Raw genomic sequence first — 57,671 nt, forward strand, 5'->3', positions numbered from 1 at the left:
ACGCAACAGAAAACTACCCAATTCATAACCAAGAGAAGCTTCAGGTAAGACCATTAATTCGCTGGAAGATATATTCCAAGGTTTGTTTTTTTTCAACCATTTTTGGTATGGTTTTTTTGATATTTCGTACATTTTTTCAATAAGTTTATCTTTCATAATATTTTAGAGTACTTTGTATTTCAAAGTTTTTGCTTAAAAAAAAGCAACACTTTAGGATTGTTTATATATAATAGTAATCAATAAAACTAATATTATCAGTATGAATATAGAAGGCTCAGACATTTGGTTTGTTTCTTCATCTAAATCCAAGGCTTTATTACCTTTTAATACTTTTTCTTGTTTTTTTAATAAAGCTTGTTGCTGTGCTTCATTTTCTACCACGATAAAGGAGGTATAAGGGTTCATAATATGTGAAGTAAAACTTGATCGAATTAAGTTGTGCCATTCTTCCTGAACCTCATTAGGATAAAATATTGAATTTTGATATTGTGATTGCATTTTTAAACCATTTATCCAATTTTTCTCTGTTATGGAATTCCAATTTATTTTGGTATTAGGTAACAAGCTTAATTGATTGTCATCTTTTAGTAAATAAGTTCGATTCTCGATTGAATATTTTAAGCAATGAATGTTATTTTCATAAGGCAGTTTAGAAATAGTATCTATTGAATGAAGTGGCTTATGTAAAAGAGAATGACTTGTTATCTCTGATTTAGAATTTATATTATAAAAAAGAGGTTCTTCAAAATAATTTTCCATGTAATTTGTAAAATCATTTTCCAAAATAGAATTTTTAAGTTCGTCTGTTAATACAACAATTATAGGGTAAGTAAGCGTATCAAGATTTTTATAGTTATCAAATAAAACTTGTTTAATGCCTCTATCTAAATAAAAACCATTATCATTAGAATCGATAGTTTTATACCCATTTTTTTCATAGTCATATGTTTTTACTAAGGCATTTACATAACTAATTTTACTTTTATAATTTAAAGGCTGATCTAAATGAATACGATCAATGATTTTATTGTATGATTTTATATTTTTTGCTCCATTTTTAGAGGCATCGATGATAAAATGATAATAGGGGTTTCTATATATTTTTTCTAAATTTTTCTTTTCAGATGCTAATACAAATAAATTATTTTCTTCAGTAGTTGTACTCTTTATAGAAGTCGCTTCACCAAGATTAAATTTTTGATTCTCAATAGATAATTCTATCGGTTCTTTATGTAATAATTCTATTCCTGTTTTTCTCTTTTCATTTTTTGAAAAGGGAAATACTTTAAAAGAAACTTTATTTTTATTTATATAATACAGTAATCCAGGATCTTTATTCTCATTTCTAATGGAGTTATAAACCCATAGAGCCGCTTTTTTTTCTGTTAATAATCCATATTTTTTCTTATTACCCACATAAAGATAATAATCACTAATATAACAGCCGTTTGGTAAATATATTTGCGTACTATATTCAGAAAAATCTGAATCAAAATTAGTAATTTCTAAATCGATAGTACTTTTCCAAAATTTTCTTTTTTTATCATATACACTATGAGAAAAAGCACTCGTTATTTTTACTGAATTAGGGTTGCTTTGTTCATTTGTAAAATAATTTGTTTTCTTTTCCTGATTAAAAAAAATTAAATCTATCTGTTTTATTTTGTCATTAGAAAGGATAAGGTTGTCTAAAACTAACCAGTTAAAGTAGGAGTTTAGATAGGGTAGATTTTCTCCAAATATAAATTCATCGTTTCTTTTTTTGTTTGTTTTGATGGCAAATAACGTGTTTTCTAGGGATTTTAAATCAATGTTATACTCTTTTTCAAAATTCGGATTATAAACATACTCTAAGGTATCATTTATCACTTTTCGATCATTAATATATTTAATTGTTATAATTGAAGGCAATCCTAAAAACGAAACTATATATATAAATTGAAGTACACTTTTAGAAAAATTTCTTTTTAAAAATATATAATCATTATGCAATTGTTGAGCTTGAATTACAAATATCATTATTGGTGTTAACATCAAAAAGCCTAATCCTAAAGCTACAATTCCAATCAATGAGAAAGGTAAATAGGGAAGAAAAACAAGTAGAAAGTAAATGATATAAGCAAACAAGAAGACTTTTAAAACAAAAACTAAGAGCCTAAGCTTGTAATTATCAAATTTTGGTAAACACAAAAGAACACCATTGAAAAAAGCAAATACATAAAACCAGACAGCGTTAAAGTTTCCAAAAATACCGTGGCTGTTTTTAAATAAATCTGAGGGAGCGTAAATCCCATTATTCACTAATAAGCCAATTAAAGGAAATACAATGCAAACAGGTATCATCCATAATAATTTATATTTTACCCATACATTTTCTTTTTTTAAAGCGAGTAAATAGAAAAAACGTATGAGAAAGAAAATAAAAATATAAGTAACCAATATAAAGGCAATAACAATTACATGAATTGAAAAATTCTCTTCTAATTGGTGTAAAATGGGTAAACCAATTTGAGATAGTAAATAGGTTCCAATTGGAATACCTAGTAAAGCAATAAAGTTTGGAAAAATTTTTGCATTGTAGGGATTACTTGTAAAATGAAGTGTTAATATTATTATGGAATGAATTAATGTAGGCATTATAAAGGTAATCATATGAATAAATAAATTTCCAGAGACCATCCAATTGGGTATTGAAGAAGGAATAATATCAGAGAAGTTTTGATAATAATAGTAAGCAAAACAAAGGTATGATGCACTGGAAAAAAGTGCATAAACTATATTTAAGTTGGTTTTTTTAAAAAAATGATATCCTGCAAAGCCTATATTAATTAACAGTAAGCTACATAAAATAAGACCCAATTTATTCCATAGATAAATGTTTCCATCATTTAATAGCGATTTAATTACACGATATTCGGAATAGAGTAGTAGCGAAAAAATTAAAAGTGGAATAGAATTTAAAAAAAGAACCCACTTAGGATGTATTAAATTTTTCATTTTATGAATTTGTTTTTTAGTGAATAATCAAATAATAGATAAAAAAATAGTAGAAAGAAGAAATACACTCCTGTACCTATAATTTGATGGGTAATTTTTGGATCTAAGGTTATCTCAGAAGGTAAATTAATAGAACAGAGTATTCTAGAAGTATTAGCAATGTAGGTAATGCATAAAGAAAACACACTCGAAAAAAACAAGTTTTTATATAATGGGAGTTGTTTTTTTAGTATTGATAATCTGAAAGAAACACAGATAAAAAACAATATAAAAAAATTAATTCCTGAACATGATTTATTAATTATAAAATTTAAGTTAGAATTAAAAAAACCTTTATTAATCAGATAAATAGATTTAGTGTTAGTTATAAAATCAATTGTTTTTGAAACGGGATAAAGTACAAAGCGTATTTCATCCACATTTGCTATAGAAAAAAGAAATTTTAAAAAAATAAAGACAAAAATGAGTATAATAATATGTGTTTTGTTTTTTTTCATAGTACTTTGTATTTCAAAGTTATTAAATAAAAAAATAGATTAGTTTTTCGATATTAATTTTTCAAGTGCTTCAATGTGTTCTTGAAAAGCTTTTTTACCTTCTTTTGTGGCTATATATTTTGTATTTGGTTTTCTACCTATAAATTGTTTTTCAACCATAATATAATTTTCATTTTCTAAGGCTTTAGCATGACTAGCTAAGTTTCCATCAGTAACACCTAATAATTCTTTTAAAGTAGCAAAATCAGCATTTTCATTAACCATTAACACAGACATGATTCCCAAACGAATGCGGTGATCAAAGGCTTTGTTTATATTTTGAATAATGTTTTTCACTTTTTATTTTTTTGTTATCCAATTGTAATTCTTGGTCCTAAAAATTTTGGTTTTACTTTGAAAAATAAATCTATAAAAACTTTCGTTCTTGCTAGATATTCTCTAATTTGTACCTTTATTCCGTAATATTTTGAAACATCTTTGGCATTGAAGGCAACAGCGTTAATATTATTTCTGGTAGCAATATAAAGTGCTCGTTCGTTATGAAATTGTTGCGAAATTAGAGTAAAATTAGTTAAACCAAAAACTTCTTTTGCCCTAATTACAGAATCCAATGTTCTAAAACCTGCATAATCTAAAACTATTTTATCTTCTGGAACTCCTTGCTCAATTAATTCTTTTTTAAAGTCGTTAGGCTCATCATACTCTTCTGTACTATTATCCCCACTAACTAAAATATATTCAATTTTACCTTGTTTAAATAAATCTACAGTCGCGGCTATGCGGTAGGAAAAATATAAATTTAATGTACCATTTTTTAAATACTTTCCTGTACCTAAAACGACACCCACTTTGTTTTTAGGTAGCATAGTAACTTCTGAAAAAATTTTATTTTTTGTTGCTGTTTTAATCGTCGTATTGGCTGCACATATAAAAAATAACAAGAAAACACATATAGGGAATATGTACTTTTTTATTTTAAATAATAGGTTGCCAATTTTAATTATCATAAACTTAAATTTTAATAATTATCAAAAACAGTAGTTACTAAATTTGAATCATATAGTTGTGAGGGAGCTACGACTTCTTCGTCATAAGGAATGTTATTTCCATAGCGTTCTTTCATAATTTTCTGTACCAAAGGATGAACCAGATTAAAATCTTTTAATTTTTTTGTTGGACACAGACTAACATTTGCTACTTCTTTATATATTTTCCAAACCAATTCAGAACAATATATTTTTTCATCTGACCATTCAAAATATAAATCATAATCTTTTCCCATCAAAGTGGTTGCATATAATTTCATTTTCTTAACCATATCTTTAGTAAGAAGTGAATCATTATTTTGCAAACGTTTCACCACATATTTTTGGTCTCGACCCTGTTTAATCCATTCTTCTAATTGTGTTTTTTTTACAGGTTGAACAGCTTCATAAACATACGTTTTTTCTTTTTCTATAAAAATAATACCACAATGGGAAAACTTTGAATTTGTTGCTATTCTAACCGCTTCGCATTGCGCTGATTCAGAAGTTTGAAAAATAATATCTCCATCTTTAAATGTTTTTTGAATTTTATTATTTGTAATTTTGAAAGAGGGATGTACTTTTTTTGATAAAAAAGCGAATGTAAATCCTCCTAAAAAGAGTAGCAAAATAATAAATACAGATAATCTTTTGAGTTTCATTTTTTTAAATTTTTCTATCGTATTTATAATACATAATACTTCCATATAAAATATGGCATAAACCAAATCCAATAACCCAAAAATACAAACCGTATCCTGAAAATTCAACTGCAATTAGGCCTAAAACTATTTGAGTAATGCCAAGATATCTTACATCTCTTAAAGTGTATTTACTAGCATTTAAGCAGGCTAGTCCATAAAATAGAAGAGTTACGGGTGCAATTAAACCATAATGCTTGTTTTTTAATAATAGTAAAGCGAATATACCGCCTGTTATTAATGGAATTAAAAAATTTATCAACACTCTTCTTGATGTAGGATTCCAAATTTTCTCACCTGCTTTATTTGCTTTTTTTGCAGTTAATAAATAGGCGGTACCCACAGAAAGTAAAAAAACGATACATGCAGTTAAAATAATTAATCTAAAAGTCTTACTTTCTAAAGTGATATATCTCTCATAATGAGTATTAATTAAATAATTTACATATGCTGCACCTATTAAAGCGTATATTCCTGCTAGTATTCCAGATAGTCCACTTAATGAAATGAATTGAGTAGATTTACTCATCATTTCTTTAATTTCTTGGATGTCTTTTAAGTATTTATTGTCTTCCATTTTAAAGTACCATTAGGATAAGAATCAAAATTTAAACTAATATGATTTTGAATTTTTTCATATTTTTTAGTAAATACTTCATTGCCTAAAACAGTGTTAATAGTAATATTTACATCTAAAGTTTTCAATCCGAGATATTCTATATTTATAATATTTGATGTTGGGTTTGGGTAAACATTAAAGATTTGGTTGTTACTAAAATTGTTAGTGTTTAAAGCATCACAATCTGTTCCAGAAAGTCTAGTTACTGATATTGGATTAGATAAATCAAAACATCCACTTAATTGACTAACGTTTGTAGCACTTCCTAAACCTATATCTCCATAATATCTTAAGTACCATATGTCACAGTTTCCTGGAGGAGCAGCTTCTAAATTAAAAGGTCCGGTTGCAGGTGTTGCCAGAATGTTCCCAGTAGCCTGATCAGTTATAATCCAAGTATAATTTTCTCCATTCAATACTCCTACATCTACGAATTCAACATCAATTAAATCATCTATACCTTCTCCAACACAGATAGTTGTTGAGGTATCTGTTGTTCCACTAATTTGTACCATACCCGCTTCAGCTGTTACTGGATTTATTGTAGTTGTATTACTACTCAGAACGCAAGATCCGTTTGTAATGTTAACATTGAATGTTGTTGTTGCTGTTATAGGACCTGTTGTATATGTGGCAGATGGACCATTTTGTACACTACTTCCATTTATAAAAAACTCGTAATTTGAATATCCTGAAATAGGTGTAATATTTAGAGTTGAATTTGAACATATTGTACCATTAGTAGATGAGTTTGCTACATCAAAGCCTCCGAAAGTAAAAGTAGCTTCAATCATTAGATAACCAAGTCCAGAACCTACAGGATTTGGAACTCCACCATTTAAACCGAATGTAGCAGCAGCGTTAGGATCTACATAAGAATTATTTTGGTTTGCAAAAGGGAAATATCCTGTGGTTGTATTTGCAACTTGTCTAAAACCAACATAGATGGTTTGTCCAGCTACATTTATACCTCCATTAATGAAGTCAAAATCTTGTTTAGTACCTAACATTGCTGGAGTTATTGTAATTACCTCTGTAGAATCAATTTTAACACCATTAGTATCTAATAATAAGCCTTTTATTGTGTTCCCAGAGTTAGATGTTGCTACTGGAAAATAATTGGAAACTGTTTTTACATGAGTTTCAATTGTATTAGGAATTACATGTTTTACACCTATCACTCCACCAATTGTATTAAACCCAACTCCATTTGATTGAGTGGTGCCTTGTGCATATCCGATTTTATTGCATTGAATATCTTGATTGAATGTGAGACTGTTGTTTGCAGGATTTTCATCTGAAGGGATTGAAACAGTAATGGTTTGTGCACCAAGATTTATGGTAGGTACATTAGGAAACAATAATGTAATGGTTTCACCAGCGTTAATAGTAGGAATACTTTGAGTGGTAGTGTAAGGATTTGCACCTGTAATTGTTAACGTTACTGGAATATTTGTTAATGTTCCAGAAGAAGTATTTTTAATAAGAGTTGTTACAATTTGATTTTGACTTATTGTATTGTTGAAAACACCTTTTTCTCCTGCAATACCAGTAACAGCTAATTCATTTGTAAAAGGATTATCGTATGAAAAACGAATTGAAGGTCTAAACGAAGAAGATTGAGTTAATGTTGCTGGTGGTGTAGTTGTTGCGCTTACATCACCTTTCCACGCACTAGAAAGAGAATTGTTTGCACTATATATACCTCCTGTTGTTGTAAAACTGGATCCTAAATAATCATAGGCTACATAAATAGATCCTCCAGTATAGATAAAAGGAGTGGTTAATGTAACGTCAACCGAGCCAGCTACAGAAGGAATTGTGTAAGATCCATTGTAAACACTAGTCATAGTAGAAATAACTGTTGACCAAGTTGTTGATTTAAGATTTGTAACATCAGCTGTGTTTTGTAGATACATCTGTATGTTTCCTCCTGATGGGCCTGGTGTTGCAGCAGCAGACAAAATAAAGCCTAATTTTGAAATTGTTGTTCCATTAGGAATATCAGCTAGTTCGGCTGCTGTTACTATGATAACACCACGTACGGTTGTATGAGCCGTTGTTCCATTTGGAGCACGAAGCCCAGTTGTGGAATTTGCAGATGGAGCAGTTGTGGTTAATTCTGCTTGAGAATAACCCATGATTAACCCTAGAATAAGAGTTAATAGCGTAAGTAATTTTTTTGTCATAATTTATTCGGTTATATAACTCAAAGTTAAATAAAATTTAACTCGAAATTACAGACTTGTAAAAATTAGTTTTTTTGTTTTTATTTTGAATTTTTGCTGTAAATCAGTTGATTATAAGTGTGAATGCTTTTTTAAAAGGGTAGCTCTATATTTGAAAACTGTTAATGTTTTTTCGAAAGTTACCGATGCGTTTTTGCATTTGTACGATATGTATTTACTTTTTACGATTCGTTTTTGAAGAATTGCGGTAGTTTTTTTTAAGAATCTTTTCTTTTGGTATACAAAGTAGTTAGGGTTCTTGCCCAATATCTTGGAAGTTGATATTCCTCTCGAAGTTATGTTTTTACTTTATTGGATTTTTTTTAGTGGTTTTGAATTGGTCTAAAATCGTAATCCAACCTGCGATTTTTTTCCTATTTTTCGATTACTTGTTCTTCTCTTACGTCCCAATATTCTTTTTTCCTGGCATTCTTCTTTTATGTTTATAGTATAAGACACTTTTTATTTAGTTTTAAAAATAGATTCTAAAAAAAATATGATTAATTACGAGTAGGACTATTATTAGTAAAGGAAATGCGATTAGAAAATCGACTAGCGCCTTTTTTTTCTGTTTTTTCTTTAGGAGAATTATACATTCTACAAAAAGGAAAATAATAAAAAAGGAAATGAATAGTATGCCTAATGATAATGAGATTATACTAGCACCTAAAGCAGCACTTGGTTCACTGAAAAGTAGTGAAAACAATAAAAAAGGAATTAAAAATATTCCTAGAAGCACTGCTACGCGCTGAACTATAAACTTTGTCATATTAAAAATAAAGTGGAAAGATACTGTTTTTTGGGTATTAAAAACAAAGTAAACGGAATGAAAACCATTCCGTTTTATTTTTCCTTTTCTTCTGGTATTAGAATAACTTCTTCTGGTATGGATAAAAATAAGGTACAACCTGTTTTAGAAGTTACACCGTGTTTTCCTTGAGGTGGCGTAAATAGATAATCACCTGTGTTTAGTGTAGCATTTTGAATGATACAACTGCCTTCTAAAACTAGTATTTCCTCACCAGCTGGATGGATGTGAAAAGGATAAGAAGTACCTGCTTCAAATTTTAATAAAATGGCTTTCGATCGATTGGTTTTTGTGTCAAAATATAATGATTTGACCCAAATACCTTCATAATGAAATTCGTTTTCGATTAGAGGTTGCCATTCTTTTTGGTTGCTTCTACAAATGAATTTTTCGATGTTCATGGAATTACGATTTAAATTGTTTTTCTTTAATGATGCAAAGTTGCGTGATTCGTAATCCTGAGAAAATGGAAAATGTTGTGTTTTTGATGTAAGATTTACATACTTTTTTCTTTTAGATAATCGGTAGGGGAAATTTGTGTATGATTTTTAAAGAATTTTGAAAAATAATAGGGGTCTTTGAAACCTAATTCATAAGCAATCTCTTTTATACTTTTATTTTCATAGTGCAATTTGCGTTTTGCTTCTGAAATTACCAATCCAAAAAGTACATTTTGTGCGGTTTTGCCAGCATGTAATTTTGCCAATTCGTTAAGTTTTAACTCGGTCGTTTGTAATTGTTTCGCTATTTCTTTTAGCGTGTAATTCTTTTTAAAATGATTTCTGACGAATTCTAAAAAGCGTAAGAAAAGCGCTTCTGGTTTCCAAATTTCACCACCGTTTTCAATTTTGGCTCTATTGACTGTAAAAAGTAGCAATTCGATTCTAGCATGAATAGCTTCAAGATATTGATAGGGTTTGCATCGCAGTTCATTTTCAATTTTAAGGAATTGCTCTTCAATTTCTGTCTTATTGGTACACGAAATAATTTCGTTATAATCAAAGTGACAAAACAGACTGTTTTGAAAGATGAGTTCGATATCTTTTTCTGTCTTACAAATATAATCGAGTGTAAACTGTAAGAGATAGCCTTTACTATTTTTAGTATTTTTAAAAGCGTGATACTGTCCTGAAGTTATAGTTACGACTTGGTTTTGTGATAAGGTAAGCATTTTGTGGTCTACTTCGAGAGTAAGATTTCCTTCTTGACACCAAATTAGCGCATACTTTTTGACCCGTTTTGGGTTGAAATCTGTAATAGATTCTGTTTTATGAAGTGAAACGAGGGCTGTATCTAACATGGAATAACAATCTTACAGAACAAATATACTTATTATTGGATTTAATAGTTCTTTAGTAATTTTAATAAAATTATGCTAATTAGAATTATAATTCTCTAAATAATTGTAGAAAATGGGATTAATTCTTGCCATGCTATCGTTTTTTTTACTAAATAATCACCCAGATTTACTTTGTCAAAGAAGAATTTATTTTCTTTATCAATTATAAATAGGGTGTCATTAAGTATTATAGTTCTTTTTAATGTTCTTCTAGGAGTTAAAGAGTCTAATATAATATTGGTAACATATCCATCAAAAGCCATTTCCAATCGTTGCTTTTTTTCTGCTTTCTGATTATCTTCTTTTGTAAATTGGATATATGTATAGATTATCAAGGCAAAAGTTATTACTATTATACTAACTCTATCCTGATCTTTTCAGTGATTGTTTGTTTTATTTAAAGACTCTTAAACAATTTTTGATAGAATTCACCTACTAAAGGAACCAATTTTTTTTCACCATTTAGTGCTCCTAAAAAGCCATAAATCCATAAGATAAAAATAAATAACCAAAAAGCAGAAGTGACCATCCAACTGTTGAAATAACCAATAGGATAACCCAATAAAAAGAACGTTAAAAAAATGCCTAAAGCTTGACGAATATGAAAACTAGCAAATTCGCTTTTATTATCTTCTTGGTTCATAAAAATAGCAATTACACTTCCTATAATGGTGATATAGCTTACTATAGCTGCATTTTTTCCTTTTTCGATATCGATATTCATTTTGTTTAAAGTTTAAAGTTGTTGTCTGTTAACTGTTATCAGTTGTCTGTTGACTGTTGATTGTTAATTGTTGTCTGTTATTTGTTGAAGGTTGTTTTTCTCTTCCTTTTTCCTTTTCCTTCTTTCTTCTTAATTTCTAGATTACCAATTTACCGTTGTTATAAATTCCGTAGGCTTTTCCTTTTGTCTTTTGTCCTAAGAAAGCTGAATTTTTGGATTTAGATAAAATGTTTTCTTTGGTAAACGTGCTTTCGCCTGTTGGTGTAAAGAAGCTTAGTTCGGCTGTTGTGTTTATTTCAATAGAATGATTTGGTAAATCAAAGATATTTTTTCCTGCGATTAATTTTTCGAGAACCACTTTTAAAGGTAAAACTGTAAGTAAGGCTCCAAAAGCACTTTCTAACCCAATGGTTCCGTCTTTTGCCATATCAAATTCCAATTTTTTATGTTCAATATCTAACGGATTATGATCGGAAGTAATGCAATCAATCGTATTGTCTAAAACTGCTGCTATCAAAGCTTTTCGAGTGGCTTCATCGCGTAAAGGTGGTGCTACTTTGTATCGAGAATCGAAACCTGTTAACACTTCTTCGTTTAACACTAAATGATGCACCGCAACACTACACGTTACTTCTAAACCTTTGGCTTTTGCATCTTTAATTAAGGCAATCGATTTTTGCGTTGAGATGGTAGGGATGTGTACTTTTCCACCTGTATATTCTAATAAAAATAAGTTACGCGCAATGTGTAATTCTTCTGCTAATGTGGGAATACCTTTTAAGCCTAATCGATTAGAGGCAATACCTTCATTTACAATTCCTTTTCCTTTTAAGGAGTTGTCTTGGCAATAACTAATTATCAATCCTTCGAAATCTTGTACATATTGAAGTGCAATTTTTTGAATATTGGCATCTTGAATGGCTTTGTTGTAATCTCCAAAGGCAATAGCACCCGCATTTTTCATGTCGAAAAGCTCGGCTAAGTCTTGTCCTTCACTATTTTTGGTTAAGGCGCCAATAGGGAACAAATTAGTAGCTTGATCTTTGGCTCTTTCTAAAACAAATTTTACTTGCGCTTGATTATCGATAACCGGAGTAGAATTGGGTTGCAAAGCAATTGCTGTAAAACCACTTTTTGCAGCTACTTCTAAACCGTGTGCAATGGTTTCGCGATCTTCATAACCGGGTTCGCCTAAAGATACAGAGGAATCAAACCAACCAGAAGAAACATGCAAATTTTCTTTTTCGACTACTGTTGCGTTTTCAGGAATTGCAATGTTTTTTGCAATTTCAGTAATGATACCGTTTTCAATTTTAATATCTACGGTTTGGTTGTGGAACGAACTGTTTTGATCTTGTATAGTTGCTTGTTTAATTAAAACGGTTGTCATTTTACAAATTTTTGTATTAGTAGTTCAATCAATAAAAATAGGAGAGTTCCTAGAATAAACCATTTCCATAATGCAGTATCGGTTCGTTTCGATTCTAAATCATTAAGAACTGTAGCTACATCATTTACGTGAGTGGCTTTATCAAATAATGTGTTGTTTTTGTTGTTCAAATCGCTTTCTGTTCGAGGATAATTAAAGCTAATTTCCTGAATGTTATTATCTGCTTGCTTAACAGTATAATTGCCAGCTTTTTCTGGATAGTCTCCAAAAGTAAGTTTCACTTTGGTATTCACAATTTGCTGTTGGGGAATAAAACTGTGCTCTGAATTAATAATATTAACTACTTCATCTTTGGATAAAGTAGCATCTATAATTAATGATTCGTTTTCGCCAATAGTAAATGTATTTGTTTTCAAATTATTCCTTGCTTGAGCCATATTATAAATGGTAGGTACAATTAAAGGAGAATTTTGAAAATTTGAATTCTGTTTGTTTATTGGAGCTGTAAAAATATATAAATTACCTATTTTATTCGTTACCGAAAAAGCAAAGTTACTATCGTCTTCAAATTGTAAAATGGGTAATCCTTTCCCATTAGAAGCAAAAAAATGTTTCACTTTTGGATATTGGAAATTACTAATTCTCTTTTCAAAAACATTTTTATATAAAGGATGATTGAAACTGATTTTAGTAATTTGTTTTTCATTGCTGTCTTTCTGAGAAAATTGGTAGTTCCCAAAGTTTTTGAAGAAACTGTTTATATTCTGAATATTGGTTTCTTCTGAAGGAATGATAATAATGGAGCCACCTTTATTATAAAATGAGTGTAGAGTAGTAGCTAATGCTTGAGGAATTTCATTAACTTCATTTAGAATAATGGTTTGTTGGTTTTCAATAGCATTGTAATTCAGTTGTGCTAATTCGGTATTGGTTACAACAAATTCTTTTTCGGTTAAAATTTTATTCAGAAATTTATTTTTTTCTGGGGTACCAATACAAATTACATTTTGTTTTTTGGGTTGGGAAATACTAAAATAAAATGAGTTATCATATTCCAAACTATTGTCTTGTAAGGTTACTTTGCCATGAAAAGCAGCTTTTGGAATATTGATTTTTGTTTCTTTTTCCGAAGTATCGAAAGTTATTTGAGATTTAGCTAATAGTGCTTCCTGATGGTACACAGCTAAAGAAACGGGATCGTTGTTTTCTCCATATGATTTTACTGTAATGGTAATTTCATAGAAAGCTTCTAAAACTTGAGATAGCGTAACTTTTTCAATACTGATGTTATTTTTATTTTCAGCTAAAGGGTTATTATAATATACTTCATTTTCTTTGCTTAGTGCCTCTATCTTTTTTGATTGTAAACCAACAGCATCAGTTATAATGATGTAATCTTTTTTAGTATTGGGTTTTTTTGCCTCAATTTGTGTAAGTAAATAATCCAATTCGAAAGGCAAAGCAGCATAATCTAAATTTTGAAGTTCACTTTGAATTGTTTTACGGTCAATATCCCAAAAGGCAACATCATTTGTAAGAAGGGAAAAAGTTTGATTTTCAGGAAAAGCTTCTAAGATTTCTTGTACACTTCTTTTTAATAATTCTCCTCGATCCCCTTTGGCTTGCATAGAAAAGGAATTATCAAGTAAAATAATTAGTTCGTTGTCTTTACTCTTACTTTCTTTAGCTGTAAAAAAAGGTTGGGCAAAAGCCAAAATTAAAAATGCTAAAAGAAGTAAACGTGTTGCTAGCAGTAACCATTTTTTTATGGTGCTACTTTTTCGAGTTTGTTGTTGAAGTTGTCGTAGAAGTTTTACATTGGTAAAATATTCTTTTTTAAAGCGACGTAATTGAAATAAATGGACTAAAATTGGTATAACCAATAGGAACAAAAAGTATAAAATCTCAGGATGTTTAAACTGCATGTATGTTAGGTTTATTTCAAGAACACAAATTTACGGTGTTCAAAAATACAAAAAGGAAATGGTTTTTAAAGAAAAGAGTTTATTGATGTTTATTTTTTTTTAATTACTCTATTTTTAAGCGGATTTCATGCATTAATACAGATAGGATTGTGATATTCTGCAATAAATTCTCTATGATAACACGATGTATTTGTCAAGCTGAACTTGTTTCAGCTTCTAAATAAAATTTGAATATAATAACATTATATCCAATATGTAAAAGATTCCGAAACAAGTTCGGAATGACAAAAGGTGTTACTCTTTCGACTTATTTTTTCCGTTTTTAAAACGTATTTTTTCTACCACTGGTTCTTTTTTAGGAAATGGTTTTTTCTTTGGTTTTGATTTAAAACTCGTTTCTGATTTCTTAAAAGTAGGTTTTTTAGGTTGTTCTTCGGTTTTTGTAGTACTGTCTTTAGCAGGCGTATTTTTATGACTTTTAATAACCTCCATAGGGTTTTTAGGTTCTTCCTTAGTGCCTCTTAAATGAATGACTAAGCCGTTTAAGAAATTGCGTAGCAGTTGGTCACCACATTCGACATAATTAGGATGGTTTTCATTTCTGAAAATGTTTCCTAATTCCCCTTTAGACACTCTAAAGTCTACTAATTGTAATATTTCTACGATTTGATCGTCTCTTAATTGTAGTGCTACGCGTAATTTTTTGAAGATATCGTTATTTGTCATTTTAATTATTTTTATTGTTTAATTTAAGTTCTCGATACATTTTTTATTCCATTTCATTCCATAAAAAACACTCGAACTGACGTATGTTGTTATGTATATAGCATTTTATATTCTATATTATTATAAAATCACTCGAACTGAAGTATTAATATTCTACTTAAACTAATTAAATTATATTTTTTTATTTAGAAAAGCCAAAGATACGCTTTTGCAAATTCTTTTGACCAAAGTTTTTCATTGTGTTTTCCATGGGCCACAATTTTTGTTTTATGTAGGTGCAAACAATCGCATCGTTTTTGTCGGATAAGGTGAATCATTTGATTCATATCATCAACCATACTTTCACTTTCATTGTCTCCACACATGAAATAATATTTGGTGTCTATTTTTTTAGTTTGTTCTGTAAGGGTGTAAATGTCATTGGTAAACCAAAAAGAAGGAGAAAAAACGCCCACTTTTCCAAAGATATCTGGATACTTAAGACTCGCATAAAAAGAAACCAATCCACCAAGCGAACTTCCCATAATTCCTGTATTTCTAGAATTTGTTTTGGTACGATATATGGAATCGATATGCGGTTTTAATGTGGACACAATAAAATCTAAGTAGTTATCTGCATTACCACCACCATATTTCTCATTTTTATAAGGTGTAAGTTCCTCTATTCTTTTTTCATTACCGTGTTCAATTCCTACAACAATGATTTTAGCTTGTAAACTGTCTAGAGTTTCATCAATTTTCCATTCACCTGAAAATGCTGTTTTTTCATCAAAAAGGTTTTGTGCATCGTGCATGTATAAAACAGGATACTTCTTTTCAGATTCATTGTAATCTAAGGGAAGATACACCCAAATACGTTTGATAGTATCGAGTTGAGGAGCTTTAATTTCAAATGGAGAATATCTTTTTTGAGCCCAAAGAGATACAGATGTTAAAAAAAAGATAATGAAAAGAAAGCTAAGTTTTTTCATTTTTAATTATATTTGATTTATAAAACGTAATAAAAGTACTGCTTTGATGGAAACCTACCAAGAAAAAATAAGTTTGTTACAAGAAATGATAGCCTTTGCTTTAGTAGATGGTGAATTGCATGATAGAGAATATGATTTTATTGAGATGATATCTTTAGAATTAGAAATTGACAAAGATACTTTTCATAAACTTTTTGAAAAACGTGGAGAGACGAAAGTAATAAAAGATGAATTTAATCGCATATGTCAATTTTATCGTTTGGCTTTATTAATGCATGCAGATGGAGTATTACATGAAAGAGAGGAAATCAAAATTAATGAAATTGGAATAAATATGGGTTTAAATCCCTATGCAATGAAAAGAGTTTTACATTTAATGAAAAAGTCTCCTAATCGAATGATAGATGGTGAAATTTTGTTATCTGTTTTTGCTGAACAACATAATTAACTTTCTGAAATTTAGTCAGTTGTATTTTAAAAAAATCTTAAAATTAAGTCAAAATGTCTTTTGAAAAAGAAAAATTAGAGACATTTTGACTTTTTTTTATTTTGGAACATAATTTGAATATGTTTAGGAAACATGTTTAATTAAAAAATACAGATATGAACTTAGTAAAAACAAATCCGAAATTATTTTTCCCATCTGTAATGGATGAATTTTTCAAACCCGATTTTATGGGTGGTGTACAAAGTTTTTCAAACACAGTTCCTGCCGTTAATATTAAAGAAACAGAAACTGATTTTACGATTGAATTAGCTTCTCCAGGATTAAAAAGAGAAGATTTTAAGATAGAGTTGGATGAAAATATTTTATCCATTTCTTCAGAAAGAAAGTTAGAAACGGAAGACAAAAATGAGAATGGAAAGTATACTCGAAAAGAATTTAGTTTTTCATCCTTTAAGCGTTCGTTTACTTTGCCAGAAACGATTAAGGAAGAAGATATTACAGCCAATTATGAGAATGGAGTATTACAGATATCACTTCCTAAAAGAGAAGAAGCATTACCTAAACCTAAACGTTTTATAGAAATTGGTTAATTAAATTAGAAAAGATAAGAAAAGCCTAATGATTTTTTCGTTAGGTTTTTTACTTCATAGTTGGCATCATTTGAGTTGCCAGCTCTTGTGCTCTAGAAGCAATTTCATCTTGTACTTCTTTAATTCTTTTTTCATAATTTTTTCTACAATCGCTTCCTGCTTGATGTGATGGGCAGTTTTTTATTGCCACTCTTAACTGCGCGATTTCATCTTGTTTTCCTTTTAGCCAATTGACAATATCCTCAGTTTTAGCTTTACCAGATGGTAAATGAAAATCAAAAGAGAGTATTTTATAACCATCTGTATTAATTCCCCATTCTTCAATTTGTTCTAGGTGTACTAATTTAGAAACGGCATCTTCAGCTTCTGTTACCGCTAAAAATTTTTGTCTTTTTTCTAACGCATCTTTAAAAATACCTACTCCAAATCCCATTAGAGGAACACCCGTTGGAATTTGGGCTTCTTCTTTGGCAAACCAAAAGGTAATTCTTTTTTGCGAACCATCCTCATCAGTAAATGTACCGCTGTAAGGTTCGAGCGGACTACTATTGCTAACAGTGTTCGCATTTGCTTTGACACTATTTAAAACTTCTAAACTTTTACTATAGGTATCCGTAAATACATTTGAAAAAGTAAAACCAGAAGGCATTTTAATACAGATTTTTCCTTTTTCCTGATGTTCTACAAAAGCATACCAATCATTTTGAGCATTACGAATGATAAAATTAATTTTATACTGCTGCGCATACGGATTGTTTTTTAAAGGTTGGAACAAGTCGTTGTTTTCAATATCTGTTCCATGAATGTACATAGAGTTATCATTACTGTTTACCTTATACGTAAAATTTCCAGATTGATTGTTGATGGAAATATATTGTTCTATTTCATAATCAAATTTAAAGATACCTTGAGGTTCTATAGGATTAATGGCTATTTTTGCCTTTAAATCAAAATATTTAGAATCGTCAAAAGGAGTACCTTGTTCAATAGTGGGTACAGATTGCTGTTTGCCATGATAATTCCATACTACTTTCATTTCGTGTTGTAAATGAAGGGGAACATCTGTAGGTATTTCAAAAGGATTTGGAATGACACCTGTAACCATTCCTAATGCGGTTGTTGCACCTAGACCGAGTATAATTTTGACTGCTAATTTCATTTCAAATATTATATTTTTTGAAACTCTACACGTCTGTTTTTAGCTTTTCCTTCTGCTGAATTATTTTCGGCAACAGGTTCGTTTTCACCTCTTCCTTGAAACATAAAGCGAGCTTTGTCTAATCCTTTATTGTCTATAAAATAGTTCATTACTGCGGCTGCTCTTGATTTAGATAAAGTCATATTTTTTACCGAATCTCCATCGCTATCCGTGTGACCAATAATGTTCAAGCGAAGGGTCTTATCGTCTTGCAATACTTTTGCCATTTTATCTAAAAATTCATACGACTCTTTTTTGATTTTATCCGAGCCAGAATCAAATAAAATTTTTGTAGTTGAGAAACCTCTTTTTAGAATTAAGGAGCGTAAATCTTCTCCTTCTTCCGTTATTTTTACATTTGCAATAGCTGCAATATGGTTTTCTTTTGGATCAGTTCCTTTTAAATAAAATTGAATATAGTTGCCAAAATTATTACTTAAGAAAGAAGGTAAATCAATTGCTTTTTCATTATCAATAAAAACACGCAAACGATTCCCATTTACAACTACAGTAAAATGTGTGGTAGTATTAAATTTTTCTTGCATTTTAAAGGGAATATTATTGTCAATTTTGGCATTTGTTTTCCCCCAATTTTGCACATTTATTTGATTACAAACAGTTGATCCTTTCCATAAGGAGAAGCTAAATTTACCACCATTTTTTGGTTTGTTTAAAGTTTGTTCACTTGAAAAGTTTATGCCAAATTGAGAACCAGATAAGCCTTTGTAATCTAAATTTTCTGTAACCAAATCAAATTCTAAAGCATAATTTTCTGGGAGTTTATTTGTTTTAGCGGAATAGGTTCCGTTTGGATTCAATTTGAAAGCTTTGTTTTGTCCCACTTTTATAATTTCTCCACCAGAATTCGTGTCCCAATTCGCTGGGAAATCTCCAAAATTATCTTGGTTGAAATCATCCGAAAAAATAATGTCTCCATTTGGGAAAAAACTACTTCCTGTAACGATATCTTGCCCTTTTTTTGAAGAAGAAGAAGAACTAGAGCTTTCTTTACTTGATTTTTTTTCTTTTTTAGTCTTTTTTTTATCCGATCCGAAAACACTATCCATGGCTTGATCAGTCTTTTTTTCTGTTTCTCTTTCGACTCTTCGTTCAACAGTTCTTTCCGCAGCTCTTTCGGCTTTTTTTGATAATTTGTCTAGAAATTGCGCATTGCTTGCACTAGAAAAGAGTACTATAATGAGGAAAATAATATTTGTAATTTTCATAGGTATAAATTTTAATAATTAATAGTTGATTTCTTGATACGAAATAGTTTTAATTAAAAAGGGTTCTGTAGCAGAATTTAGGCTTATTTCGGACTTAATTATTTTATTAGTTGTATTGAATGTATTGATATAATTATGTTCTATAATGTCTGATGAAACGAAATCTTCATATCTGGTTTTGAGAATAGGTTTGCTACTTAAAAAGTATAAATCTTGAAAAAAATTTTCAGCAAAATAAGTGTCTAGTAAAGCTAAAATAGGTTGTGGTTTCATAAAATAATTGAAAGCTGCTCCATCATCATAGGTTATTTCAAATAAAGTAGTACTAGAAAAGTGATAATATTCTAAGTCATTAGCAGCATTAAATTTCCAAGTGTAAGGGAAATTATATTTATAAGTATTGGTGTTGTTATTATGGTCGATATTATAGTTTGTGGTTGAATCAAAAGTTGTTTCAGTTATTTTTGAAACAATTCCATTAGTATATTCTATAGTGTAATTTCTCTCTTCACCTGATGGAATTTCAGTAATCTTTAAATTAGATAATAATTGTAATTCATTATATGTGCAATCGTAATTAATCTTTGAATCTCCACTTAAGTTTTTAATGATTTTTTGAATAGTAAAATCACTATTATAACTTATATCAATTGTTTTGTAGGATGCTGATGATGAGGGGTAGACCATTTCAATATGTGTAGGTAAGATTATACTTTGTTGCTGGTCTTCTTTATTACAGCTTAATAAAAATAATGTTGCAATAATAGATATTAGTGTTATTCTATTTTTTTTCATTTTATAGCAATTTTAATTAGTAAAAGCAAGTGTTTTAAAAAGCAATTTTTTAGTTCAGATTTCTTTTTTGATGAGTTATATTTAGTTCACTTCCACCACCTATAAAATTGAAAAATACATTAGTTATATTATCATTTGCATCTCTTGTGTTAATCACATCAAAGTTTTGAACACCATATTGAAAATGATTGATTTGTTTTTGACTGAAAAAATAGAAGAGATGACCGCTAAATAGGCCTAGATCGAATTGAAGTGCGATTTGCGGAGTAACATTTTTAAATACACCGGAACTATTACTATCTAGTGTTAGTATTAAATCAGAAGCGACAAAGGTATTTGAATAAACTATTGGGTTGTGACTAGCATCTAAAACAACCGTATTGCTATCGCCACCATCTGTAAGTGTATAAGTGTTTGTAGAAGAATTGTAAGTAATCGGGAAAGTTTCGATTGTTCCGCTCACATCGTCAATAATAGAAGACAATTTTCCAGAAGCATTATAAACAAACGTGCGAACCTCTGGTCCAGATAGAAAACCAGAATTGCTTACGCTCGTTATTTTACCATTGGTATAATTATATTGTTTTATTTTTACTCCTTGATTATCCTGTATTTCAATTTTTGAAATCGTATTATCGGTGTTATACTCTATGTTAACTGTTTTATCATTTACTGAATTTGAGTCATCCGTTAAAATAATTTGCGTTGGGAAGTAGCCTTGTTGACTAGAGTTGTCATCATTATTACAAGATGTGATTAATAGCATGCAATTAACTAGCAAAAAAGTTTGGAATGTTTTCATGTTTATTTTTTTTTAAAATTTGTTTTTTTTAAGACTTTATTTTTGTGAATAATATTTAATTCATATTCGCCTTTTTCTAGGTGATTTATATTTATTAAAATTTTTTGTGAGGGTATTTTTTTTAATTCACCTTCATAATTATATTTTTTTTTATTGGGCATTTTATGATTATTGATATCCCAAAATTATAAAGGAATGAAAGAGAGACTTTGTGAAATTGTAACAAGCTTTTGTAACATTGTAACAAATAAAAAAAGCCTCTATAATGAGGCTTTGCGAGACTTTAAAAGATGTTTTTATTTTTTATAATATTCTGAAGGGGCTTTTTGATACAAATCTTTAAAGCATTTGGAGAAATAATAGACATCGTTAAAACCAACAGAATAGGCAATTTCTGAAACGGTTAATTTTTCATTTTTTAATAATTCAAGAGCAATCTTTAAGCGTTCATTTCTTATAAATTCTGTAGTAGAAACTCCGAAAAGGGATTTTAGTTTTCGATGTAACTGCATTCTACTAATATGCATTTTTTCTGCAAAGGCTTCTGTATTAAATTCTTGATTTGTTATTTCACTATGTATGACTTCTTCTAATTTTGAAATGAATTTTTCATCAACAGAATTGATCAATACTTCTGTAGGTTTAAGAATAAGTTCCTGACTGTATCTTTTTTGTAGTTTTTTTCTTTCAATAATTTGTTGTAGGACGGTTTGTTTTACAATTTCATGTTGAAAAGGTTTGGTAAGAAAGGCATCAGCTTCATTTTTTATTGCTTCTAAATGCACTTCTGAAGTTGTTTTGGCAGTTAGTAAAATGACAGGAATAAAAGAGGTAAGTTCATTAGATTTTATTTGTTTGGTAAATTCTAATCCATCTACTTTTGGCATCATAACATCAGAAACAATGCAATCTGGAATTTCTTTTTCAGCAATTTTTAATGCTTCTTTTCCATTCTCAGCTTCATAAATTTTAAATTCATCTTTGAAAATATCTTTAAGAACACTTCGTATAGAAGCATTATCATCAGCTATTAGAAGTACAGGAAGTTCATCACTTATTTCATTATTTTGTTCTTGAGAAATTAGCAAGTTACTTACAAATTCATTCTCATTGGAATGGCTAATAATCGCATTTTTAAGATGCATATGTAATGGAATTTCGAAAGCAATAGTTAATAGATCATTTTCTAAATTTGTATGAATCGTTCCTTCATATAAACCAATCAATTCTTTTACTAAAGCTAATCCAATACCTGCACCCTTTTGATGGGTGTTTTTTTGATAAAAACGATCGAAAAGCCTTTGTAAATCAGTTTTTGTGAGTGTTGCATTAGAATTACGGATGCTTACTTTAAGAGTTTGATTTTCAACTAAAAACTCTCCTTTGATAGGTGTCGCTTCATCACTGTATTTGATGGCGTTATGAAGTAGGTTAGTTGTGATTTTTTCTAAAACGTCTTTATCAAATGGATAATTTTCTTTTGGAATATCAAAGTGAAGTTCTAGTTCTTTATTTGCTTCTTGCGCTAAATATTGAAAAGGTTCTGAAATACTATGTAGGAAATCATTCAGATTTCCTTCTTTTACTATCAATTGCAATTGGCCACTGTCTATTTTGGAAAGTTCTAGTAACTGATCTACAAGTTCTAACATTCTATTTGAATTATTTTCAATAAGTTTTAATTGTTTTTCTTGTGTATCAGATGCTTGCTTTTTTAAAAGTTGTAGTGGACTATTAATTAAGGTAAGTGGTGTTCTAAACTCATGAGAAATATTGGCAAAAAATTGAGATTTTAAAGTGTTTATTTCTTTCAGTTTTTGAGCAGTTCTGATTTTATTTTTATAACCAAAAAACAGAAATAATCCTGTTGCTAATAATAATAAGGAAATAGTTATATAGATATATTTTTGTTTTTGAGCTACTTGATGTTTAGAAGTGAGCAAAGCAATTTCTTGTTCTTTTTTTTCAGTTTGATATTTGATTTCAAGTTCGTTAAAACTAATACTGTTTTTTTTACTATCAACACTATCTTTATAAATAATATATTCATTCATTTTTTCAAAAGCTAAAGCATTTTGATCTTTTGAATGATAAAGATTGGCTATATGGTATAAACAATCGGATAGCACTCCTAAATCGGTGTTTTTTTCTTGTTTTAGAGTTGAGATTGCATTTTGGTAAGCAGTTATAGCTTTTTCATTACTTTGTATAGCATTTAAAAAACTGGCATATGCCCAATATGCTTTTCCTAGATTGATAAGGTTAGGATATAACTTGTTTTTTTCAATATTTTCTAAATAATAGGTTTCTGCTTTATCATTCTGACCTAATCTACGGTATAAAGAAGCAAAAGCCCAATAGGTATCATTTAATTCTTTAATCAGATTATTTGCTTCAAAATACTTTTTAGCATTATTGTAATACGTAAGCGCTATTTGAGGTTCAGGATTTTCAGTTTCCACAAACGTTGAACCGTAATACAAACCTGAGAAATGCATTTCTGTAAAAGAGTTAGTGGCTTTGGCTATATCATAAGCTCTTTTAAAATAATCTTTAGCTCTTCCATAACCCGATTTATTCTTTGTTTTATAACCTCTAAGAAACATTAGACCAATATTCTGTAAAGCCTTAATTTGTGAATCATTTTTATAATTGTAAGCCTCACTGATAGAATCAGCCTTTAAGTAATGACTGATAGCTAAATCATCTTCGTAATTAGAGTAATACGCATTCCCTTTAGCATTTAAAATGGTAGCAAATTGTATTATTTCTTTTTTAGAAGGATTTTTTTGTAAAGTGATTTCATTTAAGATTTTTAAAGCATAATCCTGTAATCTTAATTTTTGATAAGCGCTTGCAATTTTAATTTTTGCTTCATTAATAACATAGGAATCATTTTTTTGTTTTGCTACTTTTAAGGCTTGTTGCGCGTATTCTAGAGATATTTTATAATTTAAAATGTTATACGTTGAATCTGCCTTTTGGAAATATAATGTTAAGGAATCTGAACTTGATTTCTTTTGAGAGAATCCTAAAAAAGTAATATAAAAACTAAGTGTGAGTATAAAAATGTTTTTCATCTTTTTATTTTTACAATGCTACGATTATTTAGGCGTAGGTTTTTATAAAATTGTAACAAGATAAAGTTACATTTTTTTGTGTTTTTTACAAATAGTTTAGATTTTCTCTTTAGGTTATTATTAAAAAAATAGGTTAAGATGTAAATTAATTAAATTTGATATAATGAGAAAGAAGCTGTCAAAAAAGTATAATCTTGTCAACTTGAGAACTTATTTCAATTTCTTTAAGTCGGTTATGATTAATTATTTTTAGATTCCGAAATTCGGAGATTCAACAAAGTTAAATGAATCTGGTATGACAGAAACAAGACTTTTTTGACAGCTTCTTTAGAATTTAGATAGAAAGTTAACTTTTTATAAAAGGAATCGTTTTTTGAAAAGTATTTGTTGAATTGGCTATTCTAAAAAGATAATTTCCAGAGGGGAGATGACTTATATTGATAGATTCTTTTGTGCTTCCTTCAGAGGAAAGAATTTCTTGTCCAAATAAATTAAAAATAGTTATTATTGGGTTACCAATGTTTTTATTGTATTGAAAAAATAGACTTTCATTAGCAGGATTTGGATAAAGTATAATTTCAGAAAGAATGTTATTATCTTGTTTTATACTGCTATTTGTTTCTGTCATTCTTGATGTGGAAGTGGTTGACCAATCAAAGGCTTCCCAACCAGAAACTGTTTCTCGATTGCAATTCATCCCTGAGCCAGAACCACCTTCCGAACTTACAAATTTACCATTGAATCCTTTTAAAGCTATTTGTCCGTTGATTTCAATCCATTCAAAAGCTTCCCAACCCGCAATGGCATTGCTTGAACATGTCATAGGAGTAGCACCATTTTGAGAATTAACATATTTTCCATTATTGCCTCTAAGCGCTATTTTACCATCGCCAGCATTTACAATTGTGAATTTTTCCCATAAATCTGCCGTATTTCTATTTGCAGTAATGGGACCCACACCATTATTGGAACATACATATTGATTGTTGTTGCGTAACCAAACGGTTTGATTTAATGGTTTTGAAGGAATTAGTAAATCTTGTAAGGCATTTCTATAAGTAGTGTTAGTCAATTTTATATTGTTAACCAAGCCATTTAACCAAGATTCTGTGTTACTGGCAGAAGGTTTTGTTCCTCCATATTTAAGATAATTGGTTATAGTGTCCCATCCAGAGGTACTATTAAAAGAATAAATAGAACGGTCTGTATTTTGTCTCTTCCATGCCCAAAAAGCCCAACCTACATTTTGTGTATCATAATCGATTCGAGCTGCTTTTACCCATGTAGCTGTATTTTCCCCAAATTCTCCTGTCCATAAAGGAATGTTTAAATTGTTTGCCAAATTTTTTATGGTTGTTAAACTTGGATTGGGATCGCTTTCCCCTTGAGAGCCATAATAATGATTTGAAAAAACTAAATTATTGTCCCAACGTTCTTGCATGTCATAAAAGTCACTAGAATAATAGTTTCCTTCAGCAAAGATTAAGTGATTGCTGTCTTCCGAGCGTATTTGAGCAGTCATTTCTTTGTAAGCTAGTTTCAGTTTATATTTTTCCGATTGAATGTCTAATTTAGGTTCGTTTAGTAAATCGTAACCTGCAATCCATTCGTTTCCTGCATAGTTTTTATAATGATTGGCAATATGCTTCCAAACTTTTTTAGCTATTTCTACATTGGCCCAATTATTTCCCCAGAAAGCGACATTAGTTCCAGGATTGTCGGAATGATGGTCAGGATTTTGGTATCCAGGCGCTGCATGCATACATAAAATTACATAAATATTATTGGCACTTGCCCAATTAACGGCTTTGTCTAGCCAAATAAAACCATCATTTTTAATCGTATTAGAATTGCTATTCCAAAACATATTATAATGGTATGGAATTCGGATAACGTTATAGCCTAATTCTTTTACTCTAGCAAAATCAGCATTGGTAATATAATTGTTCCTCCAATTGGTTTCAAAATTTTGAATTTTTGTCTCATCATTTCCTAATAAATCTTTCAACCCAGCTCGTATCTGAGAATGGGATTTTATACCGTTTTGGTCTAAATTCATCATGTATCCTTCCCATAAAAGCCAATTACCAAAATTAACTCCTCTGAGTGTAATCGGATTTCCCTCTTTTAAAATTTTACTTCCTGTTGCCGAAACAGTTAAACGTTGTCCATAATGTATGGCTGTACACCATAAGAGTATACTAAGCCAAATTGCCTTTCTGTTTTTTAATGTTTTCATGTGTTTGTTTTGAATTAATTTTTGTTTTTATCTATTAAAAAAAGCGACAATTGACTAGTATATGTCTTACAGTATTAAATAATAGATTTCTGGATATAATACATTATTCTACTTTAATTAAATGGTATTTTATTGGCTTACTATTGATTGAATCGCATGGGCAGGAATTTCTACAGTGATTTCTTTATTTTGTAGGATTAATTTATACGTAATTGGTGCATTGGTTGAATTCATTACTACGGTTACAATTTGTCCATTTGGATTTTTAAAAGAAGTACTTTCTAAAGAACTTCTGCTAGTTGCTGTACTTATTCTTTTGGCATTGGGTTGAATAAATTTCGAAAAGTGACCAATATAATAGTAGGATGGAGTATAAATTAATTCGTTTTTACTTAAATCTGCATGAATAGGCGCAAAGCAAAAATTGCCTACATGATTGGGACCACCATGTTCATCTAATAGTATATTCCAATCAGTCCAACCTACAGTTCCATTATTAAAATCGTTAATCATAGCTTTACCATACTTTTCTCCATGACTCCATTTTTGATATTCAGTTGCGTTAAATATTTCTTTGCAACCTTCTGTAAATAATAGATTTTTTGTTGGATAAGATTCATGTACAGTTTTCACATTGTCAAATTTTGGTTCAGCTCCGGTCCAAGTTTCATACCAATGAAAACCCATTCCCCAAGCATATTTAGAGGCTTCTTTATCGTCAAAGATTGTGTTTGCACGATGTACCATTAAATCTCGATTATGATCCCAAACAATAATTTTCTTATCTTGAAAACCTGCTTTTACCATAGTAGGTCCTAAATGATTCTTTAAGAAATCTCTTTCTTCTTCAGCAGTATAAATACAAGATTCCCATTTTTGTGTAGCCATGGGTTCATTTTGAATGGTAAGTCCCCAAACAGGAATGCCTTCTTGCTCATAGGCTTTAATAAATTTAGTGTAATAAGTTGCCCAAGAAGCGTAATATTTGGGTAATAATTGCCCGCCTTGAAGCATGTTTTGGTTACTTTTCATAAATGCGGGTGGACTCCAAGGACTGAAATAAAAAACCAAATCGTTACCAATTAATTTTTGTGCTTTTTTGATTAATGGAATTTTAAAAAGTTGGTCTACATCTATTGAGAAAGTTGATAATTTCTCATCATTACCTTCAATATAAGTATAACTGTTTGAACTAAAATCGCAACTATTCATATTGGTACGAATAATATTGTAATTGTTCCCGTTTTCACTATAATAGGCATTTAAAAATTCTTGTTGTTTGTCTTCACTTAGTTTGGCAAATACTTCAGCGGAAGCATCCGTAATAGCACCACCAATTCCTAAAAAAGTTTGGAATTCTAGCGCATCATTTACCGTAATAAAAGTTTCAATTTCTTTAGGTTGTTGTGTTGTCCCAAAGCTTTTTGTATCTGACAAACTTAATCGCGAGGTTGTATTTTCAGCCGTGGTATAAATTTGAGCTTTTTCTATAGTCGTTATCGTTACTTCTTGTTTTTCAATTACAGGTGCTTTTTCAGTAATAGATGAATTAGATTGCTGGCAAGAATTTGTAATTAAATTAAATAGGGCAAATATAAATAAGGATGTTTTTTTCATTTTTATTTTCATTTTACCAAACATAAGTAGCAACCGCTCCAGCAGGTAGAACTGTAGTTACAGGTTCAGTTGAAACATTTATATTAAAAGATTTTTGAGTGTCTGTATTATTTAAAACGACAACTACAATTTTATTATCAGGCGTTTTGTAAGCTACATTAGGTAATTCAATAGAGTAGTTGGATTGAATTCTTACAGAACCAGAAGGTACAAATTTAGAACTGTGTGCAATAATATAATACGCAGGATTTCTTTGGTAATTATTTCCATCAATAGTAATAGCACCAAGACATTCTGTACAACCGCCCGGTGTATGCGGATTATTGGTAGGATCAGCCGCTAAATTCCATTGCAATACTGTTTTACTCCAATTGCGTGGTGCACCAATCATTAATTCTCTAAAATGCCATTTAATATCTCCTGCAAAATTACCTGGTGCTTGAATCCATTGTTCTGTAAAATATACATTTTTATCTGGATGCGCATTGTGAACCTGTGTCATATTATCAATTTGGCCAGCATACAAATGAAAGGCTGAACCGTCAACAAAATTTTTGGCTACTGCATCATCTAAAATTGAAATAGGATAATTAGGATGGTCTAGATTGTGGTCAAAAAGGATAATTTTTGTGGAAATATTGTTTGAAGCAAAGGCAGGACCAAGGTGGTTTTTGATAAAATCAGCTTGTTGCGGAGCGGTCATTACCATACTAGGATTGTTGTATGGATTTTCGGGTTCGTTTTGAATCGTTATAGCATCAATTGTAATGCCATTCGCTTGCATTGCCTGAATATATTTCACAAAATAGTTCGCATAGGTAGCATAGTAATTGGTTTGCAATTCACCGCCTACTGTAGCTTGATTGGTTTTCATCCAAGTAGGAGCAGACCATGGAGAACCTAAGATTTTAATATTGGGGTTAATTGCTTTAATTTGAGTTAAAACAGGAATCAAATTGGCCAAATCGGGAGCAATAGAAAACTGATCTAAATTTACATCTGTTTGTCCGCTTGGTAAATCGTTGTAAGAGAATACTGAAGCATCCAAATCGGAAGCCCCTATACTAATTCTCAAATAACTAACACCTATACTATTTTCTCCAGTACCAAAGAGTTCTTCTAATAAGTTGTTTTTAGCAGATGGAGACATAGTATTAATTAATTGGGCACTTCCACCAGTTAAGGAATAGCCAAAACCATCCATAGTTTGATACGTAGTGTTTTCAGAAACCGTAATAGTAAAATTATTATTTTGTGTTAAAGGTTGTATACCACTACTTTGTAAAGCCATTAGACTTGATTTACTAGGTGTAGTTAAGTAAAATTTTGCATTTACATTTTCTACTGTAGGTGGTGGATAATAAGGATAATTTTTGTCATCGCAACTGTTCTCGGAAAGAACAATTAAAGGAATCATTATAAATTTGAATGTTTTTAAAGCAATTCTATTAAGCATAAGTATATTTTTGAATTATTGTTGTACAAAAGTGTATGTTCCAGACTGGTAATCATCATTTAAGTTTATGGTAACCAAATAATTGGCAGCTGATGTGATGTTGTTAATATTTGAACCACCACCATTAGTAATAGTTCCAGTTAGGTTGGTTGGAGTTGTTGACCCCATATCAAAATCCCATGGACTGATGAATTTCATATCATAGTTAGCATTTAAAGCAGTTGTAATAGTGTAGGTGTTTGGGTGTTGGTATGTCATTACAAATTCATCTCTATTCTCCCATGTTTGCCAATGAAATAACTTGAAGTTGTAATATTCCCAATTAACTTTAGACTGACTAAAATCAATGGTTAATCGTAAAGCACGATCATTAGTAACTGTTATGGCATTGGTACTTTCTGTGATAGTATTATTTCCAATTACTTTATCCGCATCTGGAGTGCTAGAATCACCAAGTACTCCATTAATAGCATAACTAGTTCCCGAACCATTTGATTCAGAGTTTAATGAGTAATTTACCGAGGCTTGTAAAGGAATAAATTTGTTTAAACTAAAGGTGTCTCCCGATTTATTGAATTGCTCAATCATCGTTCCGTTTGCAAATAAAAATAATTGGTTTGGTGTAGCAATTGGATCTGGAGCTGTGTTATCTATTTCCATACTATAAGTGTATCCAGTTGCTGATAAATTTAGTGTAATAAAATAATGACCTAAATTATTTGAAGGAATGTCCTCATAACTAACACCTTGTGATGTAGCTTGAGATTCCATTATAACTCGATTAGTAGTTCCAACAACTCTTTTTAAAAGATAACTCCAATTTTCATTGGCACGAAATACAAATCCACCTGTATTCACTAATTGTATTGAAGCTTTCCAAATACCTCCACCTTGATAGGTTAAAGGTTCATCACCACCCCAACCGTTATTAATTGGACTTCCAACAACGCTCCATTTTTCTATTTTTAATAAACTATAGGTTGCGTTATCCAAATCGACACTAATTCTATATTCTCCCGATTCGGTAACTGTTATTGGAAGCCCGGATTTTACTAATTCACTATTAGAATTTGTACCATATTGATGACAAGGTAATTGTTTTTCACTATAAAATTTAAAGGTATTACCTGCTGTTAATCGAGTATATACTTCATGTACATTTGAGGGTAAACCAGAAGCATTGTTTAATCTTTTTAAGGAAATAGCATTACTTAAATCATTGTTGTTTTCTGTTGCAGTTCCTGAAACATATAATTTAATTGGAATAATTTCTGTAGAAAATCTTTTTAAAGAAATAGAATTGCTTGGAGCGTAAGCTACTCGTTCTAAACATTTTGCCTTAACACTCCAACTTAAACCCGCTAAATTATCAATCGGATATCCACTATATGATAAATATTCGTCTAATGTTCTGTGTGATATTGCTAGCGACAAATCTTTGCCTGAGTTTCCCGATGTTATTTCTAAAATAGGCGTTTCAAAAGAAGTAGAACCTAAAGTGTCAATTACAACACTATAGGTTATTGCAAAATTGGCAGAAGAATAAGCGGGTGACCAATTAAAAGTTACTGTTTCATTAGGTGTTTCTTCGTCCAATTCTATCGCAATATCGTCTGTAGGTATGATTAAAGAAGGAGGTGTTAAACTCCAATTTCCTAATGGATCAAGATTGTCTTTTTCACAACTAAAAAAGAACCAACTCGAAATAATAATAAAGGAAAATATTTTATAATAATTTTTCATAATAGCAGTTTTATAGTGGATTTTGAGTTAAAGCCGGATTTCTATCTCTTTCTTGTTGTGGAATGGGAAGTAAAATCTTAGCTTGAGTCATGTTGTAATTAACCGGATTACCATTTCTTAAATCAATTTCAATAAGGTTATTCATGGTTAAAACAATTTGATTGTATCGTACTAAATCGTCCCAACGATGTCCTTCTTGAAATAATTCTAATCTTCTCTCTTTCAAAATAGTTTCTCTTAAAACCGTTTTTGAACTTTTTTGACTTGCTGTTAAATCAGGTAGATTTACCCTTGTTCTTATTCTGTTAACTTCTGTAGCTGCAGGTTCTAATTGATCTAATTCATTCAATGCTTCTGCTTTTAATAAGATAATATCACCTAATCGTAACAAATACTGACGGTTGGAACTGGCAAACCCACCAGCAATTTTCCACTTGTAACTAAATGGAATACTACTTCCTATTGCATTTCCCCAATACTCATCAACCCATTGCACCGATTCGAATTTTATACTTGCATTTTTTCTTACATTATCAGCTTGTTCATCAAAAGCATCAATCAAATTATGAGAGGGTGTTACAAACTTTCTCCAACTATCACCTGTTAAAGAAGGTGGTAGTAACAGTTGAGGGCCATAGTTTCCTTCATTTCCACCTAAATATTGTACTTCAATAATAGATTCAGCATTGTTGTAATTATTTCCATCAAATAAATTCGCATAATTAATTAAGGTATAATTTGCTGCACTACCCTCTACTAGTTGAATATGATTTAATACTTTTTGGTAATCTGGGTTTGGTTTTTGAGCATATACTTTAGCTAATAATCCATTTGCAGCACCTGAAGTAGCTCTTGCTTTATTAATATTTGCATCCGAACCGTAAGTGTCTGGTAATAAATCAGCGGCAATTTGTAAATCTTCAATGATTTTAGCATACACTTCTTCGGTTGATGCTCTTGGGACATTTACTTCAGATGGCTCAGCTGATGTACTATAATTAGTAATTAAGGGAACACCTCCCCATAATTTGACTAATGTAAAATAATGATATGCTCTTAAAAAATAAGCTTCTCCTTTTATTTGTTGTTTTCTTACATCATTTAATAAAGGGTCATTGATTTCATCTACGTTGTCAATTACTAAGTTTGCTTTAGCAATGGCATTGTAAATATTTGACCAGTTTCTAAATAATCTTGAATTGGTTGGAGTTACTTCTAATTTATCTATACTAAATATTTCAGGATTGTCTCCACCAGCATAAGCATTGTCTGCTCTTACATCTGAAAAAAGGATATTATCCCAAACATAATATTCTGCAGATTGAAACGATTCATATGCCCCCACTAATGCGGCTTCAATTTGTGAACCTGTTTCATAGCCATTGCCACTAGTCTCTTCAGAAATAGGTTTTAGATCTAAAAAATCATCACAAGAGCTTATAGTGATAATTGTAAATAATAAGATTGTTATATTAAATTTTTTCATACTAAATTTTTTAAAAAGAAACATTCATTCCAAATAAAACTGTTCTACTTTGTGGATAAGTACCAAAATCGATTCCTCTTTCTACATTAGCTCCTCCATAAGCATTTACTTCAGGATCGTATCCACTATAATTAGTAAGTGTAATTAGGTTTTCACCAGTTACATATAATTTGAAGTTGGATAGTTTTAACTTTTCAACAATTTTTTGGTTGAAACTATAACTGAAGGTTACGGCTTTAAATCTTAAATAGGAACCATCTTCAATAAATCGAGTTGAAATTCTTGAGTTATCTGTATTTCCAAAACTTGCTCTTGGAATATCAGTTATATCACCAGGTTGTTTCCATCTATGTAACACTTCTATACTTTGATTTTTTGGATCAATCATTCCTTCCGTTTCAATTCGTGTAGCATTCAACATATCGTTTCCATAGGTTCCTTCTAACAATACTTGCAAGCCAAAACCTTTGTATGAAAAACTATTGTTAATGGCATAAATGAAGTCTGGATTAGCATCACCTATTACCACTCTGTCATCATCTGAAGGAGTAAAAGTAGAATTTCCATTTTTATCGATGTAGTAAGCATTACCCGTTGCAGGATCTACACCTCCGAAAATATAGCCATATAAAGTACCTAATGGTAATCCTTCTTTCAATAGAACAGCATTTCCTCTACCTGCAATAGAACCTAATAAAATATCTTCACCAATTAAATTAATAACTTCATTTCTATTAAATGAAATGTTTAAACCACTCGACCATTTAAAATCGGAATCCATATTAATTGTATTGATACCTAGTTCAAAGCCTTTATTTTCCACCTCACCAATATTTTGTAAGGCACGATCAAATCCAGAAGATGTAGGTAGAGGAGCATTATAAAGTAAGTCTTTGGTTTTTTTTACATAAGCATCTGCAGTTAATTTAATCTTTCCTTTTAAAATTTCTAAATCAACTCCAAGGTTAGTTTGCGTTGTTTCCTCCCATTTTAAAGATAAGTTTTCTAAAGTAGCTGGATAACTTCCTGGTTGAGTAGTACCTCCGATAGGGTAATTTGATCCATTTCCGATTCGACCATAATAAGCATAGTTTCCAATTTGATCATTACCTACAATTCCCCATCCAAATCTTAATTTGAGATTATTTATAAGATTGCTTTCTTTTAAGAAGTTTTCATTGGATACTTTCCATCCAGCTGAAAAAGAAGGGAAGTAACCCCATCTATTATTTGGACCAAAAACACTTGAAGCATCTGCTCTGAAATTTGCTGTTAGTAAATATTTATCATCATAAGCATAATTTAATCTACTAATAAAAGAGACATTTGATTTTTCTGATTTTGTTGCAGTAGCACTAATAATTTCAGAACCTCCATTAGGAGTTGTAATACTTGCGCTAGCAAAATTTCGGACCTCTAGATTAGAATTGTCATATGTGTTTTTTTGAATGACACCACCTACCAAGCCTTCAATATTATGCTTATCTACTATTTTTTTGTAGTTTAACGTATTATCAAATATGTAAAAGAAATTTTCATTAGTAGTTCTAATAGCACGTCCTTTAATAGCTCTTCCATAACCCGTTCTAAAAGGGTCTAAAAAGGCATTGTACATCCCATTTCCATTATCGATACCAAAATTACTTTTGTAAGTAAAATCTTTTAAAATTTTTGCTTGTAAGTATAAGTTTCCTAATATTCTTGTGTTTTTATATTTTCTATCTAAACCATCTGTACTGGCTAATGGATTTTCCCAATTTTGAAATGGATTGCTGGTGAAACTTCCGTCGGAATTATATGTGTCAATAACTGCAGGAGTGGTTAATGCACCAAGTAATACACCACCCACATTTACATTGTTATTGTCGTTTATATCGACATCCGAATACTTGGTATAAGCCAATCGAGTACCGACAGATAGCCAATTATTAATCTCTTGGTCAAGATTAATTTTAAAATTGTAACGAGTCATTTCAGCACTTCTTACAGCACCTTGTTGGTCGATAAATCCTCCAGAAACATAATAGTTTGTACCATTGTTTTTGCCAGATACAGCTAATTGATAGTTTTGAGTATAGCCGTTTTGAAAGATTTTATCTTGCCAATCTGTGTTATGATTGTATTGAGACCAATTGGTATTATAGCCTAATTCGGTCATTAAATCGCGATATTGTTCTCCATTTAATACTTTCTGTGTTTTCCAAACCTGAGAAATACCCGCATAAGTATCAAAAGTAACAGTGGGCTTTGCAGAGGTCCCTCTTTTGGTAGTAATTAAAACAACACCATTAGCACCTTGTGCACCATATATAGCAGCAGATGAAGCATCTTTTAATACAGTAATACTTTCTATATCACTTGGATTTAAAGAACGTGTATCTGAAGTAGGTACACCATCAATTACATATAATGGTTCGCTACCTGAGGATATAGATGATGTACCTCTTACTCTAATGCTTAAACCTTGAGAAGGTTTGCCACCACTACTTAGTACTTGTACGCCCGTTATTTGACCTTGTATTAAACTACCTATTTGGCCTACTGATCTCGATTGCAATTTTTGACTATCGATAGTTGCAACAGCTCCCGTTAAATCTCCCTTTTTTTGAGTTCCATAACCAATTACTACTATTTCTTTTAAGTCTTCAATATTTTCTAATAAAACTACATTTATATTAGTTTGATTACCTACTATGACTTCTTGTGCTTTCATACCAATGTAAGAAACTAATAAAATAATATTAGGATCATCATTTATTTGCAATTCAAATAGACCATCAAAGTCTGAATTAGTTCCAATAGAAGTGTTCTTTACGACTATTGACGCACCAGGAACGGGTAAACCATTGCCATCTACTACTTTTCCTTTAATCTTTTTTTCTTGAGCAAAAGAAGTTAATAATGATAGCAGAAGAAACAGAAGAAATAATTCTGTCTTTTTTTTGCAGTGTAAAATCATACAATTATATAATATGGGTTAATAATTTTTTAATTACTGTTTTAAAATTTAACCTACTCTAACGTTGTAGTTCTTTGTTAAATTATTGTTAATCCAAAAGTATATAATTGTCACTTACTCTTTTTTTAAGAGTAGTAAAAAAGTAGATTTTTATTTTAATTTTTATAATATAAAATAATGAATATCAGTATTTTAAAATTTTTTATATTTCAAAAAAAAGTAGTGATAAGTAGAAAAAAAAGTAAAAAAATAAACGTTTTTTTGTTTTATTAATTGGTAAAAATGAAATTTTATTCTATTTTTTTTACTAAGTTTTCAAATTCAGAACGATTAATTGCGCTATTCTTAATTTTAACTCTATAATTATAGATTGTATTTACTGAGTATCTTAATATTTTTGAAATTTTCGCGCTATTTGTGATACCTAATCTTATTAAAGCATAAATTCTTAATTCTGTATTTAAAAGCTCTTCACTGTTTTTTACTGCAATCTTTTCATTTTCTTTTAAGAGATCATTAAATTGTTGAATAAAATTGGGATATATGTGAAGAAAGGATTCATCAAAATTTTTGTAAAAAATCTTTAACTCATTATCAATGACTTGTTTCGATTTAGTTAAATCTAAAAGTTCATTCGTTTTATTTGTAATAATATATTTGGTTACCAATTTTCGGTAAATATCTAGTTTGTCAATGTATTCGGAATATAAATTTAAAAATGTAGCAATATAATGTTCTTTAATATCATTAGATTCAGCTAATAATTGGGTTATTTTACTTAAATCATTATTGCTGAAGTTTAATTCTTTATTTAAGTTTTTTAATTTTTCGTTTACTTCATTCAGATTATTTTTAGCTAATGAAAGTTTTTTATTCTGTTTGAAAATATAAAATACCACTATTAATAAAATGATTCCCAAGGCACTAATAAGAATGATAAAATTTTTAAGTGCTGATTTTTGGTCATTTATTCTATTTTCATAAGCCATTGTGATAGCAGGAAGAATAGTTGAAATATTCACAAACCGTAAATGTGAATTATAAAATTTGGCATCATCCATTGAAAAAGTGATGAATTTATGTGCTCTTTCAATATCACTTTCTGAATATAAAATCATAGCTAATTCCGTTAGAGATGCGTTATCTTTTACATTAGAACGAATATCAGAAATAGCGGATAAGCATAAATATTTTTTTTGATTATTCGTATCGTTATAAAGATGGTATAATAAGGATCTTTCAAAAGTTACTAATGAAAATTCTCTTGTTCCCATCTTACATTTTCTCAGTCTTTTTGAATTTATGTCTAAAGCTTGTTCCGTTTCTCTATTGTCTCGGTATTTTTTCTCTAATAAGGAAAGTATTTCAAAAGATGATTTTTTTAATTTTTTTGAAAGTGAATCTTCATATTTATAATACAAAGTATTGTAATCCGTTTTTCGATTTTTAACCATGGTATAAAAACTTAATCCTGAATAAGCTTCTTTATGAATAAAATAATATTCTCGAAGTAATTTTGCATTTAATTTTTTAGACTCTATTCCTTTTAAAATATCCAATGACTCTTTATATCTTCCTGAATCGACTAAAAGTCTTCCTAGTTTAAGTTTGGATTCTAAAATTTTAAATTGATCTTTCAGTTTTAATGCAATGTTGAGGTTCTTTTCCGTATAGTTTAAAGCTTTATCAAAACTATAATATTGGTATTCATCAATAATTTTAGAAATTATAAAATATTGATTATTTAAATTGGCTTTTTCATCTTCTAAAAGTGAAATTAAATTTTTGATTTTATTTTCTTTACTTGCAACATATTTTTTACTTAGTTGTATTTCATTTTCTAAAACAGAAATTAAAGAGTCAGTTTGAACGTTGGTTGCATGAATATTATTAAAAATGACAATTAATAATAGGATTAAGGATTTTATGTTCATAATGTATCTTAATTTTTGTATTTATTTTCAAAGGGTATAATTAATAATATAAATAAGTAAAGTGGCAATTTCTAAAAAGCCTCTATTTTTAACACTTGGAAACAGATAATTGTTTAAGTATTTTATAATTAATCTAATCGAATTAGTGCCATTCAATTGTAAATCCTGGAACTTTATCAATTTTATATGACAAAGTAAAAGTATTTAATTGTGATAAATCTTTGTGTTTATTTAATAAAATAGGAAGTGTTAAACCACTTTCGTTCAAATTGATTTTTTCATTTTCAAAAACGGTAATTCGAGTAATTAAGGCAACTGCATCAAAATCTTGTTTTTTTTCTTGAGGAATTTGAAATTGTTTGTTTTCCAAGATTTGTGATTCTTTTGCATCAGATTGTAAATTATACTTTTCATTTGCAGTATTATTAATTTCTATAAGACGACCTAAAAAATGACCATAGGTATTTTCATTAGTAATTAGTGAATTACTTTTAAATTTTTCAAAATTCAATAAACAAACATCTAAGGCTAGCATTTCAGGAATTAATACAGTCTTTTTGGGTACTTGTTTTAATAAATTAATAGTTATTGGAATTTGCTGTTCTTTGATGAGACCACATTGTAAAGTTTCACTTACAATCATATCCACGTTTCCAGGATTTTTAATCTTAATTGTGGTAGCATCTTCATTTTCAAATGAAATTACATGTTTTTCAAAGCCTAACTTTTCAATGATTTTTTTCATATAGTTAAAGCTTTCTGTATTAATTTCTATTAATGTAACCTTAATTTCTTCTGGACTAAAAGTGGCTAAAGCAGGTAAAAGCAAGGTAGCATATGGTCCTGTTCCTGCATAAACTATATGAATTGGTTTGTTTTGTTTTTGTAATTTTTTAATGGCTTTAAAGATACCTTTAATAAACATTTTTGTTCGTATTATATCGTCTAAGCACATAGCTGCCCAAGTTGTTCCAAGCGCTTTACCATTTGTTAAATAGATACATTGTTTGTGTAATTCATCCTCTAAATCTAGATTTGATATTTCTGTAACTATTTTTTTAAATTCGTCAATAGCTTCTTTAATTTCTAAAAAATTAATTTCATCTTTAGAAAAAGTCTTTCCAATCTCTTTTAGAGCTTGATTATAGTGTAGCATTCCAATTTTATATTTAAAGGTAAAGGGTTAAATTTAAATATAATTCTTAGAATTTGAATAAAAAAACACAATTCCCTAAAGCTTTTTGCCTATTTGCTTGATTTTAAGGGAGGAGTTTTCCGAATAAAATGGGAATTGTGTTATGAGTTATGAAATTATATACACAAATTTAAAATATTTTTTTGCGAAATGAAATTATTAAATTAAAAATTTTAAGATTTTATTAACAAATTAATAAACTTAAATTGTAAATAATAATTACTTAAATGTGGATTGAAAACAAAATATAGATTGTATTTAATCAAAAATTATTTTTCAATTTGACTAATTATCAATAAGATACGTATTTTGTAAAACAATTATTTATAATTGTTTATATTTTTTCTTGTAAAATTTTTATTTCGTCTTGTGTCAGTTTATATTTAACGTACAATAGTTTGTCGATGCCAAGTGTCAATTTATTTTAGTTAGTGTCAGATTTCGAAGTGAAGTTTTGAACGGGAACAAATCAAAATGTTTTTGAAGTGGCATCTTGGCTTGATTTATTTTATGACAATTGACCTTTAATAGAGTAGTATTTTTCTGTTTGATGCCATTTGCCGTTCTCATCTTGATAAATAATTCCTGCCTTTTCCAAAGTTTCAATTGCAATTGTTGTTGCGTTTTCAAAATGTTCAAGATTATCTTGCCATTTTTTCAAAGCAACATCATTTGGGTCTGTCATAATTAAATCATTTTTATTCCAGTCACAAATGGTATCTCCATTCTCAACCCATAAATCAACCCATGCATTGATTTTACCATCTTGAATTAAAACCGCATCTTTTTCGTATTTTATTGCTTTCATCATTAATCCATTGGTTTAATTTTTTCTTCAATAAAATCAACTTCTTCTGGAGATAATTTGTATTTTTTATAAAGCTGTTTGTCAATCTCAGAAATTGATTTAGACCAGTCTATGTTTGAATTAGGTGTAAAATCTTGTATTGGAATGTTCTTCCAAACATCCTTTTTATTATCCTGAGTAACCTTTAAAGTTCCCAATAACATTCGCAAAAATTTTGTTGAGATGTATTTTAATAAATTATCAGCTTCTTCATTTGTTTTTAATGCTCCAATACTTATAAAAGTTTGATTATGTCCACTTTTAGGTTTTCCAATAATTGGAGTTGATAGCTTTTCTCCAAACTCTCCAGTTCCATTAGACTTCGGAAGAAAAACTTTAAAATAGTCTAAGTTATGGTGAAATTCGATATACTCACGTTTTATCCATTTTAAAACTCTCTTGTTGTTTTCTCTTCCTAAAATTTGTATATATTCAAAATTGTCATTCGGTTTATTTTCAAGAAAAATATCAGGAAGTTTTGTAAAAATATTAGTTGTTAAATCATAAAGGTGACCTTTACTAAGTTTAGATTCAATGCTTGGCTTTTTAGTATGTAGTTGTTTACTTAGTCTATAGCTTTCAGGAGAATAAACCCATTCACTCAATGATTCAGAATTTATAGATTTAACTTTTTCTAATATAGTTTTAGAGTTTTCTTGAGCTACAAACTCACCTATTTTACCAAAATTTTTACTCTTATCTCTATAGGTAATGGCAACACCACCTTTTAAATCAACACCGTTAAAAACATCAGAACTTTTATTATTGTACCATAAGACTTTAAAGTGTTTGTCTGATAACATTCTTTTATTCCATTCGTTTGGTGTTTTACCAGCATTAAATAAAAAACGAGCTGGTGTTATAACGGAAACTTTTTCAGCCAAGTCAAATGCTATATTCATAAACAAATGATATATTGGAGCATCACTTGTTTTTTCTCTTGTATCTTGATAAGGCGGATTGCCTACAATTACATTGAACTTCATATTCTTGTTGTTTATTTTAATGGTTTCATTTTCAATGAATTTTTTTTCACTGATTAAGTCATAGGATGTGTAGTTGGCTTCAATTCGATTTACATCTAATTCTAGTAGTTTGTACAGTTTTCTAGTAAACTCATACGCAATCTTTGAGGTGGGTATGGAATAGAAATTGTTGGCGACAACTTTGCCAAATTTTTTATACACGGCATACACAAACTCGCCTTGTTTGGAAGCAATATCTAAAAGCATTGTATTCTTGTCAATAGCTTTTGCTGGCAAACCGTTTATGATTTTGTCGGTAACAAATTCTGGGGTAACAATTTCGGATTCAGATAAGCGAGTAAATCTTTTCATTGCTCTGCCTGCTCTTTCCTTAGGCTCTAAATTTTCATCATTTGCTAGATCATTAATGTTTTGTAATTTATATTCTAAATTACTCAACACATAATGGTTTATATTGCTTCTTAATAATTTTAATATCTCAATATTGAGACCTAAATTATTAGCAATGCGTTGACTTTCTTTATCTTTTTCAATCAAATTAATGATTTCTTGTAATGAAATTATTTGTGCTTCAGTACAAAATGCAAAAAACAATATTCTAGAATAATAACTAGCAAATTTTTTCCTGATAATGGCTTCATAATTGTCTTTCTCAGTTTGTTTTTTCTCATCCTCAGTAGGCTTTTCACCGCCCTCTGGTTTTTGCGTTCCTGTTGGTAATTCTATTTCTACACCATCTCCGCCATTCGGATTCTTAACAGGTTCTATTTTCAAACCTTTATTAGATTCTATTTCATTTTGTCTTTCAATTTCGTGTCTTATCGAATCAATTTTTAAAAGAGACATATCTAAAGGTATTGCCTTAGCTTCGTCTAAAACGCTTCGATTGCTTGAGTATTCTCTAACCGCATTTAAAATATCCGCAGGAATTACTTGAACAAGTTTGTCTTTATTAAGTTGAATAATAGGAGAAACTTCTAATTCTTTTTTAAGCCGTTCGATTAATTTAGGATTTCCGTCTGTATCTGTATTCATGTTGTAAATCTGAGCTTTTTCCTCTTGCATTACAAACATTCTATTCGGGTTAAAGTCAACCAATAAGGTTTGTGGTTTCATATTGAACTTAACCACATCACCGCTTGGCTCTTTGAAAACCTTGATGTATTGATTTTGTAAACGAAAAATGGCTTGGTCGTATTCCTGAGGAGAAGCTGTGTCTTTCAGATAGAGCATCGTGTCCCATTCGGGAACAGTGCTACCAGTAAGCATTCTGTTTACTGTCAAAGTGATTGTTTTTATATTCTCACTTTCACATTTTTTTATTTTGGCTTGAACTGATTGTGTGTCTTTGAAGCTTTTTTCATTATCAACTCCAGAGATATTAATGATTTCGTAATTGCTAAGATGTTTAAATTGGTTGTTTTTGATTAGTTCCTCCAATGCGTCACAAGATGCTCTGTACGGCAAAACACAAACCAAATGACGGCACATTTTACCTTCTTTAATTTTTTCGTAATCGAGGAAACTCAATACATTTTCATCCGTCTCTGAACCGTCAATGACTTTTAGTAAGTCTAGAATTTCATTTTCGTGAATAAACTTTTGATGAAGATTTGTATCGGTGTCTTTGGTTATGGATTGCGGTCTAAAAAGTTCTGAAAAAGCATAGGTTATGCCATTTTTTTTCAATTCTTCCATTTTTTTTCGGGAAGATTCATTGGGATCAAATGCAAAACGAATCATTTGCGGGAATCCATAATAAGGATTATCCCATTCTTTGATTTCGTCTTTGTTTAGATTTTCTAAATCCCATTGTGTTTGGTCTTCTGCAATATCAGTAAATTGATAGAAGGCAATAATATCTTCATCGGTAAACTCACTATTCATTAAAATGCGGTACGGAGTTCCCGAAAGATGAATGCGGATTTTTGCGTTTAAAGCTTTTTCAATCTCATCTATTTTATCTATTGAAATCTCATTGAGCTTTTCTTCATTTTTTTGCTGAGCAGCACTTAACTTTTCTGTATCTGATTTTTTTTCGTTTAAAACTTTACCATATTCTGTGGCTCTTGCACCAAAATGTGTTTCATCAATGAGTAATAAGTCAATTTGATTTTCGAAGACTTCTTTATGTTTTGCTTTTATTTTATCGCCTTGCAAGTCTTGTAAGGTTAGAAACAAAACGATTTTTTCGTTTGCTTTTTGTTTTTCGGCAATAATTAATTCATTTCTAAGCAAATCATTACTTTCTAAAAAACAATAGCCATCAAATTTAATATGGCTTTCAACTGTTTCTTTCCATTCATTTCTTACATCTGCTTTTGCAGAAGCTACTACGACTAATTTAGCATTCATTTCAACAGCGCAACACATGGAGGTAAATGATTTACCAAAACGCATTACTGCATACATCAGCAAATTTTTTCTTCCATTTTTTATGGCTTCTCGGAAATTGTCTACTGTTTTTTGTTGATTGGGACGTAACGGATAATTTTCAGTTCTTTTGAAAGTAGTCTTTATGGGTAAAAGGCTTTCATCAAAACGATAATATTGATATTTTGATTCGCTGTTTTGATGCCCTCTTTTGATATCTTCTATGGCATCTTGCAAATCTGATTCAGTTGCGTTTTCAAAAAACTCATTGGAGTAATATGGAATTCCTTTTAAAGTGTTAGGCTTTAATCGATTTCTTTTTAATTCGTTTTCAAGAAAAAAATGAACGGCATAATCTCTAAAAAAAGTTTCGTCATTAACTTTTGCAACATCTCCAAATTTCTTTTCAAGGTTAGGAAAGTGTTTTCGCCATTCATTCAAGCGGGTTTCAATTGGTCGATAGGTATCGCCAACTTTCAAATAGTTTGGAATTGTTTCAGTTGTAAAAGCATAGATTTGAGGTTCTACTCTTCCAATGATTAATTCATCAAGTATATCTACATTTATATTATTCGTTTCTAGCATATTTTACTTTCCTAAAAGAGATATAAATTTTATCGGTTTTTCTATATCCCAATCCATAATGTTGCAATATATGCCATTGTGCGACTTTATATTTTGATTTTCACAACCTTTGCATTTCTTTATTTCTGTTTTGGTTTCAAAAAAATCAGCTATTTTAATAGTATAATCTTTGCAACTATTCGGAATAACTCCTTTCAGACCGTCCATTTGCCAAATATTCCAAGAAATGATTGTTGCAATATTTTGTATGTAATCAAGTGGCGGTTCAGTTTTAAATTTGTGTGTAAAGTTTTCAATGAATGTAATTAGCAATGCTTCACGAGCCAATAGTAAACTATCTCCTTGCCACTCAAAGCCATAAGTGCCTTTATATGCAGTTTCAACCGCTTTTAACCATTCAGGAATTGAGTCCAAATTCTCATTTACAACTCTTAACTTTCTGTCTAAAATTCCAATTCTGTTTTCAATTTGTATAAACTCCCCTGTTGTCGTGTCGTATCTGCTAACAAGATAAGGTGCTTCTCCGCAAGAAATTTCTAATCGTGTATCACGAACATAGTCTTGCCAAGTTTTGCCTTTAGGAAAAACTATTTTTTCTTTTGTTGTCTCCCAAGATTTAGTGCCATTCTTTTTCAGGATTTCTTTATTGAACACGCCCTCTTTTCCAAACCAAGAATTGTCAACCAAATTATTTTGTGCGTTACATATCCAAGAAGGAGTGAAAACCTCTGCCATTTCTTTGGAGCGTGATAATTGCAAGATTTTATCTTTGTGAACCCTTGGCATTATTACATTGCCTTTTTCTCCCGTGATTAACTCAGGTAATATTTCAGAAGCAAATTTGTACGAATCTCCTAAATGGTCATAGTTATCCGTTGCCCAAAAAATATTTTTTTGAGTTGTTTGGTCACGAAGTAATATTTCAAGAATATAGGGATATTTCTCGATTAACTCATTTTCTAATATATCGATAACTACTTGCATTTGTAAATTTCTTCATTAGTTTTTAAAAGTTCTTTTACATCAATATTTAGAATATTTGCAATTTCATACAGTACTTCAAGCCTTGGTTGTTGTCTGTTTTGTACATAACCATTTACCATATTGTAGCTTTTACCTAATTGTTCAGCTAACCAAGTTTGTTTAATCCCTTTTTCTTCAAGTACTTCTTTAATTCTGTTCATTTTTATCTAAAGATATCTAGTCGCAAATTTAGTTTTTATTTTTATTATCTCATTTTTCAAGATAAAATATGTTTGAAAAACTGTTTATTTGTTTGTTTGTACTTTTGTAAAAGTGTGATATTTACCTAAGTGTTTTTATACTGTGCTATAACTAAATATCTATTTATAGTTGTTTATATTTTTTCTTGTAAAATTTTTATTTCGTCTCTTAGTTTAGCGGCTTGCATAAAATCGAGTTCTTTAGCCGCTTTTTCCATAGCTTTTCGAGTTTCTCTAATTTTCTTTTCTATTTCTGGTTTAGATAAGTATTCGCTTTCGGGTTCAGCCGCTTTAGATTCCAATTTTTCATAGTAATGCGTAGAAACTGAATTACCACTAAGCGCATTTCCTAAACTTTTATTTAATGCTTTTGGGACTAGATTGTGCTCTCGGTTATAATTCATTTGTTTTTCTCTTCTGTAATTCGTTTCATCAATCGTTTTTTGCATGCTTTGGGTAATTTTATCGGCATACATGATGGCTTTTCCATTTACATTACGTGCCGCACGACCTACAGTTTGTGTTAATGAACGATGACTTCTTAAAAAACCTTCTTTATCGGCATCTAGAATAGCTACTAAAGAAACTTCTGGTAAATCCAAACCTTCTCTCAATAAGTTAACACCAATAAGGACATCAAAAAGCCCTTTGCGTAAATCCTGCATGATTTCAACCCGTTCTAAAGTGTCTACATCCGAATGAATATAACGGCATCGAATAGCAACCTTTGTAAGATATTTTGCTAATTCTTCTGCCATTCTTTTTGTTAATGTGGTTACCAATACACGTTCGTCTGCTTCACAACGCAATTGGATTTCTTCAATTAAATCATCAATTTGATTAGCACTCGGACGAATTTCAATTATAGGATCCAGTAAACCAGTAGGACGAATAATTTGCTCCACATAAATTCCTTCCGATTTTTCTAATTCATAATCAGCTGGAGTAGCAGAAACATAAATTACTTGGTTTTGAAGTGCCTCAAATTCTTCAAATTTTAACGGACGATTATCTAAAGCAGCAGGTAATCGAAAACCATATTCCACTAAATTTTCTTTTCTACTTCTATCACCACCATACATCGCATGGACTTGAGAAACAGTAACATGACTTTCATCAACAACCATTAAGAAATCATCAGGAAAATAATCTAATAAACAGAAAGGACGAGTTCCTGGAGCACGACCATCTAGATAGCGAGAATAGTTTTCAATACCAGAACAATAGCCTAATTCTCGAATCATTTCCAAATCAAAATTAGTTCGTTCTTCTAGTCTTTTGGCTTCCAAATGCTTACCTATTTCTTTGAAATAATCGACTTGTTTTACTAAATCTTGTTGGATATCCCAAATAGCCCTTTGTAATACATCTGGAGAAGTAACAAACATATTCGCTGGATAAATATTCAGTTTTTCATATTTTTCAATCACTTTAGATGTTCGAGAGTCAAAGGATTCAATCTCTTCAATATCGTCTCCAAAAAAATGTATTCGGAAAGGATCATCAGCATAGCTTGGAAATACTTCCACAGTATCGCCTTTTATTCGGAAAGTTCCAGGAGTGAACTCTGCTTCTGTTCGAGCGTAAAGACTTTGTACCAAACGATGTAAGAACTTGGTACGAGAAATAACTTGATTGCGTTCTATATTAACAACATTTTTCTGGAATTCTACAGGATTACCTATACCATATAAACAAGAAACTGAGGAAATTACAATGATGTCTCTACGTCCAGAAAGTAACGCAGAGGTTGTACTTAATCTTAATTTCTCTAGTTCATCATTAATAGATAAATCTTTTTCTATATAGGTACCCGTTACAGGAATAAATGCTTCAGGTTGATAATAATCATAATAAGAAACAAAGTATTGTACAGAATTATTTGGAAAAAATTGTTTGAATTCAGAATACAATTGGGCAGCTAATGTTTTATTGTGTGCTAAAACCAAAGTGGGTTTTTGTACTTCTTGCACCACATTGGCAACCGTAAATGTTTTTCCTGAACCGGTTACTCCTAATAAAGTTTGATATTTTTCACCATTAAGTATTCCTTTTGCTAATTTATCAATAGCTTGAGGCTGATCTCCGGTTGGTTTATATTCTGATACTACTTCAAATTTCATGTATTTTAATTTTTTGCATTAGCTTTGCTAAGTCATTTATTTACTATAACTGGACTAACAAAGATAAGCAATTGTTGTCTTTTATTTTATTTTAACAGTATTCAAATTAGAAATCATTATTTTTGATTATATGTACAAAATAAATGTCATGAAATTGAATTTTTTAGTTATACTAACCTTTGTTTTGTTTAGTTTTCAATGCTTAGAAAATAACAAAAAAGAGGGTGTCAAAGAATCTAAACCCAATAAAAAAATATTAACGATAGAAGAACTGGAAGAGCTTAAAATATTATTACCAAGAGAAGAACGAAATGGGAAAGAAATTAGCCAAGAGATCAATCGAGAAGCACTTGTAGATTTCGCAAAAACGTTTATCGATGTTCCTTACGTATATTCTTGTCAAGATCCAAAAAAAGGATTTGATTGCTCAGGTTTTGTCAATTATGTTTATAAAAACTTTAATATTCAAGTGCCTCGTAGTTCAAGTGGTTTTAAAAATTTTGGAAAACACATAGCTATTGATTCTATTGCTTTAGGAGATGTTTTAGTTTTTACAGGTTATAAGGATACTACAACTATAGGACATGTTGGCATTGTGTGTGAAGCCAATGGATTACAATCCAAGTTTATTCATGCTTCTTCAGGGAAAGCTATGAAAGTAGTAATAAGTGAATTAAATTCGGATCACTATTCTAAGCGATTTTATAAAGCTATAGATGTAATAAATAAATAGTTTTTGTATTTTTTTTTTTTAGATACTTAATTTTATTGTTGGATTGTTATAGCTATTTTATTATTATTGTTTAACAAACATTAACAAAAACATGAAAACTAAAACTACTTTTTTCTTCACAATTTTATTTTACGCAAATTTTGCTTTGTCTCAGTCTTTTATACAATATTATGCTGATGTTTCTAATCAAGTTTCGCAAACAAATATAACTAATTATTTAACCGAATTTGAAAATTTAGGAGTTAAAAGAAGAGGAACTCAACCTTTGGAAAATACTTATAATTGGTTACGAAATAAATACCTAGGGTTTGGTTATACCGTAGCTCAATTTCAAGAAGATATATTTACTAATGGTGGTTTTACTTGTAAAAATTTAATTGTAACCAAAGTGGGTACATTGTATCCAAATACTTTTGTAATAATTTGCGGTCATTATGATTCTATCGTTGGAACTGGAACTAACGATAATGGAAGTGGTGTGGCAACTATACTTGAAGTAGCAAGATTATTACAAAACATTCCTACTGAATATTCGATAAAATTTATCAATTTTAGTGGAGAAGAAGATGGTTTGGTAGGAAGTCAACATTATGTGAATTCGGTTGTAAATGCCACGAATCCAAAATTAGATATAAAATTAGTTTTTAATTTAGATGAAGTAGGAGGAGTTGCTGGAATGACAAATAATACCATTACTTGTGAAAGAGATACAGGCACACCCACAACTAATAACGCAGCATCTAATATAGTTACAAACGAATTAATAACCTGCGTAGGTTTATATTCGCCATTAAATACGTTCTTATCTTATGCCTATGCTTCAGATTATATGCCTTTTGAGGATAATAATGAAGTGATAACTGGTTTTTTTGAGACCAATGAAACTACACATAAGCATTCGGCTACAGATTTATTAGTCAATATGGATCCAATTTATAATTATAATGTAGCCAAAGCAGCTACAGGAGCTATGATGCATTTTGCTGTTGCAGCAACTACTTTAGACGAAAATGACTTTTTACCTCAAGATGCTATTCATTTTTTTCCGAATCCTGTAAAAGAAAACTTATATGTAAATTTTGGTACACAGCCAGCAAATGAATATAGAATTGAAATTTTAGATATATTTGGTAAAGTGGTATATAGTAATGAATTACAAAATCCTAAACAACTTGAAAACTTAGATATAAGTAATTTAAATAAAGGTATTTATCTAGTTCAATTGTCTTTTGAAAGAGAAAAAATAAGAAAAAAAATAATTGTCAATTAATGATATTTGGGAATATTTTTAGGAATTTTAATCCCAACATTCCATTAATAATAAATCACCTTTCTGGTGTTCTATAATTACCAAACCATCTTCAGTAACATGATTACTGCTACCTGTTCTATAACCAATAGTTAGTGTGTCATTTTCTAAGGGATAGTACAAATTTTTCGAATGAATTCCGGAAACCTCACCTATAGGTATTAGTGATAGAGGAGTGTCTTTTGGATACCATTTTTCAAATTTATTAGGCAGTAAGAAAATTTTTGAATGATCGTCTAAAATTACAATCTTTAGTTCATTTCTAAATCTCACAATATTGGTTACATTGGTAATCGTATGGTCTGCTCTTTTTCCTGTAGCCCAAATGACATTTACTGCAGGAATACCACGCTCAATTAAATAATCGAATGCTTTTTCTAAATCAGTTCTATCTTGATTGGGCGTGTGTACAATTTCAATAGGATATTGACTTTCTTTATAGTATTCAAAGTTAAATCCACGATCAAAATCACCTAATAATACATCTACTTTTATTCCTAAATCTAAAACGCGATCGATTGCAGCATCCAAGACAATTACCAAAGGTGACCATTCTAGTAATTGTCCTAATAATTCTTCAGTGCAAGAGGCACCGTTAGCAATAATTAATGCTGGTTCTTGATCATCCCTGACAATATGATGCGAAGACATAAATAGTTTTTAATAGGATGCTAAGATATAAAATGTTTAGATTATTGTACCGTATAATTTTCTGTATCCACTTCTCCAAGACTAAAATAACCAAATGGAAAATTATCCGGATTATTCTGATTTATAATATTTCCTCTCAAAGTGGCTGGAGCAGTTGTAAATGGATTTCCTCCATCAGTTCCAGCGATATTTAATAATTTATCCATATAATTAGAATATCTTGAAGAAATACCTTGAAGAGATAATACTAATTCATCATTCGATTTTAAATCATCTATATACAAACCAAACATTTGATTACCTTGAAAAAATTCGTCATCTACTACACCATATTCAGGAAAAGCTATAGCAGTATTTTTAAAACCAATTAAATAAAAGTTATCTTCGGCACCATTATCTTGATAAAAGAATTTTATTTCAATATTATCTTCTCCACCAAAACCGCTTATTACTGTTTGTTCTATCGATGTAATATCTGGAGTGGCATATAATTGATCGGTAGCTATATATGTTTGGCCTTCATAGACTACCGTTAAAGTATAAGTGTCATTTATAACCGGATTAAAATTGGTACAAATATATTCGCTAGTTCCAGGATTTTCTATAAAATTATAGGTGTTGCCGTTATGAGTTATAAAAACAGTAGCACCTGAAGCGATAGGTGTTTGAGAATCATAATAACCACCTGTTTTAGTCAAACGGATAATTTGGTTATTTCCTACAGAACCTTTTTCCCACTTTATAGCAGCATCAATAACTAATCTAGGGCTAGCAGTATCTAGATCAATATTTACAACATCTTCACATGAAAGAAATGTAATGAATGCAATTATTGCTATTGATAATTTTATTATAATTCGTATCATTATTTTTAAAATTTAAAATTATAAGTTACACTTGGCACTATTCCAAAGATGGATAAGCGAACCGCTTCATTATTTCCGGAGTCGGCATTTTGTCTAAAATTGATTGAAGCAGCATTTTTTCTACTATATAGATTATAGATTCCAAAAACCCATTCTCCTTTTATTTTTTTAGAAGTATTATTTCTAGGTGTTAAAGTTGCGGAAATGTCTAAACGGTGATAAATAGGTAAGTTATTTGCATTTCTTGCTCCATAACTAGGTACAGAAATACCTTGGTAAACATAATGTCCGTTTGGATAGGTTACGGGTTGACCTGTTTGTAAAGAAAAAATACTTCCAAAACTCCATTTTTCATTTAATTCATAAACCCCAGTTACTGATAAATTATGTGTTTTGTCCCAACCTGTTTTGTACCAATTGCCATTATTTATTCCAATTTCTTCAGCTGTTCTTCCTGCAGTTTTTTGCTCTGATCTCGAAAGAGTGTAAGAAATCCAGCCGTTTAATTTGCCTTCATTTTTTCGAGCTAAAATTTCTAAACCATAAGCTCTCGATTTTCCAGCTAAAACAACTTGTTCAATAGCATTGTTTGCAATTAAATCGGCTCCGTCAATGTAATCCAATCGATTTTTAACGTATTTATAAAAAGATTCAATTTCAAATGAATATTTCCCGTTTTTTGTGTTTTTTTGATAACCTATGGCAAACTGATCTAAAATTTGTGGTTTTAAGAAATCATCACTTGGTGCCCAAACATCTAATGGAGTAGGAGATTGCGTATTTGAAATAAGATGCAAATATTGCGTCATTCTATTATAACTTGCTTTTATAGATTGATTTTCATTCAGAATATATGCCATTGATAAACGTGGTTCTAAATTACTAAAGTTTGCAATCACTTCATTTTTTCCATATTTTTTAGTACCAATAGGAGTCGCTTTCTCGTATATTTTTAATTCATTATCATACGATACTGCTTCATTATTTGCATACACATTTATTTCTTGTGAGCCTAAACGATAGAATAAACTATAACGTAAACCATAATTAATAGAAAATTTATTGGATAATTTTTGTTCAGCATCTAAATAGAATGCAGGTTCAAATGCATATTTTTTGTCTAATTGATCTGGATTGATAGAAGAATCTTCATTATTAGGTTCTATTTTTCCTGGATTGAAATCATAATATATTGCATTTAAACCATATGTTAATTTTGTTCGATCATTTAAATAATGTTTAAAGTCGTATTTTAAATTGTAATTTTTAATACCGCTATCCCAATTGAAACCTACAAAATCAAGTGTTAAACCATAATAATAATCACTGTAAATAAAAGATAAATTGGAAAATAATCGATCATTAAATAGGTGGTTCCAACGTAAATTAAGAACCGAATTTCCATAAGTATTTACAAAACTTTCACTTAAGCTAAAAACATCTCTACCAAAATAACCAGAAAGATACAAGTTGTTATTTTCATTTAGTTTGTAGCTTAATTTAGTATTTAAATCATAAAAATAAGCCGAATTTTGATTATCTGTTAATTTTAAAAATAAATGGGCATACGAACTTCTTCCCGCCACTAAAAAGGATCCTTTTTCTTTAACAATTGGACCTTCTGCCAAAACTCTACTAGAAATGAGTCCAATTCCGCCATTTGCATGAAAACTATTACTATTACCGTCTTTTTGATAAATATCTAAAACCGAAGCCACTCTACCACCAAAGCGGGCAGGAACTCCACCTTTATATAGTTTTAAATCTTTAATAGCATCTGCATTGAATACTGAAAAGAAACCGAATAGATGGGAAGAGTTATAAATTGTAGCTTCATCTAATAAAATTAAATTTTGATCGGCAGCACCACCTCTTACATTAAAACCAGATTGTCCTTCACCTGCATTGGTTACTCCAGGTAAGGTTAATATAGATTTAAGAATGTCAGTTTCACCTAGTACTACAGGAAGTTTTTTAATTGTACTCACAGAAATTTTATTCACACTCATCTCTGGTTTTTGAATGTTAGGTTTTTCAATATTTTCCGAGACAATAATTTCATCTAGTTGATAATCTGTTTCTTTTAGACTGATGTTTTTCCTAGTATTTTCAGTCAAATTTATTTTTTCAATAATGTCTTGAAAACCAATATATGTATATCTAACGGTGTAGTTGCCTTTGGGTAAAGTAATAGAGTAAAAACCATATTCATTTGTGGTTGTTCCTGTTTTTAATTCTTCAATAATTACTGTTACGCCAATTAATGTTTCATTTGTATTCACATCTGAAATAGTTCCGCTAATGGAAAATTTTTCTTGAGAATATAGAAAATTAAAAAGAAATAGTTGAAGAAATAGTAAAACTAATTTTATAGATTTGCTCATGTTGTCATTTTTGTTTTACAAAATTGAATATTTTTTTTGTACTTTTAATAAGAAATCTGTTAATGTATGGTTAATTATTATGGTATTTATGGAGTTAATTATACGTTTGTTGTAAAAGAATTTAGAAATGAAGAAATTACTAATAGTGTTGATTTTGTTTTCCATTAGCTTATCTGCTCAAATAGATAAGAAAAAACAAGTTTTTAATTTACAATTAAGTAATCCATTTGAGTCTAATACATCTACAAATTCATCTTCTTCGTTACCTTCACTGCAATATAAAAGCGTCTTAGATAAAGACGATAATTATTTAAAAAAATATTCAGTTTTAAATAATACTTCTACATCAAAAAGTATTCTGGAAGATAATAAAGATTTTAAAAATCCTGGTGATGAATTAAAAGATAATTTAAATAAAAAATTACATGATAAGCCTATAGATGAAAGTTTTAAGAGTAATCAGTTTTTAGGACAATTTAGCACTAAAGCAAAATATATTAAAATTGTATGTAGAGATCATGAATATCCAGATGGCGATAGAGTTCGTATATTGGTAAATGACGTCGTTTTTATCCCTGAGATTTTATTGGAAGCAGCTTCAAAAGAATATTATTTGGATTTATCCAAAGGTTTTAATAAAATTGAATTTTTAGCATTAAATCAAGGAAGTTCTGGTCCAAATACTGCTGCTTTTCGTGTTTATGATGATAAAGGGAATTTAATTACAAGTAATGAATGGAACTTAACTACAGGTGTTTTAGCTAAAATTGTTGTTGTTCAAGATGATTCTCCAACATTAGAAGAAGATAAGAAAGAATGAACTTGTCTAATTAAATAAATAAATAAATAAAAAGAGCGACACATAAGGTCGCTCTTTTTATTTATTTAACTAAGCTAACATTTAATTTAGTTTAGCTAAAATGGTATTTAAAGTTATACTTGGACGCATAGCCTTATCGGTAGCATCGAAATTTGGATGATAATAACCACCAATTGCTTGTGGTTTACCTTGTGCAGCAATCAATTCATCATTGATTTTTGCTTCATTTGTATTTAATTCATTTGCTATTGGTGTAAAAATAGCCTTTAATTCAGCATCTTTATTTTGGTTAGCTAAAGCATTGGCCCAATATAAAGCTAAATAAAAATGAGAACCTCTATTATCGATATCTCCAATCTTTCTAGCTGGTGATTTATCGTTTTCTAAAAATTTTTCTGTTGCTAAATCTAAAGTTTCTGATAAAACCAAAGCTTTAGGGTTATTAAATGTATTGCCTAAATGCTCATATGAAACTCCTAATGCTAAGAACTCTCCTAGAGAATCCCAACGTAAATAACCTTCTTCAATGAATTGTTCCACATGTTTTGGAGCAGAACCACCAGCACCAGTTTCAAATAAACCACCACCGTTCATTAATGGTACGATTGAAAGCATTTTTGCAGATGTACCCACTTCTAAAATGGGGAATAAATCAGTTAAGTAATCTCTTAAAACATTACCCGTTACAGAAATAGTATCTAATCCTTTCACAATTCTTTCTAAAGAAAACTGAGTAGCTTTAACAGGATTCATGATATGAATTTCTAATCCATTTGTATCATAACCTTTTAAATAAGTAGTTACTTTTTTAATTAATTCGCTATCATGAGCTCTATTTTCATCAAGCCAAAATACCGCAGGAGAACCAGTAGCTCTAGCACGATTCACAGCTAATTTAACCCAATCTTGAATAGGTGCATCTTTTACTTGACACATTCTAAAAATGTCACCTGCTTCAACAATTTGCTCCATTAATACATTTCCATTTGCGTCTTTAACAGACACATTTCCATTTTCTGTAATTTGGAAAGTCTTATCGTGAGAGCCATATTCTTCAGCTTTTTGAGCCATTAATCCCACATTGGGAACACTTCCCATAGTTTTTGGGTCTAGGGCACCATTTTCTTTACAAAAATCAATAGTTGCTTGATAAATTCCAGCATAACAACGATCTGGAATAATCGCTTTAGTATCTTGAGATTTACCAGCTGCATTCCACATTTGTCCAGAATTACGAATCATAGCAGGCATTGATGCATCTATAATTACATCAGAAGGAACATGAAGATTTGTAATGCCTTTATCCGAATTAACCATGGCTAGGGATGGACCATTTTCCATAGTTGCATGTAAAGCAGCTTCGATCTCAGCTTTTAAATGATGATTTTGAATTTTTGTGTAAACATCACCCAAACCATTACGAGTATCTACTCCTAATTCTTCAAAAACGGTAGCGTATTTTTTGAATACATCTGAAAAATAAACTTCTACAAAAGCGCCAAATAATAAAGGATCAGATACTTTCATCATAGTTGCTTTTAGATGAACAGAAAATAAAACTCCTTTTGCTTTTGCATCTTCAACTTGTTCTGCAATGAATGTTTTTAATTTATTCATACTCATTACTGATGAATCAATTATTTCACCCGCTTTTAATGGAGAACTTGTTTTTAATACTTTAGTCGTTCCAGAAGCATTGGTGAATTCTATAGTAAAACTACCTGCTTCGGATACTGTTATAGATTTTTCTGTGCCATAAAAATCACCCGAATTCATATGAGAAACGTGTGATTTAGAATCTTTAGACCAAGCTCCCATACTATGTGGATGTGCTTTAGCATAATTTTTAACCGCTTTAGGTGCTCTTCGATCTGAATTTCCTTCACGTAGTACTGGATTTACTGCAGAACCTAACACTTTGGCATATTTAGCTTTAATGTTTTTTTCTACTTCATTTTGTGGCTCTTCAGGATAATTTGGTACAGCAAATCCTTGAGATTGTAACTCTGTAATAGCTTCTTTTAATTGTGGTACAGAAGCGGAAATATTTGGCAATTTAATAATATTAGCTTCAGGAGAAGTGGCTAATTCACCTAATTCGGTTAATGCATCTGCTATTTTCTGATCTTCGTTTAAAAATTCTGGAAAATTGGCTAAAATTCTCCCCGCTAATGATATGTCTCTTGTTTCTAAAGTAATATTTGCAGGTTTTGAAAAAGCTTTAACTATAGGTAAAAATGAATGAGTAGCCAACATAGGAGCTTCATCAGTAATCGTATAAATGATTCTTGGTTGGTTTGACATGAATTATGTTTTTATTTTAATTAATTTTTAGTGAGGCAAATATAACAAATTAAGACCTTTTTTTTGCCCTTTTTTAACGAAAACGTTTGATTTGAAATATTAGTAAATTTTAGAAAAAAAATTATCATATTCGTAATTTAGTAGGGGTATAAAAATGATATTCTTTATTTTTTTTGTATATCTCATTTTTTTTAAAACCCATTTGTTTTTTTAAAACTTCCCATTGTATAAAAAATAGTTAATTAATTCTTTTTCATCATATTATTCTTATACTTTTGTGTCGCTATTAACCTTTTTTTATTATCATGAAAAAAATAATGCTATTAACATTTGCATCAAGTTTTTCTTTTTTTGTTAATGCTCAAGTTGGTATTGGAACAACAGCTCCACATTCATCTTCAGCTTTAGAAATAAAGAGTTCAAATTCTGGTTTACTTATTCCAAGAGTAAGTTTACAATCTACTACAGATAATTCAACAATTGCAAATCCAGCCACCAGTTTATTAATTTATAATAACGCTACTATTTCAGATGTGACTCCTGGCTTTTATTATTGGGAAGGCGTTTGGAAAAGATTAAATCAATCTGCAAGTTCTATAGGAGCATCAACAGATGCTTGGAATTTAACGGGAAACACACTTAGTACTGGAAATGAATATTTGGGAACAAATAATTATAACCCTTTGACATTTAAAATCAATAACAATGCTTTTGGAAGATTTCATCCTAATGGAGGTATTGCAATAGGTCGAGGAGCTGTTTCACACAATGATAATTCGGTAGCTATAGGGACTAATGCTACGGCAACTAATTCAAACGAAGCAGTTGCTATTGGAAATTATTCAAATGGAAGTGGATACCAGTCTTTTGCTTTAGGTATTAATGCTACAGCTAGTAATAACGAGACTATTGCGTTAGGACGTATAGCAACGGCTTCAGGTTATCGTTCTATATCCATTGGTGTAGGTGCATCATCTACTAACAATAATGCTTTAGCTTTAGGAAATGCTTCTGTGGCTTCGGGAGAACAAGCTACTGCATTAGGAAGTCAAGCTAGTGCGAGTGGTCAGAATGCTACTGCTATTGGTTATTTATCCACAGCAACGCAAGCTAATTCTATAATATTAGGTAGTTCAACCAATTCTAACAATAAAGTGGGTATAGGAACAAATAATCCAGATGAAAGATTGCATGTTGTAGGAGGAGTTAAAATTGTAGATGGCAATCAAGGAACGGGTAAAGTATTTGTTTCTGATGCTAATGGAAAAGCCACATGGACAGATTTGAATACTAAGAAATATTATGGTGAAATATATAGTGGATTTACTGCTCCATTAAATTTGGGTGCAGTAATTTTAAATACTAATGGAGCATATTATGGAGTTACCTTAAATTCTACTGCTATTCAAGTACAAAATACAGGTTTGTATCGAATTTCTTATACTGTTTCTCTTAGAAAAAATTCGGGGAGTGTTATTAGTCCTGAGTTTTATTTAGGAATTTATGGAACTGAAATTCCAGGGACAAGAACTTATACTTCTATTTCAAATGGAGAAACTAGAACGGTTTCTATAGTTAAATTAGTTAATTTGACAGCTTATCAAGCAGTAAGTATTTATTCAAATTCATCAGATTCGAATACTAACTTATTAGCAAATGGATGTAACTTAATTGTTGAATTTATCAAATAGATTGTTTTTTTAATTGTAATTTTGGCTTTCCAAGTTATGATTTACAATTGAGAACACA

At 30.0% G+C, this 57,671-nt stretch carries 46 protein-coding genes (2 of these 46 only partly in view); 8 read left to right on the forward strand and 38 right to left on the reverse strand.

Going from position 1 to position 57,671, the window contains the following annotated elements:
• The 8 genes in view from HALO113_RS12660 to HALO113_RS12695 are tightly spaced (at most 54 nt apart) and all read right to left on the reverse strand, a layout consistent with a single transcriptional unit that may run on beyond the window.
• Positions 1-156, reverse strand: the beginning of a protein-coding gene (locus tag HALO113_RS12660) for a hypothetical protein (protein WP_159779364.1). 300 nt of this gene lie to the left of the window's left edge; only the first 156 of its 456 coding nucleotides appear in the window; the start codon lies at positions 154-156; its stop codon lies off the left edge, out of view.
• 54 nt (positions 157-210) lie between these two features.
• Positions 211-2,997, reverse strand: a complete 2,787-nt coding sequence (locus tag HALO113_RS12665; protein WP_159779365.1) for an MSEP-CTERM sorting domain-containing protein — start codon at positions 2,995-2,997, stop codon at positions 211-213.
• Positions 2,994-3,494 carry an exosortase K gene (gene xrtK / locus HALO113_RS12670; RefSeq protein ID WP_159779366.1) on the reverse strand — a complete coding sequence of 167 codons (501 nt, stop codon included), beginning with the start codon at positions 3,492-3,494 and terminating at the stop codon, positions 2,994-2,996. The genes HALO113_RS12665 and xrtK overlap by 4 nt, the downstream gene beginning before the upstream one ends.
• Positions 3,495-3,533: 39 nt before the next feature.
• Positions 3,534-3,830 (reverse strand): transcriptional regulator, encoded by a 297-nt coding sequence (locus HALO113_RS12675; RefSeq protein WP_159779367.1) that lies wholly within the window; start codon positions 3,828-3,830, stop codon positions 3,534-3,536.
• Positions 3,831-3,844: 14 nt separating this feature from the next.
• Positions 3,845-4,501, reverse strand: a complete 657-nt coding sequence (locus tag HALO113_RS12680) for a vancomycin high temperature exclusion protein (RefSeq protein ID WP_159779368.1) — start codon at positions 4,499-4,501, stop codon at positions 3,845-3,847.
• 11 nt (positions 4,502-4,512) lie between these two features.
• Positions 4,513-5,181 (reverse strand): YiiX family permuted papain-like enzyme, encoded by a 669-nt coding sequence (locus HALO113_RS12685; RefSeq protein WP_159779369.1) that lies wholly within the window; start codon positions 5,179-5,181, stop codon positions 4,513-4,515.
• A 4-nt stretch (positions 5,182-5,185) separates the two neighbouring features.
• Positions 5,186-5,797 (reverse strand): hypothetical protein, encoded by a 612-nt coding sequence (locus HALO113_RS12690; protein ID WP_159779370.1) that lies wholly within the window; start codon positions 5,795-5,797, stop codon positions 5,186-5,188.
• Positions 5,776-8,028: a T9SS type A sorting domain-containing protein gene (locus HALO113_RS12695; protein ID WP_159779371.1), complete on the reverse strand. Its 2,253-nt coding sequence runs from the start codon at positions 8,026-8,028 to the stop codon at positions 5,776-5,778. Before HALO113_RS12695 ends, HALO113_RS12690 begins: the two co-directional genes overlap by 22 nt.
• A gap of 665 nt (positions 8,029-8,693) precedes the next feature.
• Between HALO113_RS12695 and HALO113_RS12700 the strand changes: the two genes are divergently transcribed.
• Positions 8,694-8,819 carry a hypothetical protein gene (locus tag HALO113_RS12700; protein WP_255477910.1) on the forward strand — a complete coding sequence of 42 codons (126 nt, stop codon included), beginning with the start codon at positions 8,694-8,696 and terminating at the stop codon, positions 8,817-8,819.
• A 91-nt stretch (positions 8,820-8,910) separates the two neighbouring features.
• Here the strand turns inward: HALO113_RS12700 and HALO113_RS12705 are convergent, their stop codons facing one another.
• The 8 genes from HALO113_RS12705 to HALO113_RS12740 all read right to left on the reverse strand — a co-directional run bounded on the left by HALO113_RS12705 (position 8,911) and on the right by HALO113_RS12740 (position 15,950).
• Positions 8,911-9,276 carry a cupin domain-containing protein gene (locus HALO113_RS12705; RefSeq protein ID WP_159779372.1) on the reverse strand — a complete coding sequence of 122 codons (366 nt, stop codon included), beginning with the start codon at positions 9,274-9,276 and terminating at the stop codon, positions 8,911-8,913.
• A gap of 95 nt (positions 9,277-9,371) precedes the next feature.
• Positions 9,372-10,175 carry a helix-turn-helix domain-containing protein gene (locus HALO113_RS12710; RefSeq protein ID WP_159779373.1) on the reverse strand — a complete coding sequence of 268 codons (804 nt, stop codon included), beginning with the start codon at positions 10,173-10,175 and terminating at the stop codon, positions 9,372-9,374.
• 95 nt (positions 10,176-10,270) lie between these two features.
• Positions 10,271-10,549: a hypothetical protein gene (locus HALO113_RS12715; RefSeq protein ID WP_159779374.1), complete on the reverse strand. Its 279-nt coding sequence runs from the start codon at positions 10,547-10,549 to the stop codon at positions 10,271-10,273.
• 62 nt (positions 10,550-10,611) lie between these two features.
• Positions 10,612-10,938 (reverse strand): DUF4870 domain-containing protein, encoded by a 327-nt coding sequence (locus HALO113_RS12720; protein WP_159779375.1) that lies wholly within the window; start codon positions 10,936-10,938, stop codon positions 10,612-10,614.
• A gap of 136 nt (positions 10,939-11,074) precedes the next feature.
• Positions 11,075-12,328, reverse strand: a complete 1,254-nt coding sequence (locus tag HALO113_RS12725) for a dihydroorotase family protein (protein ID WP_159779376.1) — start codon at positions 12,326-12,328, stop codon at positions 11,075-11,077.
• Positions 12,325-14,253: a BatA and WFA domain-containing protein gene (locus tag HALO113_RS12730; protein WP_159779377.1), complete on the reverse strand. Its 1,929-nt coding sequence runs from the start codon at positions 14,251-14,253 to the stop codon at positions 12,325-12,327. Before HALO113_RS12730 ends, HALO113_RS12725 begins: the two co-directional genes overlap by 4 nt.
• Positions 14,254-14,547: 294 nt before the next feature.
• Complete coding sequence (locus HALO113_RS12735; protein WP_159779378.1) at positions 14,548-14,979, reverse strand: DUF1456 family protein; 432 nt, start codon at positions 14,977-14,979, stop codon at positions 14,548-14,550.
• A 185-nt stretch (positions 14,980-15,164) separates the two neighbouring features.
• Entirely contained in the window at positions 15,165-15,950 is a 786-nt protein-coding gene (locus HALO113_RS12740) for an alpha/beta hydrolase (RefSeq protein ID WP_159779379.1), read from the reverse strand.
• Between the two features lie 46 nt (positions 15,951-15,996).
• On the opposite strand from HALO113_RS12740, the gene HALO113_RS12745 reads away from it, so the two are divergent.
• Positions 15,997-16,398 carry a TerB family tellurite resistance protein gene (locus HALO113_RS12745; RefSeq protein WP_159779380.1) on the forward strand — a complete coding sequence of 134 codons (402 nt, stop codon included), beginning with the start codon at positions 15,997-15,999 and terminating at the stop codon, positions 16,396-16,398.
• A gap of 155 nt (positions 16,399-16,553) precedes the next feature.
• On the forward strand, positions 16,554-16,988 hold the full coding sequence (locus tag HALO113_RS12750) for an Hsp20/alpha crystallin family protein (RefSeq protein WP_159779381.1): 435 nt from the start codon (positions 16,554-16,556) through the stop codon (positions 16,986-16,988).
• A gap of 49 nt (positions 16,989-17,037) precedes the next feature.
• Here the strand turns inward: HALO113_RS12750 and HALO113_RS12755 are convergent, their stop codons facing one another.
• The 18 genes from HALO113_RS12755 to uvrB form a co-directional block, all read right to left on the reverse strand.
• The gene (locus tag HALO113_RS12755) at positions 17,038-18,147 is read right to left on the reverse strand and encodes a hypothetical protein (protein ID WP_159779382.1); all 1,110 of its coding nucleotides are present in this window, start codon (positions 18,145-18,147) and stop codon (positions 17,038-17,040) included.
• An 8-nt stretch (positions 18,148-18,155) separates the two neighbouring features.
• Positions 18,156-19,412, reverse strand: coding sequence for an OmpA family protein (locus HALO113_RS12760; protein WP_159779383.1), 1,257 nt, complete (start codon positions 19,410-19,412; stop codon positions 18,156-18,158).
• Positions 19,413-19,430: 18 nt separating this feature from the next.
• Positions 19,431-20,207 carry a hypothetical protein gene (locus HALO113_RS12765; protein ID WP_159779384.1) on the reverse strand — a complete coding sequence of 259 codons (777 nt, stop codon included), beginning with the start codon at positions 20,205-20,207 and terminating at the stop codon, positions 19,431-19,433.
• A gap of 49 nt (positions 20,208-20,256) precedes the next feature.
• The gene (locus tag HALO113_RS12770; protein WP_159779385.1) at positions 20,257-21,009 is read right to left on the reverse strand and encodes a hypothetical protein; all 753 of its coding nucleotides are present in this window, start codon (positions 21,007-21,009) and stop codon (positions 20,257-20,259) included.
• A 296-nt stretch (positions 21,010-21,305) separates the two neighbouring features.
• Positions 21,306-24,089: a response regulator gene (locus tag HALO113_RS12775; RefSeq protein ID WP_159779386.1), complete on the reverse strand. Its 2,784-nt coding sequence runs from the start codon at positions 24,087-24,089 to the stop codon at positions 21,306-21,308.
• 346 nt (positions 24,090-24,435) lie between these two features.
• Positions 24,436-26,328 carry a cellulase family glycosylhydrolase gene (locus HALO113_RS12780; protein ID WP_159779387.1) on the reverse strand — a complete coding sequence of 631 codons (1,893 nt, stop codon included), beginning with the start codon at positions 26,326-26,328 and terminating at the stop codon, positions 24,436-24,438.
• Positions 26,329-26,457: 129 nt separating this feature from the next.
• Complete coding sequence (locus HALO113_RS12785; RefSeq protein ID WP_159779388.1) at positions 26,458-27,945, reverse strand: glycoside hydrolase family 30 beta sandwich domain-containing protein; 1,488 nt, start codon at positions 27,943-27,945, stop codon at positions 26,458-26,460.
• Positions 27,946-27,958: 13 nt separating this feature from the next.
• A complete protein-coding gene (locus HALO113_RS12790) occupies positions 27,959-29,401 on the reverse strand; it encodes a glycoside hydrolase family 30 beta sandwich domain-containing protein (protein WP_159779389.1) in 1,443 nt (480 codons plus the stop codon).
• A 15-nt stretch (positions 29,402-29,416) separates the two neighbouring features.
• Positions 29,417-31,144, reverse strand: a complete 1,728-nt coding sequence (locus HALO113_RS12795) for a SusE domain-containing protein (RefSeq protein ID WP_159779390.1) — start codon at positions 31,142-31,144, stop codon at positions 29,417-29,419.
• 10 nt (positions 31,145-31,154) lie between these two features.
• Positions 31,155-32,630, reverse strand: a complete 1,476-nt coding sequence (locus HALO113_RS12800; protein ID WP_159779391.1) for a RagB/SusD family nutrient uptake outer membrane protein — start codon at positions 32,628-32,630, stop codon at positions 31,155-31,157.
• Positions 32,631-32,640: 10 nt separating this feature from the next.
• Complete coding sequence (locus tag HALO113_RS12805) at positions 32,641-35,589, reverse strand: TonB-dependent receptor (protein ID WP_159779392.1); 2,949 nt, start codon at positions 35,587-35,589, stop codon at positions 32,641-32,643.
• 290 nt (positions 35,590-35,879) lie between these two features.
• The gene (locus tag HALO113_RS12810) at positions 35,880-37,523 is read right to left on the reverse strand and encodes a DUF6377 domain-containing protein (protein WP_159779393.1); all 1,644 of its coding nucleotides are present in this window, start codon (positions 37,521-37,523) and stop codon (positions 35,880-35,882) included.
• Positions 37,524-37,665: 142 nt separating this feature from the next.
• Positions 37,666-38,679 carry a class I SAM-dependent methyltransferase gene (locus tag HALO113_RS12815; RefSeq protein ID WP_159779394.1) on the reverse strand — a complete coding sequence of 338 codons (1,014 nt, stop codon included), beginning with the start codon at positions 38,677-38,679 and terminating at the stop codon, positions 37,666-37,668.
• A 547-nt stretch (positions 38,680-39,226) separates the two neighbouring features.
• Positions 39,227-39,529: a hypothetical protein gene (locus tag HALO113_RS12820; protein ID WP_159779395.1), complete on the reverse strand. Its 303-nt coding sequence runs from the start codon at positions 39,527-39,529 to the stop codon at positions 39,227-39,229.
• Positions 39,529-43,509: an Eco57I restriction-modification methylase domain-containing protein gene (locus HALO113_RS12825; RefSeq protein ID WP_159779396.1), complete on the reverse strand. Its 3,981-nt coding sequence runs from the start codon at positions 43,507-43,509 to the stop codon at positions 39,529-39,531. Before HALO113_RS12825 ends, HALO113_RS12820 begins: the two co-directional genes overlap by 1 nt.
• Before the next feature lie 3 nt (positions 43,510-43,512).
• Positions 43,513-44,493, reverse strand: coding sequence for a restriction endonuclease subunit M (locus HALO113_RS12830; RefSeq protein WP_159779397.1), 981 nt, complete (start codon positions 44,491-44,493; stop codon positions 43,513-43,515).
• Positions 44,484-44,693 carry a helix-turn-helix domain-containing protein gene (locus HALO113_RS12835; RefSeq protein ID WP_159779398.1) on the reverse strand — a complete coding sequence of 70 codons (210 nt, stop codon included), beginning with the start codon at positions 44,691-44,693 and terminating at the stop codon, positions 44,484-44,486. Before HALO113_RS12835 ends, HALO113_RS12830 begins: the two co-directional genes overlap by 10 nt.
• A 173-nt stretch (positions 44,694-44,866) precedes the next feature.
• Positions 44,867-46,855, reverse strand: coding sequence for an excinuclease ABC subunit UvrB (gene uvrB / locus HALO113_RS12840; RefSeq protein ID WP_159779399.1), 1,989 nt, complete (start codon positions 46,853-46,855; stop codon positions 44,867-44,869).
• 148 nt (positions 46,856-47,003) lie between these two features.
• Here uvrB and HALO113_RS12845 point away from each other — a divergent pair, with 148 nt between their 5' ends.
• Positions 47,004-47,588 (forward strand): C40 family peptidase, encoded by a 585-nt coding sequence (locus HALO113_RS12845; RefSeq protein ID WP_159779400.1) that lies wholly within the window; start codon positions 47,004-47,006, stop codon positions 47,586-47,588.
• A 91-nt stretch (positions 47,589-47,679) separates the two neighbouring features.
• A complete protein-coding gene (locus tag HALO113_RS12850) occupies positions 47,680-48,858 on the forward strand; it encodes a M28 family peptidase (RefSeq protein ID WP_159779401.1) in 1,179 nt (392 codons plus the stop codon).
• A 27-nt stretch (positions 48,859-48,885) separates the two neighbouring features.
• Here the strand turns inward: HALO113_RS12850 and HALO113_RS12855 are convergent, their stop codons facing one another.
• The 3 genes from HALO113_RS12855 to HALO113_RS12865 are packed head-to-tail and all read right to left on the reverse strand — an operon-like array spanning position 48,886 to position 52,798.
• A complete protein-coding gene (locus HALO113_RS12855) occupies positions 48,886-49,548 on the reverse strand; it encodes a thiamine diphosphokinase (protein ID WP_159779402.1) in 663 nt (220 codons plus the stop codon).
• A 41-nt stretch (positions 49,549-49,589) separates the two neighbouring features.
• Positions 49,590-50,414 (reverse strand): DUF4249 domain-containing protein, encoded by an 825-nt coding sequence (locus HALO113_RS12860; RefSeq protein ID WP_159779403.1) that lies wholly within the window; start codon positions 50,412-50,414, stop codon positions 49,590-49,592.
• A 5-nt stretch (positions 50,415-50,419) separates the two neighbouring features.
• A complete protein-coding gene (locus HALO113_RS12865; protein ID WP_159779404.1) occupies positions 50,420-52,798 on the reverse strand; it encodes a TonB-dependent receptor in 2,379 nt (792 codons plus the stop codon).
• A gap of 127 nt (positions 52,799-52,925) precedes the next feature.
• Between HALO113_RS12865 and HALO113_RS12870 the strand changes: the two genes are divergently transcribed.
• The gene (locus tag HALO113_RS12870; RefSeq protein WP_159779405.1) at positions 52,926-53,618 is read left to right on the forward strand and encodes a hypothetical protein; all 693 of its coding nucleotides are present in this window, start codon (positions 52,926-52,928) and stop codon (positions 53,616-53,618) included.
• Between the two features lie 81 nt (positions 53,619-53,699).
• Here the strand turns inward: HALO113_RS12870 and HALO113_RS12875 are convergent, their stop codons facing one another.
• Positions 53,700-55,922: an NADP-dependent isocitrate dehydrogenase gene (locus HALO113_RS12875; protein WP_159779406.1), complete on the reverse strand. Its 2,223-nt coding sequence runs from the start codon at positions 55,920-55,922 to the stop codon at positions 53,700-53,702.
• A 305-nt stretch (positions 55,923-56,227) separates the two neighbouring features.
• Here HALO113_RS12875 and HALO113_RS12880 point away from each other — a divergent pair, with 305 nt between their 5' ends.
• Both HALO113_RS12880 and HALO113_RS12885 read left to right on the forward strand, forming a co-directional pair.
• Entirely contained in the window at positions 56,228-57,613 is a 1,386-nt protein-coding gene (locus HALO113_RS12880) for a hypothetical protein (RefSeq protein WP_159779407.1), read from the forward strand.
• A gap of 47 nt (positions 57,614-57,660) precedes the next feature.
• Positions 57,661-57,671, forward strand: partial view of an anthranilate synthase component I family protein gene (locus tag HALO113_RS12885; RefSeq protein ID WP_159779408.1) — the 5' portion only. It continues 1,285 nt past the right edge of the window; only the first 11 of its 1,296 coding nucleotides appear in the window; its start codon is at positions 57,661-57,663; its stop codon lies off the right edge, out of view.

Origin of the sequence: Flavobacterium sp. 9AF, assembly GCF_902506265.1 — a bacterium.
Lineage (GTDB): Bacteria > Bacteroidota > Bacteroidia > Flavobacteriales > Flavobacteriaceae > Flavobacterium.

Excerpts from the sequence above, each read along its gene's own strand:
- HALO113_RS12665 (WP_159779365.1), bottom strand. The coding sequence starts at position 2,997 with ATGAAAAATTTAATACATCCTAAGTGGGTTCTTTTTTTAAATTCTATT.
- xrtK (WP_159779366.1), bottom strand. The coding sequence starts at position 3,494 with ATGAAAAAAAACAAAACACATATTATTATACTCATTTTTGTCTTTATT.
- HALO113_RS12680 (WP_159779368.1), bottom strand. The coding sequence starts at position 4,501 with ATGATAATTAAAATTGGCAACCTATTATTTAAAATAAAAAAGTACATA.
- HALO113_RS12685 (WP_159779369.1), bottom strand. The coding sequence starts at position 5,181 with ATGAAACTCAAAAGATTATCTGTATTTATTATTTTGCTACTCTTTTTA.
- HALO113_RS12690 (WP_159779370.1), bottom strand. The coding sequence starts at position 5,797 with ATGGAAGACAATAAATACTTAAAAGACATCCAAGAAATTAAAGAAATG.
- HALO113_RS12695 (WP_159779371.1), bottom strand. The coding sequence starts at position 8,028 with ATGACAAAAAAATTACTTACGCTATTAACTCTTATTCTAGGGTTAATC.
- HALO113_RS12700 (WP_255477910.1), top strand. The coding sequence starts at position 8,694 with ATGAATAGTATGCCTAATGATAATGAGATTATACTAGCACCTAAAGCA.
- HALO113_RS12705 (WP_159779372.1), bottom strand. The coding sequence starts at position 9,276 with ATGAACATCGAAAAATTCATTTGTAGAAGCAACCAAAAAGAATGGCAA.
- HALO113_RS12710 (WP_159779373.1), bottom strand. The coding sequence starts at position 10,175 with ATGTTAGATACAGCCCTCGTTTCACTTCATAAAACAGAATCTATTACA.
- HALO113_RS12720 (WP_159779375.1), bottom strand. The coding sequence starts at position 10,938 with ATGAATATCGATATCGAAAAAGGAAAAAATGCAGCTATAGTAAGCTAT.
- HALO113_RS12725 (WP_159779376.1), bottom strand. The coding sequence starts at position 12,328 with ATGACAACCGTTTTAATTAAACAAGCAACTATACAAGATCAAAACAGT.
- HALO113_RS12730 (WP_159779377.1), bottom strand. The coding sequence starts at position 14,253 with ATGCAGTTTAAACATCCTGAGATTTTATACTTTTTGTTCCTATTGGTT.
- HALO113_RS12735 (WP_159779378.1), bottom strand. The coding sequence starts at position 14,979 with ATGACAAATAACGATATCTTCAAAAAATTACGCGTAGCACTACAATTA.
- HALO113_RS12740 (WP_159779379.1), bottom strand. The coding sequence starts at position 15,950 with ATGAAAAAACTTAGCTTTCTTTTCATTATCTTTTTTTTAACATCTGTA.
- HALO113_RS12745 (WP_159779380.1), top strand. The coding sequence starts at position 15,997 with ATGGAAACCTACCAAGAAAAAATAAGTTTGTTACAAGAAATGATAGCC.
- HALO113_RS12750 (WP_159779381.1), top strand. The coding sequence starts at position 16,554 with ATGAACTTAGTAAAAACAAATCCGAAATTATTTTTCCCATCTGTAATG.
- HALO113_RS12755 (WP_159779382.1), bottom strand. The coding sequence starts at position 18,147 with ATGAAATTAGCAGTCAAAATTATACTCGGTCTAGGTGCAACAACCGCA.
- HALO113_RS12760 (WP_159779383.1), bottom strand. The coding sequence starts at position 19,412 with ATGAAAATTACAAATATTATTTTCCTCATTATAGTACTCTTTTCTAGT.
- HALO113_RS12765 (WP_159779384.1), bottom strand. The coding sequence starts at position 20,207 with ATGAAAAAAAATAGAATAACACTAATATCTATTATTGCAACATTATTT.
- HALO113_RS12770 (WP_159779385.1), bottom strand. The coding sequence starts at position 21,009 with ATGAAAACATTCCAAACTTTTTTGCTAGTTAATTGCATGCTATTAATC.
- HALO113_RS12775 (WP_159779386.1), bottom strand. The coding sequence starts at position 24,089 with ATGAAAAACATTTTTATACTCACACTTAGTTTTTATATTACTTTTTTA.
- HALO113_RS12780 (WP_159779387.1), bottom strand. The coding sequence starts at position 26,328 with ATGAAAACATTAAAAAACAGAAAGGCAATTTGGCTTAGTATACTCTTA.
- HALO113_RS12785 (WP_159779388.1), bottom strand. The coding sequence starts at position 27,945 with ATGAAAAAAACATCCTTATTTATATTTGCCCTATTTAATTTAATTACA.
- HALO113_RS12790 (WP_159779389.1), bottom strand. The coding sequence starts at position 29,401 with ATGCTTAATAGAATTGCTTTAAAAACATTCAAATTTATAATGATTCCT.
- HALO113_RS12795 (WP_159779390.1), bottom strand. The coding sequence starts at position 31,144 with ATGAAAAATTATTATAAAATATTTTCCTTTATTATTATTTCGAGTTGG.
- HALO113_RS12800 (WP_159779391.1), bottom strand. The coding sequence starts at position 32,630 with ATGAAAAAATTTAATATAACAATCTTATTATTTACAATTATCACTATA.
- HALO113_RS12805 (WP_159779392.1), bottom strand. The coding sequence starts at position 35,589 with ATGATTTTACACTGCAAAAAAAAGACAGAATTATTTCTTCTGTTTCTT.
- HALO113_RS12810 (WP_159779393.1), bottom strand. The coding sequence starts at position 37,523 with ATGAACATAAAATCCTTAATCCTATTATTAATTGTCATTTTTAATAAT.
- HALO113_RS12815 (WP_159779394.1), bottom strand. The coding sequence starts at position 38,679 with ATGCTACACTATAATCAAGCTCTAAAAGAGATTGGAAAGACTTTTTCT.
- HALO113_RS12820 (WP_159779395.1), bottom strand. The coding sequence starts at position 39,529 with ATGATGAAAGCAATAAAATACGAAAAAGATGCGGTTTTAATTCAAGAT.
- HALO113_RS12825 (WP_159779396.1), bottom strand. The coding sequence starts at position 43,509 with ATGCTAGAAACGAATAATATAAATGTAGATATACTTGATGAATTAATC.
- HALO113_RS12830 (WP_159779397.1), bottom strand. The coding sequence starts at position 44,493 with ATGCAAGTAGTTATCGATATATTAGAAAATGAGTTAATCGAGAAATAT.
- HALO113_RS12835 (WP_159779398.1), bottom strand. The coding sequence starts at position 44,693 with ATGAACAGAATTAAAGAAGTACTTGAAGAAAAAGGGATTAAACAAACT.
- uvrB (WP_159779399.1), bottom strand. The coding sequence starts at position 46,855 with ATGAAATTTGAAGTAGTATCAGAATATAAACCAACCGGAGATCAGCCT.
- HALO113_RS12845 (WP_159779400.1), top strand. The coding sequence starts at position 47,004 with ATGAAATTGAATTTTTTAGTTATACTAACCTTTGTTTTGTTTAGTTTT.
- HALO113_RS12850 (WP_159779401.1), top strand. The coding sequence starts at position 47,680 with ATGAAAACTAAAACTACTTTTTTCTTCACAATTTTATTTTACGCAAAT.
- HALO113_RS12855 (WP_159779402.1), bottom strand. The coding sequence starts at position 49,548 with ATGTCTTCGCATCATATTGTCAGGGATGATCAAGAACCAGCATTAATT.
- HALO113_RS12860 (WP_159779403.1), bottom strand. The coding sequence starts at position 50,414 with ATGATACGAATTATAATAAAATTATCAATAGCAATAATTGCATTCATT.
- HALO113_RS12865 (WP_159779404.1), bottom strand. The coding sequence starts at position 52,798 with ATGAGCAAATCTATAAAATTAGTTTTACTATTTCTTCAACTATTTCTT.
- HALO113_RS12870 (WP_159779405.1), top strand. The coding sequence starts at position 52,926 with ATGAAGAAATTACTAATAGTGTTGATTTTGTTTTCCATTAGCTTATCT.
- HALO113_RS12875 (WP_159779406.1), bottom strand. The coding sequence starts at position 55,922 with ATGTCAAACCAACCAAGAATCATTTATACGATTACTGATGAAGCTCCT.
- HALO113_RS12880 (WP_159779407.1), top strand. The coding sequence starts at position 56,228 with ATGAAAAAAATAATGCTATTAACATTTGCATCAAGTTTTTCTTTTTTT.